General features: G+C 73.0%; 42 protein-coding genes and 1 pseudogene (2 of these 43 cut by a window edge). 16 read left to right on the top strand and 27 right to left on the bottom strand.

Translation table 11 applies throughout. The annotated features are described in order from the left end of the window. Both Plo01_RS26520 and Plo01_RS26515 read right to left on the bottom strand, forming a co-directional pair. A protein-coding gene (locus Plo01_RS26520) for a carbohydrate ABC transporter permease (RefSeq protein ID WP_203893405.1) crosses the window boundary here: on the bottom strand, nt 1-77 show its 5' portion. 892 nt of this gene lie to the left of the window's left edge; only the first 77 of its 969 coding nucleotides appear in the window; it begins with the start codon at nt 75-77; its stop codon lies beyond the left edge, outside the window. 2 nt (nt 78-79) lie between these two features. Next, nucleotides 80-1,372, bottom strand: a complete 1,293-nt coding sequence (locus Plo01_RS26515) for an ABC transporter substrate-binding protein (protein WP_203893404.1) — start codon at nt 1,370-1,372, stop codon at nt 80-82. Between the two features lie 325 nt (nt 1,373-1,697). Between Plo01_RS26515 and Plo01_RS26510 the strand changes: the two genes are divergently transcribed. The 3 genes from Plo01_RS26510 (at nt 1,698) to Plo01_RS26500 (ending at nt 5,543) form a co-directional block, all read left to right on the top strand. Continuing rightward, the gene (locus Plo01_RS26510; protein ID WP_203893403.1) at nt 1,698-3,542 is read left to right on the top strand and encodes a flavin-containing monooxygenase; all 1,845 of its coding nucleotides are present in this window, start codon (nt 1,698-1,700) and stop codon (nt 3,540-3,542) included. 143 nt (nt 3,543-3,685) lie between these two features. Beyond that, nucleotides 3,686-4,051: a hypothetical protein gene (locus tag Plo01_RS26505; protein ID WP_203893402.1), complete on the top strand. Its 366-nt coding sequence runs from the start codon at nt 3,686-3,688 to the stop codon at nt 4,049-4,051. 100 nt (nt 4,052-4,151) lie between these two features. Beyond that, nucleotides 4,152-5,543, top strand: a complete 1,392-nt coding sequence (locus Plo01_RS26500) for a methyl-accepting chemotaxis protein (RefSeq protein WP_203893401.1) — start codon at nt 4,152-4,154, stop codon at nt 5,541-5,543. 92 nt (nt 5,544-5,635) lie between these two features. Here Plo01_RS26500 and Plo01_RS26495 read toward each other — a convergent pair whose 3' ends face one another. From Plo01_RS26495 to Plo01_RS26480, 4 genes are all read right to left on the bottom strand, one after another. Further along, nucleotides 5,636-7,528: a GTP-binding protein gene (locus Plo01_RS26495; RefSeq protein WP_203893400.1), complete on the bottom strand. Its 1,893-nt coding sequence runs from the start codon at nt 7,526-7,528 to the stop codon at nt 5,636-5,638. A 151-nt stretch (nt 7,529-7,679) separates the two neighbouring features. Further along, nucleotides 7,680-9,341, bottom strand: coding sequence for a GMC oxidoreductase (locus Plo01_RS26490; protein WP_203893399.1), 1,662 nt, complete (start codon nt 9,339-9,341; stop codon nt 7,680-7,682). 273 nt (nt 9,342-9,614) lie between these two features. Then, complete coding sequence (locus Plo01_RS26485; RefSeq protein WP_203893398.1) at nt 9,615-10,130, bottom strand: carboxymuconolactone decarboxylase family protein; 516 nt, start codon at nt 10,128-10,130, stop codon at nt 9,615-9,617. Then, complete coding sequence (locus Plo01_RS26480) at nt 10,127-11,206, bottom strand: NAD(P)H-dependent amine dehydrogenase family protein (RefSeq protein WP_203893397.1); 1,080 nt, start codon at nt 11,204-11,206, stop codon at nt 10,127-10,129. Before Plo01_RS26480 ends, Plo01_RS26485 begins: the two co-directional genes overlap by 4 nt. 202 nt (nt 11,207-11,408) lie before the next feature. Between Plo01_RS26480 and Plo01_RS26475 the strand changes: the two genes are divergently transcribed. Beyond that, entirely contained in the window at nt 11,409-12,629 is a 1,221-nt protein-coding gene (locus tag Plo01_RS26475; protein WP_203893396.1) for a winged helix-turn-helix domain-containing protein, read from the top strand. 77 nt (nt 12,630-12,706) lie between these two features. Here Plo01_RS26475 and Plo01_RS26470 read toward each other — a convergent pair whose 3' ends face one another. Then, nucleotides 12,707-13,942 carry a multidrug effflux MFS transporter gene (locus tag Plo01_RS26470; protein ID WP_239317102.1) on the bottom strand — a complete coding sequence of 412 codons (1,236 nt, stop codon included), beginning with the start codon at nt 13,940-13,942 and terminating at the stop codon, nt 12,707-12,709. 60 nt (nt 13,943-14,002) lie between these two features. On the opposite strand from Plo01_RS26470, the gene Plo01_RS26465 reads away from it, so the two are divergent. Then, on the top strand, nt 14,003-14,449 hold the full coding sequence (locus Plo01_RS26465; RefSeq protein ID WP_203893395.1) for a MarR family winged helix-turn-helix transcriptional regulator: 447 nt from the start codon (nt 14,003-14,005) through the stop codon (nt 14,447-14,449). 34 nt (nt 14,450-14,483) lie between these two features. Here Plo01_RS26465 and Plo01_RS26460 read toward each other — a convergent pair whose 3' ends face one another. Then, on the bottom strand, nt 14,484-15,071 hold the full coding sequence (locus tag Plo01_RS26460; protein WP_203893394.1) for a 3'-5' exonuclease: 588 nt from the start codon (nt 15,069-15,071) through the stop codon (nt 14,484-14,486). 72 nt (nt 15,072-15,143) lie between these two features. Between Plo01_RS26460 and Plo01_RS26455 the strand changes: the two genes are divergently transcribed. After that, nucleotides 15,144-15,323, top strand: a complete 180-nt coding sequence (locus Plo01_RS26455) for a hypothetical protein (RefSeq protein WP_203893393.1) — start codon at nt 15,144-15,146, stop codon at nt 15,321-15,323. A gap of 186 nt (nt 15,324-15,509) precedes the next feature. Next, the gene (locus tag Plo01_RS26450; protein WP_203893392.1) at nt 15,510-16,154 is read left to right on the top strand and encodes a response regulator; all 645 of its coding nucleotides are present in this window, start codon (nt 15,510-15,512) and stop codon (nt 16,152-16,154) included. Between the two features lie 446 nt (nt 16,155-16,600). Here Plo01_RS26450 and Plo01_RS26445 read toward each other — a convergent pair whose 3' ends face one another. The 3 genes and pseudogenes from Plo01_RS26445 to Plo01_RS26435 all read right to left on the bottom strand — a co-directional run bounded on the left by Plo01_RS26445 (nt 16,601) and on the right by Plo01_RS26435 (nt 18,615). Beyond that, nucleotides 16,601-17,257, bottom strand: a complete 657-nt coding sequence (locus Plo01_RS26445) for a hypothetical protein (RefSeq protein ID WP_239317100.1) — start codon at nt 17,255-17,257, stop codon at nt 16,601-16,603. Nucleotides 17,258-17,364: 107 nt separating this feature from the next. Next, nucleotides 17,365-17,469 (bottom strand): annotated as a pseudogene (locus Plo01_RS26440) (transposase family protein); the annotation flags it as partial. Between the two features lie 165 nt (nt 17,470-17,634). Further along, nucleotides 17,635-18,615, bottom strand: coding sequence for an ABC transporter substrate-binding protein (locus Plo01_RS26435; protein ID WP_203893391.1), 981 nt, complete (start codon nt 18,613-18,615; stop codon nt 17,635-17,637). 55 nt (nt 18,616-18,670) lie between these two features. Here Plo01_RS26435 and Plo01_RS26430 point away from each other — a divergent pair, with 55 nt between their 5' ends. The 3 genes from Plo01_RS26430 to Plo01_RS26420 are packed head-to-tail and all read left to right on the top strand — an operon-like array spanning nt 18,671 to nt 22,936. Next, nucleotides 18,671-20,773, top strand: coding sequence for an iron chelate uptake ABC transporter family permease subunit (locus Plo01_RS26430; protein WP_203893390.1), 2,103 nt, complete (start codon nt 18,671-18,673; stop codon nt 20,771-20,773). A gap of 31 nt (nt 20,774-20,804) precedes the next feature. Further along, nucleotides 20,805-21,965, top strand: a complete 1,161-nt coding sequence (gene fes, locus Plo01_RS26425; protein WP_203893389.1) for an enterochelin esterase — start codon at nt 20,805-20,807, stop codon at nt 21,963-21,965. After that, nucleotides 21,962-22,936: an amidohydrolase gene (locus tag Plo01_RS26420; RefSeq protein ID WP_203893388.1), complete on the top strand. Its 975-nt coding sequence runs from the start codon at nt 21,962-21,964 to the stop codon at nt 22,934-22,936. Before fes ends, Plo01_RS26420 begins: the two co-directional genes overlap by 4 nt. Nucleotides 22,937-23,005: 69 nt before the next feature. Here the strand turns inward: Plo01_RS26420 and Plo01_RS26415 are convergent, their stop codons facing one another. Further along, entirely contained in the window at nt 23,006-23,989 is a 984-nt protein-coding gene (locus tag Plo01_RS26415) for a BtrH N-terminal domain-containing protein (protein ID WP_203893387.1), read from the bottom strand. 234 nt (nt 23,990-24,223) lie between these two features. Between Plo01_RS26415 and Plo01_RS26410 the strand changes: the two genes are divergently transcribed. Continuing rightward, nucleotides 24,224-25,138, top strand: coding sequence for an RpnC/YadD family protein (locus Plo01_RS26410; RefSeq protein WP_239317098.1), 915 nt, complete (start codon nt 24,224-24,226; stop codon nt 25,136-25,138). Between the two features lie 82 nt (nt 25,139-25,220). On the opposite strand, the gene Plo01_RS26405 is transcribed toward Plo01_RS26410, so the two are convergent. Beyond that, nucleotides 25,221-25,436: a hypothetical protein gene (locus Plo01_RS26405; RefSeq protein WP_203893386.1), complete on the bottom strand. Its 216-nt coding sequence runs from the start codon at nt 25,434-25,436 to the stop codon at nt 25,221-25,223. Between the two features lie 193 nt (nt 25,437-25,629). Here Plo01_RS26405 and Plo01_RS26400 point away from each other — a divergent pair, with 193 nt between their 5' ends. Then, nucleotides 25,630-26,094 carry a hypothetical protein gene (locus Plo01_RS26400; RefSeq protein WP_203893385.1) on the top strand — a complete coding sequence of 155 codons (465 nt, stop codon included), beginning with the start codon at nt 25,630-25,632 and terminating at the stop codon, nt 26,092-26,094. Here Plo01_RS26400 and Plo01_RS26395 read toward each other — a convergent pair. From Plo01_RS26395 to Plo01_RS26360, 8 genes are all read right to left on the bottom strand, one after another. Next, nucleotides 26,054-27,340 (bottom strand): MFS transporter, encoded by a 1,287-nt coding sequence (locus Plo01_RS26395; RefSeq protein WP_203893384.1) that lies wholly within the window; start codon nt 27,338-27,340, stop codon nt 26,054-26,056. The genes Plo01_RS26400 and Plo01_RS26395 overlap by 41 nt on opposite strands. Continuing rightward, entirely contained in the window at nt 27,337-27,531 is a 195-nt protein-coding gene (locus Plo01_RS26390; RefSeq protein ID WP_203893383.1) for an MbtH family protein, read from the bottom strand. Before Plo01_RS26390 ends, Plo01_RS26395 begins: the two co-directional genes overlap by 4 nt. 87 nt (nt 27,532-27,618) lie before the next feature. Beyond that, complete coding sequence (locus Plo01_RS26385) at nt 27,619-35,052, bottom strand: non-ribosomal peptide synthetase (protein ID WP_203893382.1); 7,434 nt, start codon at nt 35,050-35,052, stop codon at nt 27,619-27,621. A gap of 94 nt (nt 35,053-35,146) precedes the next feature. Further along, nucleotides 35,147-35,365, bottom strand: a complete 219-nt coding sequence (locus Plo01_RS26380; protein ID WP_239317095.1) for a phosphopantetheine-binding protein — start codon at nt 35,363-35,365, stop codon at nt 35,147-35,149. Next, nucleotides 35,358-36,011: an isochorismatase family protein gene (locus Plo01_RS26375; protein WP_203893380.1), complete on the bottom strand. Its 654-nt coding sequence runs from the start codon at nt 36,009-36,011 to the stop codon at nt 35,358-35,360. The genes Plo01_RS26380 and Plo01_RS26375 overlap by 8 nt, the downstream gene beginning before the upstream one ends. A gap of 7 nt (nt 36,012-36,018) precedes the next feature. Further along, nucleotides 36,019-37,575 (bottom strand): (2,3-dihydroxybenzoyl)adenylate synthase, encoded by a 1,557-nt coding sequence (locus tag Plo01_RS26370; protein WP_203893379.1) that lies wholly within the window; start codon nt 37,573-37,575, stop codon nt 36,019-36,021. Further along, nucleotides 37,562-38,788, bottom strand: a complete 1,227-nt coding sequence (locus tag Plo01_RS26365; protein ID WP_203893378.1) for an isochorismate synthase — start codon at nt 38,786-38,788, stop codon at nt 37,562-37,564. Before Plo01_RS26365 ends, Plo01_RS26370 begins: the two co-directional genes overlap by 14 nt. Before the next feature lie 32 nt (nt 38,789-38,820). Next, nucleotides 38,821-39,627 (bottom strand): 2,3-dihydro-2,3-dihydroxybenzoate dehydrogenase, encoded by an 807-nt coding sequence (locus Plo01_RS26360; protein ID WP_203893377.1) that lies wholly within the window; start codon nt 39,625-39,627, stop codon nt 38,821-38,823. Nucleotides 39,628-39,781: 154 nt separating this feature from the next. Here Plo01_RS26360 and Plo01_RS26355 point away from each other — a divergent pair, with 154 nt between their 5' ends. Continuing rightward, nucleotides 39,782-40,138 carry a hypothetical protein gene (locus tag Plo01_RS26355; RefSeq protein ID WP_203893376.1) on the top strand — a complete coding sequence of 119 codons (357 nt, stop codon included), beginning with the start codon at nt 39,782-39,784 and terminating at the stop codon, nt 40,136-40,138. A 265-nt stretch (nt 40,139-40,403) separates the two neighbouring features. Here Plo01_RS26355 and Plo01_RS26350 read toward each other — a convergent pair whose 3' ends face one another. Beyond that, entirely contained in the window at nt 40,404-40,949 is a 546-nt protein-coding gene (locus tag Plo01_RS26350; RefSeq protein ID WP_239317093.1) for a hypothetical protein, read from the bottom strand. 545 nt (nt 40,950-41,494) lie between these two features. Here Plo01_RS26350 and Plo01_RS26345 point away from each other — a divergent pair. Together Plo01_RS26345 and Plo01_RS26340 are read left to right on the top strand one after the other, a co-directional pair. Further along, complete coding sequence (locus Plo01_RS26345; protein ID WP_203893374.1) at nt 41,495-48,031, top strand: non-ribosomal peptide synthetase; 6,537 nt, start codon at nt 41,495-41,497, stop codon at nt 48,029-48,031. Beyond that, nucleotides 48,028-53,907: a non-ribosomal peptide synthetase/MFS transporter gene (locus tag Plo01_RS26340; protein WP_203893373.1), complete on the top strand. Its 5,880-nt coding sequence runs from the start codon at nt 48,028-48,030 to the stop codon at nt 53,905-53,907. Before Plo01_RS26345 ends, Plo01_RS26340 begins: the two co-directional genes overlap by 4 nt. A 132-nt stretch (nt 53,908-54,039) precedes the next feature. On the opposite strand, the gene Plo01_RS26335 is transcribed toward Plo01_RS26340, so the two are convergent. The 4 genes from Plo01_RS26335 to Plo01_RS26320 all read right to left on the bottom strand — a co-directional run bounded on the left by Plo01_RS26335 (nt 54,040) and on the right by Plo01_RS26320 (nt 56,344). Beyond that, on the bottom strand, nt 54,040-54,288 hold the full coding sequence (locus Plo01_RS26335; protein ID WP_203893372.1) for a recombinase family protein: 249 nt from the start codon (nt 54,286-54,288) through the stop codon (nt 54,040-54,042). Beyond that, a complete protein-coding gene (locus Plo01_RS26330; RefSeq protein ID WP_203893371.1) occupies nt 54,285-54,491 on the bottom strand; it encodes a hypothetical protein in 207 nt (68 codons plus the stop codon). The genes Plo01_RS26335 and Plo01_RS26330 overlap by 4 nt, the downstream gene beginning before the upstream one ends. Before the next feature lie 54 nt (nt 54,492-54,545). Further along, on the bottom strand, nt 54,546-55,385 hold the full coding sequence (locus Plo01_RS26325) for a hypothetical protein (protein WP_203893370.1): 840 nt from the start codon (nt 55,383-55,385) through the stop codon (nt 54,546-54,548). A gap of 74 nt (nt 55,386-55,459) precedes the next feature. Then, complete coding sequence (locus Plo01_RS26320; RefSeq protein ID WP_203893369.1) at nt 55,460-56,344, bottom strand: epimerase; 885 nt, start codon at nt 56,342-56,344, stop codon at nt 55,460-55,462. A 120-nt stretch (nt 56,345-56,464) separates the two neighbouring features. Between Plo01_RS26320 and Plo01_RS26315 the strand changes: the two genes are divergently transcribed. Next, the gene (locus Plo01_RS26315) at nt 56,465-57,091 is read left to right on the top strand and encodes a TetR/AcrR family transcriptional regulator (protein WP_203893368.1); all 627 of its coding nucleotides are present in this window, start codon (nt 56,465-56,467) and stop codon (nt 57,089-57,091) included. A gap of 68 nt (nt 57,092-57,159) precedes the next feature. On the opposite strand, the gene Plo01_RS26310 is transcribed toward Plo01_RS26315, so the two are convergent. After that, on the bottom strand, nt 57,160-57,671 hold the 3' portion of the coding sequence (locus Plo01_RS26310; protein ID WP_203893367.1) for an NAD(P)-dependent alcohol dehydrogenase. 565 nt of this gene lie beyond the right edge of the window; 512 of the gene's 1,077 nt are visible here — the last part of the coding sequence; its start codon lies beyond the right edge, outside the window; the stop codon is at nt 57,160-57,162.

Below are 57,671 nucleotides of genomic sequence, written 5' to 3'. Positions count from 1 at the left end.
TGGCGGGCTGCGGGCGCGGCGGCCCCTACCGGTTCCGCGACCTTCAGGGCCGGATGGCCGGTGCGGGATCGGGACATCGTCAGTTCCCGGCCAGCGCGGCCCGCGCCGTCTTCCACTTGGCGTTGAGGTCGGCGAAGATCGCTTCCAGGCTCTCCTTGGAGGCGCCGCGCCCGGCGTCCACGATGCGCTGCCGGTACTCGGGCTGGTTCAGGCCGACCTCGGACTTCTCGTCGATGTCGTTGGTCAGGCCGGTCTCGTTCGCGGGAGCGGGATTCTGCTCGACGAACTCGACGCCCTTGTCCTGGAAGGGCTTGAGCTGCTCGGGCAGCGGGGCGTCGGTGACCGGCGGGATGGAGCCGGAGTCCGCGGCGTAGCCGGACTGGTCGACGAAGAAGTCCAGCCAGGCGCGCGCGGCGGCCTTGTTCTCCGAGTGCTTGTTGATCGCGATCTTCCAGTCACCGGCGACGGTGGCGTGGAACTTGCCGCCGTTCTGGGAGGGGAAGGGCATGAACCCGATGTCGTCGGGGCTGGCCGCGGCCTCCTGCATCTGGACGATCGCCCACGAGCCGAGCGCCATCGAGGCGACCTTGCCGTTGCCGATGAGCTTCTTGGACTCCTCCCAGTCGCTCGTCGTCGGGTCCTTCTCGATCAGGCCCTCGGCGGAGACCCGGTGCAGCAGCGTGTCGATGGTGTGGTGGTCGGTCCCTGCGGCCCACGGCGCGTCGGTGTGCGCGAGCCCGGAGACGTAGTCGCGGTTGGCGCTCAGCGAGCCGCGGAAGGACTCCCACATGGTCAGGGGCCATCCGGCGGCGTAGTTGGTGTAGTACGGGATCGCCCCGGTCTTCTCCTTGACCAGCTTGAGGTCGGCGATGAACTCGTCGGGGGTGGTCGGCCAGTCGGTGACGCCGGCCGCCTCGAAGACCCGCTTGTTGTAGACGAAGCCCTGGGCGTTGCCGAAGGTGGCGATGCCGTACACCTTGCCGTCGTAGGCCTGTTCCTTGACGAAGCGGTACTTCTTGCCCAGCTCCTCCGTGCCGCCCAGCGGCTCGAAGAACGAGGGCAGCTGGCTGGGCGTCACCGAGTTCGGGATGAGGAGGACGTCGCCGTACTCCTCGGTGTTCATGCGGATCCTGACCTCGTCCTCGTAGTTGGTGATGCCTTCGAACTTCACCTCGACGCCGGGGTGAAGCTCCTTGAACCGCTTGGCGTACTCCTTGAACGAGGTGTCCACCAGGTCGGTCCGGTTGGTCAGGACGGTGATGGTGCCGGAGGGTTTCGCATTCGCCGGCTGCTCGGTCGCCGGGCCGTTGCCCGCGCAGGCGGCGGTGGCGAGAAGGAGACCGGCGGTCAGCAGCGTGAGTCGAGCGCGCATTTAGCTCTCCTGGGGTCGGGGGGCGGCAGCTGAACCGGATAAGTAACCGGGACGATATGACCGCGATGACAACGTTGTCAACCAGTCGAAACAGGAAAGCAATACCTCGTTGACCAGTTACATTGCCGTGACATGGAAGGACATAACCGGTTCATGGATTCGGCTAGAGTGTCGCTCGGCGGTGCGAGCTGACCGTGGAGAGGGTCCTTGTCGGAGCTGCTCCCGAATGACATTCTGGTTCTGCCGGGGCGGGCGCCGCGGCGATCACCCACGGCCGTCCGGCATCCCCGGCCGCCCTGCCTCCGCCGATGCCCCGGGAGCGTGTATGACCGTCGCCGGACGTCCCGCCAGAGCCGATGAGACCCCCGCGGACAGCGCCGGCGTCAAGGCCGCCGACAAGGAGGCACTGCGCCGGAAGTACCGTCAGGAGCGGGACAAGCGGCTCCGTCCCGACGGCAACGACCAGTACATCCGGCTGACCGGCAGGTTCGCGCACTACCTGGACGACCCCTACACGCCGCGGGTCCCGCGCGAGCCGAAGACCGACCACGTGACGGTCGCGTTCATCGGCGGCGGCTTCGCCGGCCTCGTCACCGGCGCCCGGCTGAAGGAGGCCGGCGTCGGCGACGTCCGCATCGTCGAGAAGGGCGGCGACTTCGGCGGCACCTGGTACTGGAACCGCTACCCGGGCGCGCAGTGCGACACGGCTTCGTTCGTCTACATGCCGCTCCTGGAGGAGACCGGCCACATGCCGACGGAGAAGTACGCGCACGGGCCCGAGATCCTCGAACACTGCCGGCGCATCGGCAAGCACTACGACCTGTACGGCGACGCGCTCTTCCACACCGAGGTCAAGGACCTCGAATGGGACGCGGCGCGGTCGCGCTGGATCATCCGTACCGACCGGGACGACGAGTTCACCGCGCAGTTCGTCGCCATGGGCACCGGCCCGCTGCACGTGCCGAAGCTGCCGGGCATCCCCGGGATCGACTCGTTCGCGGGACACTCGTTCCACACGAGCCGGTGGGACTACGGCTACACCGGCGGCGATCCCTCGGGCGCGCCGATGGACGGGCTCGCCGGCCGGCGGGTCGCCGTCATCGGGACGGGGGCGACGGCCGTGCAGTGCGTGCCCCATCTGGCGCGGGCGTGCGGGGAGCTGTACGTGTTCCAGCGCACGCCGTCCTCGGTCGACGTCCGCGACAACCGGCCGACCGACCCCGAGTGGTTCGCCCGGATCGCGACGCCGGGCTGGCAGCGGCGCTGGCTGGAGAACTTCACGGCCAACCAGACCGGCGGCGTCGCCGCGGAGGACCTGGTGATGGACGGCTGGACCGACATCGCCCGGCGGGTGCGCTCCCGGATCATGGAACTCGCGCCGGAGGACCGCACCCCGGCGAAGATGCTGGAGGCGTACGAGGACTCCGACTTCGAGAAGATGGAGGAGATCCGCGCGCGCGTCGACGCGATCGTCGAGGATCCCGGGACCGCCCGAGGGCTCAAGGCCTGGTACCGCCAGCTGTGCAAGCGGCCGTGCTTCCACGACGAGTACCTGCAGGCGTTCAACGTCCCCGGGACGCACCTCGTCGACACCGACGGCAGGGGGGTGGAGCGGATCACCGAGCGGGGGGTCGTCGCCGCGGGACGGGAGTACGAGGTCGACTGCATCATCTACGCCTCCGGCTTCGAGGTCGGCACCGAGTACACGCGGCGGGCCGGATACGACCTGACCGGCCGCGACGGGATCAGGCTCTCCGAGCACTGGGCCGAGGGCATGCGCACCCTGCACGGCACCCACGTGCACGGCTTCCCCAACGCCTTCATCGTGCAGCCGACGCAGGGCGCGAATCTCATCTCCAACATCCCGCACAACCTCACGGAGGCGGGCGGCACGATCGCCATGATCGTCAAGCACGCCCTCGAGAACGGGTTCGCCGAGGTCGAGGTCACCGAGGAGGCCGAGGACGCGTGGGTCGGGCTGCTGCTGTCGCACCCGGGCATGCTGCTGGGCTCGCCGGACTGCACGCCGGGCTACTACAACAACGAGGGGCAGGACCCGGGACCGAGGGGACGGCTCAACGTCGGCTACCCGCACGGGGCGATGGCCTACTTCGGCTACCTCGACCGATGGCGTTCGTCCGGGGCTTTCGAGGGCCTGGAGTTCCGCTGACGGGCTCGCCCGGGGCTCTCCCGGGAGTTCCGCCGGGACACGGCTGACGTACGGCCGGCCGCCGCCTTCCCACCGTGAACTGGGAGAATGCGGGCAGCGATGTCGCGGCGCGCACCACGCGGCGGGGAGACCGGAGGCCGACCATGAGCGATCTTCCCGGTGACCGGGACGACCGGGACGACCGGGACGACCGGCCGGAGGCGGCGCGCGGCCTCGCCGCGCTGACGCGTGAGAAGCAGCTCGCCGTCGTCGGCCTGATCAGCGCGTACCTCCACTCCCCGGACATGGACGAGGACCTGGTCGCCGACGTGGTCGCCGAGTTCCTGCCCACCGTGGACGACCGGTCGGACCGCGGGGCCGCCGCGGTGCAGAACGCGTACATGAACGTGATCGCCTACCTCCTGGGGGAGCTGGCGCGCGAGCGCGGCGAACCGGTCGGGCAGGTGTGGCGGCGCGCCGCCGTGGAACTGCTGATCGACCAGATCGGCGAGACGGGAGAACCCGGATGACCCCGGGACCGGAGGGGCCGCACCCGAGTGAGATTCCTCTCACATCCCCTGGGTTGGTACCGACTGGCGCGAGATCGACCAGACCCGCACCCGCGACAAGGTGATCACCAGGTTGCAGCAGCTGGGCGTTCCCGCGCAGTCGTTCGAGCTGCTGGCCACCGCCAAGAAGAACTCCGACGCCCTGGTGAACACCGAGACCCGCTCGATGCGCCTGGTGCTGGAGGCCATCGGCGTCCCGCAGGCCCAGATGCCCGGCCCGGTGGCCGGATACCAGCTGGATGCCGCCGATGCGGCGCTGGACGCGCGCGCCAAGACGGCCAAGGCCACCGAGATCATGTTCGATGGCCAGTACGGCCGCGACAAGGCTCTGATCATGGACCCGGTCGCGCAGTTCCAGCAGCAGCTGGCCGAGGGCGCGGCCGGTCAGGTGAACGACGCGCGCGCCTCCACCCAGCGCTCCATCACCTTCATGCTGGTGCTGGGAGCGGTCATCCCGCTGGCCATGGCGCTGGTGCTGACGGTGCTGCACCGCACGGTCACCCGCACCATCAGTCACTACGTCGCCGCGCTGCGCGGGCGCCACCCCCACGACCTGGACTTCGCCCTGCAGCCGGGCGGCACCGCGGAGCTGCGCGAGCTGGCCGGGGGATTCAACACCCAGTTCAGGCAGATCCGGGATCTGGTCATCGCGGTGCGCGCCAACGCCGACCGGATGAACTCCGCGGCCGGCCAGCTGTCCTCGCTCAGCACTCGATTGGTCGACTCCAGCGGCCAGACCTCCGTGCACACCGCCTCGGTGTCGCAGGTGGCCGTCGGGGTGTCCGAAAGCGTCGGGTCGGTCTCGGCCGGAGTGCAGCAGATGACCGCCTCGATCGAGGAGATCTCCCGCGGCGCCGCCGGCGCGGCCGAGGTGGCCAACTCCGCCGTCACGATGGCCGAGGCCACCCGCGCCACCGTCGCCCGGCTGGAGGACAGCTCCGCCGCGATCGGCAGCGTGGTCAAGCTGATCACCTCGATCGCCGAGCAGACCAACCTGCTGGCCCTGAACGCCACCATCGAGGCCGCCCGTGCGGGCGACGCCGGCAAGGGTTTCGCGGTGGTGGCCTCGGAGGTCAAGGACCTGGCCCAGGAGACCGCCAGGGCCACCGGTGACATCAGCGCGCGCATGGACGCCATCCAGGCCGACACCGCCGCCGTCATCGAGTCCATCGGCGAGATCAGCGCGATCATCGGGCGCATCAACGAGTCGCAGACGACCATCGCCGCCGCTGTGGAGGAGCAGACCGCCACCACCGGCGAGATCGGCCGCAGCCTTTCCCAGGCGGCCGGTGGCTCCCAGCGCATCGCCACCGCCACGGTCGAGGCACAGGACACCGCCGACCAGGCGTGCGAGGCCGCCGCGACCACTCAGCAGGCATGCACCGAGATGGCCGCCCTGGCCACCGACCTGCACGACCTGGTGCGCGACTACCACACCTCCGGCGCCGTCTGAGTGTCCTCTCCCGCCGGCCGCCCGCGGTGCGGGCGGCCGTACGCCCCGGGCCACCGGCCGGTTCCGCCGGTGGCCCGGAGCGTCTGTGACGTCTACGGCATGGCCAGGTGCCTGAGGTACTCCACCCGGTCCAGCGGGTTGCCGTCGGTCCGCGGGCGGGTGGGCGGCCGGCCGTGGACCCGCCGGTCGCCCGAGGGCCGGGACCACCACACGGCCTCACCGCGGGTCAGCCCCGGCAGGTGACGCCTGGCCTCGTTGACCAGGCGCGCGGGGAGCGAGCCCGTGATGAGCGAGGGGGAGACGTCGGCCAGCTCCGCCCCCAGCGCGGACAGCCTGGCGGCGACGGTACCGAACGCCCACGGCGGGATCTCCACCTCGAAGGCGTGACAGGGCTCGTACACCCGGGTGCCCGCGCGGGACAGGGCGGACATCAGCACCATCGGGGTCAGGTTGCGGAAGTCGGCCGCGGTGCTGAGGGGAGGCTGGAAACCGGACCTGGTCAGCGTGACCGTGCAGTCGGTGACCGGCCAGCCGTACAGTCCCTCGAGGAAGGTGGCGCGTACGGCGTCCTCGATCGCCTGGTTGAAGGCGTGCGAGAGCGAGCCCAGCTCCACCTCCCGGCGGAACGTGAAACCCGTTCCGGGCTCGACGCGCAGGCCGACGGTGGCCCAGAAGTCGTGGTCGCCGTGCCTGTCGAACTCCGTGTGGTCCTCGCCCACGCCGACGGGTCTTTCCAGGTAGACCTGGGTGCTGTCGGCGAAGGCCGCCTCGACGCCGAACTCCTCGCGCAACCGCTCGGCCAGCACCTCCTTCTGCACCTCGCCGTAGAGGAGCACGGAGGTGCCGCCGCCGGGCAGGACCCGGGTGCCGATGAGCGGATCCTGCTCGGCCAGCCAGAGCAGCGCCGCGTGCAGGCGGGAGGCGTCGGCCGGATGCGGCGCCCGCACCACGGTCTCCAGACTGGGCGGGGCGAAGGCGGACGTCCCGCTCCCCTCGGGGGACAGGCGGTCGCCGACGCGGGCGTGCGACAGGCCCCAGATCCTGGCGATGTCGCCCGCCGTCAGCCGGTCGCCGCCGCCGGAGCCCACGACCTGCAACCTGGTGACCCGGCCGGAGCCGAGCTTCTGGCGCCGCTGCACCTCGCCGGAGAACAGACGCAGGTAGGAGACCTTCCGCCCGTCCCGGTCGCGCTCGACGGCGAAGATCGTTCCCCTGAGGTCGCCGTCCCGGGGGGCGGGTACGGGAAGCAGGTCGCGGATGCCGTCCATGAGCTCGGCCACGCCCTGGCCGCCGATCGCCGATCCGTGGAACACCGGGTGGACCAGGCAGGCGGCGGTCTGCGCGGCCAGCGCCGAGCGCAGCTCGTCCGGGCCGGGATCGCGCCCTTCCACGAGCGCCTCCAGCAGGGCGTCGTCGTTCTCGGCGAGAACCTCGGCGTCGAGGGGCGCCGGCACGACGCGGACCTGCCCCGCCGCCCCGATCGCGCCGGTGTCCGCCGCGCCGGTGTCCGCCGCGACGGCGTTCACCGCGACGGCGTTCACCGCGACGGCGCGCAGCCCGGCGAGGATGTCGCGCTGGAGTGCGCCCATCCGATCGATCTTGTTGATGAACAGCAGGGTCGGCAGGCGCATCTTCCGCAGGGTCCTCAGCAGGATCCGGGTCTGCGCCTGGATGCCCTCGACCGCCGAGATCACCAGGATGGCGCCGTCGAGCACGCCGAGAGCCCGCTCGACCTCGGCGACGAAGTCGGCGTGCCCGGGGGTGTCGATGAGGTTGACCTGGAGGTCGCCGACGGCGAACGAGGCGACGGCCGAGCGGATGGTGATGCCGCGGCGCCGCTCGATGTCGCCGGTGTCGGTCTGGGTGTCTCCGGCGTCGACGCTGCCGAGCCTGCCGATGCTGCCGGAGTCGAAGAGAAGTCGTTCGGTGAGACTGGTCTTACCCGCGTCGACGTGCGCGAGCACGCCGATGTTCACAGTGGGCATGGATGCGTGAGACCTCGGTCGGACGGACAGGACGCTGCGTTGTCGCGAAGCTCTGCCGCATCTGGCCCTCCCGAGGTCTCGTGGAGGCTCCACAATATCGGGACCGCATCCGCCGGGCCGAATGGTTTTTCCGCCGGCCCGGCGCCGGTCGTCACAGGTCGGTGGCGATGATCTTCTCGATGTTCCGTTCGGCGAGCGCCGTGATGGTGACGAACGGGTTGACGGTGGTGTTGCCGGGGATCAGCGCGCCGTCGATGACGTACAGGCCGGGATAGGCGGTGAGGCGGCCGTAGTTGTCGGTGGCCTTGTTCAGCACCGCGCCGCCGAGCGGGTGGTAGGTGAGGTGGTCGCCCCAGATCTTGTAGACGCCGAAGAGGTCGGTCCGGTAGATCGTCCCCTCCTTCGAGTTGATCTTGTCGAAGATCGTCTTGGCCATGGTGATGGACGCCTGCTTCCAGGCGGCCTGCCAGTTCAGCTCGACCTTCCCGGCCGCGGCGTTCCAGGAGAACTGGGCGCGGTTCGGGTTGTTGGTGATCGACAGGTAGAACGAGGCGTAGGTCTCGATCCCGGTGGGCAACGGGGCGACCTCGGCGAACGCGCCGCCGGCGGCCCAGTTGTCGATGCCGCAGCAGGGGATGGACGACTGGAGCGCGCCGGTCGGGTCCCACATGTGGTTGGCGCGCCCGCACATGACGTTGCCGTTGTCGCCCCAGCCCCTGCCGATCTCGCCGTTCAGGCCGGGCAGCGCGCCGGTCGCCTTCAGCTTCACCAGCAGTTTGCTGGTGCCGACGCTCCCGGCGGCGAAGAACACCCGGTCGGCGGTCACGTTCTTGACGGCCGTGACGTCACCGGTGGTGTTGATCTGCTCGATGACGACCGTGTACGCGCCCCCGGCCGCCGGGGTGACCGAGGTGACCCTGTGCAGGGACGAGATGGCGACCCTGCCGGTGGCCCTGGCGCGGGCGAGGTAGGTCTGCTGCAGCGATTTCTTGCCGTGGTTGTTGCCGTAGAGGATCTCCCCGGCCAGCGCCGACTTGGGAACGGTTCCCGCCGCCTCCTGCTTCATGTAGTTCCAGTCGTACACGTCGGGGACGAAGACGAACGGGAAGCCGGAGCGCTGGGCGTGCTTGCGGCCGACCCGGGCGTACTGGTAGCAGGCGGTGGAGTCGAACCAGGCCGGGTCGATCACGCCGACCCCGAGCTCGGCGTTGGCCCGCGGGTAGTAGACGCCGTACATCTCGTCGGCGTTCACCGAGGGCAGGACGGCGCCGAAGTTCTCCCGCCGGGGGGTGACCGCCATGCCGCCGTTGACCAGCGAACCGCCGCCGACGCCGCGCCCCTGGTAGACGGTGATGCCGCCGAACTCCTCGGCGTCCAGGATCCCCGTGTGGCGGGGGATGTCCCTGTCGATGGGGAAGCCGAGGAAGTAGTTCAGGGGCGCCTTGGTCCTGGTGCGCAGCCAGTAGGACCGGTAGTCCGGCTCGCGGGTGTTGCAGAAGATCTTGCCGTCGGATCCCGGGGTGTCCCAGGCCATGCCCATCTCGACCATGTGCACGTCGACGCCCGCCTGGGCCAGGCGCAGGGCGGCGACGGAACCGCCGTACCCGGTACCGATCACCAGGACCGGGACGCGGGCCCCGTCGGCGATCGGGGCGGGCGCGGGGGCGGTCGCCGCCCGGGCCGGGACGGCGTGGCCGCCGAGGACGGCGGCCCCCAGGGCGGAGCCGGTTCCGGTGATGAATCCGCGGCGCGAGATTCTCCGCGAGACGGGGACGGGGGTCGGGACGGGGTTTTCCGGGGCGCGGGCACTCATTGACGCTCCTCACTCTCAACAAGCTGAGAACAAGCCCTGCACAGTGCTCGCGCCTTGAGTTACTGCGTAGTCGTGGTGGCCGTCACAAATCTGTCCGTCACAAATCAGCCCGTCGCGCCTCGGTCTGCTGATACTCGGTCGCTGAAATCTGGTCCGCTGGAACTCGGTCTGCTGGAACTCGGTCCGTTGAAATTCGGTCTGTCGCCACTCGATCCAAGATGATTCGGTCTGTCACCACGCGGCCCGCCGTGCCCGGGACGCGTGTCCGGCGCCTCAGGTCGCGGCGCGGTCGCTCTCCCGCCGGGGTGATGAGCCGCCGGTCAGCACGCACACGGTGTCGAGTCCCAGCACGTGGTTGAGGCGGCCGAAGGCCAGCCAGGAGCCGATGCTCATGCTCAGCTCCACGATCTCGCGCTGGCTGTAGTGCGCGGTCATCCGCGTCCAGAACTCCTCGTCGAGACCGTGGTGGTCCAGGGCGTAGCGTTCGGCGTACTCGGCGGCCAGCCGGGTGCGGTCGTCGAAGGCGTCGGTGGTGCGCCACTCGGTCACCGCGTCGGCGAACTCCTCCTCGACCTTCCGCCCGTCCCGTTCGGTCCGCCAGTCGAGGCAGAAGGCGCATCCGTTGATCTGCGCGATCCGCAGCCGGGCGGCCTCGAACTCGCGGAGCCCGAGGGTCGTGTGGGCGTACACCGCCAGTGAGAAGTCCGAGGCGGCGGCCCCGATGCCGGGGACCATCTCCCCCCACACGTACCCGATCGGGTCCTTCCCGTCGGGGATGTCGATCCTCATAGCTGTTTCCTTCCGAGCCTGCCGACCGCGGGGCGGAGCGGAACGTCGAGGGCGTCGTAGAGGCCGGGTTCCGCCTCCAGGAGCCAGTCGATGGCGCTCACCAGCCGGCCGGCCGCGGTGGCGTTCCCGCCCGCGGACTGGTTGCCGCCCTCGTCGACGGCTTCGACCGTGACCTCGATGCGCGGGCGGCCCTCGATGATCACCCGGTGCGCTCCGGCGCCGCCGGGCGGCACCGGCCAGTCGGGCGCGCAGGACGGATGGATGCGGGTGACGTGCTCGATGACGATGCGGGGTTCGCCCTCGACGATCCCCTGCACCTCGAACCGGAGCGCGCCCTGGGTCCCGGCCTCGAACACGCCCATCGTCGCGGTGCTCACCGCGGTGTCGAGCGGGCGGCGCGCCACGGTCTCGCGGATCTCGTCGAGCTCGACGCCGAGGGCCCTGGCCATCAGCCGGACCTGCCCGCCCCAGACCATGGTCGGGACGGTCGGCGCGATCATCGGCGGCTCGTAGTCCATCGGCTGCCCCATGCCGACCAGGTACCGGACGGAGTCGGGCTGGTCGTAGGTGGAGTAGTCGAAGATCTCCTGACAGCGGATCACGTCCACGGTGGTGCCGAGGCCGCTGATCAGCAGGGGCAGCACGTCGTTGCCCCAGCCGGGATCGACGCCGGAGACGAACAGCGAGCCGCCGCCCTCCGCGATCGCGGCGAGAATCGGCTCCCGCAGCTCCGGCGGGGCGTTGCGCTGGTCGTAGAGGGCGTAGAGCGAGGGGGTGACGACCACGGCTCCGGCCCGGATCGCCCGGACGATGTCGGCGAGGGCATCGTCGGGGCGGATGTCGCCGGAGGCCGCGTACACCACGGCGCCGGGGCGGGCGGCCAGCGCCGCGTCGATGTCGTCGGTCGCCGCGACTCCGAGGTCGCGGCCGAGCCCGCCGAGGTCGCCCGCGTCGCGGCCCGCCTTGCGCGGATCGTGGACGAGCACGCCCGTGAGTTCCAGCGCCGGATGGGCCTCGACGGCGCGGATGGCCGCGCGGCCGACGTTGCCGGTCCCCCAGACGATCGTGGGTGTCATGACCGGAGGGTAGCAAGCGCTTGGTTAACTGAATAGGCCTTAATCTTTACAGTTTTCCGCAGCCCCGGGAAATGCCGCATCTCCTGCGCCTTCGGGGAAAACTCTCCGGAACGTCCCCGTGGTCGGGATGCTTCCCGGCGTTTCGTGACCGTGACGCGTGCGGCCCGTCCGTCGAACCTTCTTTCGATTACACTCAGCGGCTATGCCGTCCCCCCTCGATCTCAGCCTGGAGACCGCGCGGCGCCTGGCCGTCTCCTGTCAGCACCTGGCCGGCCCCCGTCCCGGCGGCGACCTGGAAGGGCTGCGCGGAGTGCTGCGGACGCTGCGGTGCCTGCAGCTCGACCCGGTCAACGTGGTGGCACGCAGCCACCTGCTGGTGCTCTGGAGCAGGGTCGGCGGCTACGACCCGGCCGACCTCGACGTGCTGCTGTGGCGGGAACGCTGGCTGTTCGAGTACTGGGCCCACGCCGCGTCGATCGTGCTGGCCGAGGACTACCCGATCCACCAGATCATGATGCGCGGCTACCCGTCGGACCGGTCGGCCTTCGGGCGGCGGGTCCGCGACTGGCTGGAGGCGAACGACGGCCTCCGGAGCCACGTGCTCGACCGGTTGCGGCGGGAAGGGGCCCTGCCGGCCGGCGACTTCGACGACCTCGCGGCCGTGCCCTGGGAGTCGAGCGGGTGGACCGGCGGCCGCAACGTCGAGCGGATGCTCGACTTCCTGTGGATCCAGGGCCGCATCATGGTGGCGGGGCGGGAGGGCCGCGGGCGGCGATGGGACCTGGCCGAGCGCTGGCTGCCGGAGTGGGCCGGGATCGAGCCGCCGGCCCGGGAGGAGGCGGTCGAGCGGGCGGCCGAGCACGCCCTGCGCGCGCTCGGCGTGGCCCGCGCGGCCGACGTCGAGCGGCACTTCACCCGCGAACGCTATCCCGGCCTCGCCGGGACGCTGGAGCGGCTGGAGTCGGACGGCCGCGTCCTGCCCGCCGCGGTCGAGGGCGGCGCCGAGCGGTGGTACGTGCATCGCGACGTCCTGGGCCTGCTGGAGCGCGCCTGGCAGCCGCGCACCACGCTGCTGTCGCCGTTCGACAACCTCATCTGCGACAGGGAGCGGACCGAGCGGCTGTGGGGCTTCGTGTTCCGCACGGAGATGTACGTGCCCAAGCACAAGCGGCAGTACGGCCACTACATCATGCCGATCCTGCACGGCGACCGGCTGATCGGCAGGCTCGTGCCCCGCCTGGACCGCCGCCGGCGGGTGCTGGAGATCGAAGGGCTGTTCCCCGAGGCGGACGCGCCCGCGGACGAGGCGGCCGTCGGAGCCGTCGGCGGGGCGGTCGCCGGGCTGGCCGAGTTCACCGGGGCCCGTGAAGTCTCCTACGGGGACAAGGTGGCGCGGCCGTGGCGGTGGGTCCGGGACGCCTGAGACGCCCGCCCGCGTCACCGCCGTCATCCGGCCTCCCGAACGGGGACGTCGTGCCGAATGGCCGCGGTTCGGCGGGGTCAGGCGTGAGCGGGCGCGGGATCGGGGGCGGGTTCCCGTACGGGAGCGGCGGCGCCCCGGGTGAGCAGCCGGGCGGCCAGGCCCAGCGCGGCGGCGACGACCAGGGCGATGCCCATCGGCAGGGCGGTGTCCTCGCCCGCGATGCCGACCAGGGGGGAGACGAGGGCGCCGAGGGCGAACTGCAGGGCTCCCATGACGGCGGAGGCCGTACCGGACGCCCAGCGAGCACGGCCGATCGCCAGCGCCGAGCCGTTGCCCATGATGAGGGTGAAGGAGCCGACCAGCACGAACAGCACCGGCAGTACGGCGGCGGCGGGCAGACCGAGGGCGAACATCGCCAGCAGCACCGCCGAGAGCACCAGGACGAGGCCCTGACCGACGGTGAGCAGAGCCCGGGGGCCGAAGCGGCCGACCAGGCGGGAGCTGATCAGGCCCGTCGCCACCATGCCGAGCGCGTTGACCGCGAAGGCGACGGTGTAGGCGGTGGTGGACAGGCCCAGGACGCCTTCCAGGACGAACGGGGAGGCGGAGATGTAGGCCATGAGGCCGGCGAAGCCGAGCGCGAAGGCGAGGACGTAGCCGACGTAGCCGCGGTCGGCGAGGAGCCGGCGCATGGTGCGGCCGGTGGCGTCCAGGCCGCCGGTGTGGCGCCGCTCGGCGGGCAGCGACTCGCGCACCACGAGCAGGGAGCCGAGCAGCATGAGCACGCTGATCACGGTGAGCGCCCAGAACTCGCTGCGCCAGCCGGCCGGCACGAGCGCGCCGCCGGCGAGCGGGGCGACGACGGGGGCGATGCCGCCGATGCTGGCCAGCAGCGCGAAGATCCGGGCGGCGGCGGGGCCGGTGACGCGGTCGGCGACGACGGCCCGGGCGATGACGATGCCCGCCGAGCCGGCGAAGCCCTGGACGAACCGCGCGGCGATGAGCACCCCGATGTGCGGGGCGAGCGCGCACGCGGCGCCGGCCAGGGTGGCCACCGCGGTGGCGATGATCAGCGGGGAGCGGCGGCCGAAGCGGTCGGAGATCGGTCCGATGAGGAGCTGGCCCGCGGCGAGCCCGGCGAGGAAGGCGGTCAGGGTGAGCTGGACGGCGGAGGCGGTCGTGCGCATGTCGTCGGCCAGCGCGGTGAAGGCCGGTAGATACATGTCCGTCGCGAACGGCGCCATGGCCGACAGCAGCGCGAGGACGAGCAGGAGCGGGCCGGATACGGCGGAGCGCTCGGCGGTGCGTGTCACTCGGGGGTCTTCCTGTCCAGGTCGTTATTTATGAATACATAAATAACGTACCATGGGGCCATGGAAGAGACGTCCGCCCTCCGGGCGCTCGGGTCCGTCCTGCGCGACCTCAACCGGGACCTCGTCCGCGCGGGCAGGCGCATCGCGGGCGTCGCGCCCCTGCCGGAGACGGAGACCGACATCGTCCGGCTGGTGGTCCGCAGGCCCGGGGTGAGCCCCGGTCAGATCGCCGCCGAGCTCAGGATGCAGCCGAGCAACGTCAGCGCGGCGTTGCGCCACCTGACCGCCGCCGGCCTGGTCACGCGCGAGAGCGACCCGATGGACCGGCGCGCCACCCGCGTCCGGCCCACCCCGCAGGCCGTCGAGAACGCCCGGCTCATGGAGGAGGCGAGGGCGGGCCTGCTGCACGAGGCCCTGAACGACCTGGCGGCCGAGCACCAGGAGACCCTCCTGCACGCGATCCCCTCGCTCCGCGCGCTGGAGAACGCGCTGCGCGATCGCGTCTAGGAGCTGTCCGGGGTCCGGAGAACCCGGACAGCTCCTAGTCGACTGTGGCCGTGACCGGCCATGCCCCGCGGTCCAGCAGATCGAGGACGAGTGCGGCGATGTTCCACGCGTCGTCCTCGCCGCGGTGATGGCGTCCCTCGAGCGGCAGCCCGGCGATCTGCAGGGCATGGTCCATGCCGGGTCTCTTGCGCAGCCCGTAGGCCGCGGCGAACACGGCCTTGGCGTTGGTGTGGGTACGCTCCGCCGGATAGCCGAACGGGTAGGGCACTCCGTCGGCCTGACTCTGCCGGGCGAATTGCCGACGGTCGTAGTCGCCCCAGCTCGCCCAGGGGCGCTCCCCGGCCCCGTACTCCTCGACCAGGATCCGGCAGGCCTCGGCGAAGGTGACGCCCCGCTCCACCTCGGCTTGCGTCAATCCGGTCAGTTCGGTGCAGAAGTCGCTCACCGTCGACCGGGTAGGTCGAACCAGGACACGGTGCCGGGATACACGGCGCCGTGCCGACACGTCCACGACCGTGAGACCAATCTCGATGATCTCGTTCACGTGGCCGGGCGGGGGCTGTCCGGTCCAGCAGGTGGCTTCCACATCGATGACGTTCAGCAGGACAGGTTCGTGGTGCATGGGGCCGAGGGTAGGGACGCGCCCCCGGTTCCGGCATCCCTATTTCCGCCTCTCCGCGCCGTCACCGCCGAGATGCTCGTCACGAAGGGACGGTTCCGGGTGACCGCCGACACCCCGGAGACGGTGGAACCGTTGCAGGGGGTCGCCCGCAGGGCGGGGGAGACGCTCCGGCGGCCCGTGGTCGGCTACGCCGACGGCGGGGACATCGTGATCACCTTCACCGGGGAGGCGGCTCCCGGCCTCATCGGCTGAGACACCCGCCCGGCGCGGGGACCCGATCGGCCCGATCCGCCGGAAGCGCACGAGACGCTTTCTCGCGAGGGATCGGAGAAAGTCGCCGGGAAACGGATTTTTCCGTGTCCGCGGCTCCGTACGTGATGCGCTTTGAGCGATTAGGATGGATCACCTCGCTGGCCGTTGGTCCGAATCGAGGGGACTGTGAAGGACATCGCTGAGCTAATCAACGCCATTGCCGCACTCGCGTGGCCGCTGATTGTCGGAATAGTGGTGTGGAGGCTGTTCCCGGTGATCAAGGAGATCGCGCGGTCGAGAGGGTTCACCGTCAACATAGGAGGGGCCGAACTAACGGTTCAGGAGATATCGGAGAAGCTGCTGGAATCCACCGCGGTTATTCAGGGAAGACTCGCCTCCGCCCCTCCGGAGGAACCGGAGGCATTGCCCGATCGTTACCTGCGAAGAGTGCTCTGGGTGGACGACGTCCCGGCCAACAACGCGTACGAGGTGGCGCAGCTGGAGGCCCTGGGTGTGGAGGTGATCCGCGCGCTCTCCACCGGTGAGGGCATGGCCGCCCTGCGCGGGGCGACGGTGCCGTTCGACGCTGTGATATCGGACATGAGCAGGGAGGAGGACGGCTTCTACAACCGGGACGCGGGCCTCGACCTGGCTCGGGAAATGCGAGGGAGGGGGGACGACCGGCCGCTGTTCGTCTACGGATCCCGCCGCACTCTCGCCAGAGAGGACGAAATACTGGCGGCCGGCGGCAATGGTGTCACCTATTCGCCGACCACGCTCCTTCAGATGCTGCGGTCGGTCGGCCGGTTCCCCCGGGAGGAGAATGCCTGACCGGTGCCCCGTTTCCGATGGTGACGTGCATTCGTCCAAGGTGATTCCGTCGTCTTGGACGAATGCGTGTTCTGCCGTATGCCCCCGTTCCGCATCGCGGATCGGGGGAAGGGAGAGCATTGACGGGGCAGCCTTGAAAACGGGCTGCGGCGCCGTTCCCTGTGACAGGCGGCGGATTTTCCGCTGCGCATTTCCCGCTCGGGTGTTTCCCTCAGGGTGAGTGCGCGCGGCCCGGCAGGAGCGGAGCCGGCGTTCCGCCGGGAGGTCCGGCGGCCCCGGTGCGGCTCACAGGCCGGCGCCGCCTGTCGCGTCGATCACTCTGCCGGTCACCCAGCGGGCGTCGTCGGAGGCGAGGAAGGCCACGATGTCGGCGATGTCCTCCGGCTGCCCGGGCGGACGCCGGACCCGTGAAGCCGCCCGGTCCGCAACCGTGAGGCGGGTGGGGTTCAGGCCTGTGGGGCGGCCGGACGCGGCGCGCTCTCCCGTGCGACGGCGAGCAGCGCGGCTCCCAGGCCCAGGCACAGTACGGTGACCACGCCTTCGGGCCAGTAGATGTGGCTGCCCAGCCAGAGGACGGAGGCGGCGATCAGGACCGTGCCGCCGGCGGCCACGCGCCGGGCGCCGCAGTGCGCGGCCAGGGCGACGGTCGTCGCGATCGCGGCCAGCAGGAAACCCGACGATCCGATCAGCCCGAGCGCCCCGCCGGTCACGTCGATGGCCGTACCGGCACGGGTCAGGGACGCGGGGTCGTCGACGTTGGCGAGCAAAGTGCCGTAGGCGACCCCCGCGATCGCGTCGAGGGCCGTATAGAAGATCGCGTATAGATAGGATCCCGCCCGCGCGACCGTCACCCAGGGCCCCTCCAGCCCTCGCAGGAGGAACAGCAGCGACCCCGCCAGCAGGGGGAACACCGGCAGGAGCAGCAGATGCAAGGCGATCCACCGGCCGGCGGTGTCCTGCGTCAGGTGGTGCGGGTGCAGCAGGCCGGCCGCGGCCAGCACGACGGGGACGAGCGTCACGGCGGCGGTGCCGAGAACGACCCGGCGCACGGGGGCCGGTTCCCGGCGGGCGGGATCGGCCGGGGGAAGAACGGAGGTCGTCATGCCGAGGATCTTTCCGGCGCCCGGCCGCGGGCGCTTCGGCTGAAAAGGCGATCCGGGGCGTACGACTTCCAGAAGGAAGGTACGACCATAGGCGGACCCGCCGCACCGGCCGTGGAGACGCCGAACCCGGCGGCGATCTCGGCGAACGTCTCGCCTTTGGGTAGGCGGACGAGCACGAGCAGGGCCTGCCGGCCGGGGCTCAAGCGCCGCCAGGGGTGCCGATCGTCGTGCAGTGCCGCCGGATGATGCGGGGCGGCGTCGTGGGATAGGGGGCGGCTCCGGGGCGATACGCAGAGAGGCCGCCGGACACCTCGCGGTGCCGGCGACCTCTCGGATCGGCGGTCTCTTCGTGCTGTGTCGGCCGGCCAGGTGCCGTGTCAGCCGGTCAGGGCCTTGACCAGGTCGTCGAGGACGATCTGGGCGGCGAGCGGGGCGCCGCGGGTGCTCCAGACCGAGCCGTCCACGGAGACCACGTGGTCGTCCTTGACGGCCTTCAGTTCCTTGAACGCCGGGGTCTTCTTCACGTCGTCGAGGGCCTTCTCGCCGTCGGCCGTGAGGGTGGACAGGAACAGCCACTCGCCGTCGATGTCGGCCAGCGCCTCCAGGCTGAGCGGCATGGAGTGGGCGGTGCCGTCCTTGTCCTGGGCCTTGGGGCGGGTGAGGCCGAGGTCGGTGGCGACGAAGCTGGCGAACTGCCGCTTCTCCATCCAGCTCGGGCCCTGGGGGTTCCAGCGCACGATGCTCACCTCGGCGGGCTTCACCTTGCCCTTGGCCTCGGCGATCTCGGCGTCGTAGTCGGCCAGGACCCGCTTGGCGACGTCGAGCTTGTTCAGCGTGTTGGCGATGCCCATGAACGACAGCTTCCAGTCGTCGGTGGGGGCCATCGTGACGACCGTCGCGGGGGTGATCTTGCGGAGCTGGTCGAGGATCTGCTGGTCCTGCATGTCGCCGGCGAGGATCAGGTCGGGCTGGACCTCGACGACCTTGTCGATCACCGGCTGGAGCAGGTTGCCGACCACGGGGATGCCCTGGACCTTGTCGGCCAGGTACGCCGGGGGCGTGTCGATTCCCTGGCCGTTGGTGATGCCCACGGGGGTGACGCCGAGGGCGATGGCGGCGTCGAGGTCCTCCTGGGTGAGCGTGACCACGCGCTTGGGCTCGGCGGGAACCTTGATCAGGGTGCCGGTCGCGTCCTTGACCTCGCGGGTGGCGGCGGCCGGAGCCGCCGACGAGGGGGCGGCTGCGGGCGCCGCCGAAGACGTCGCGGACGAGTCCGTGGACGAGGCGCCGCACGCTGCGACGGTCAGGGCGGCGAGAGCGGCGGCGAACAGGCCGCCGACTCTGCGGAGGGGGGACATTGGCACTCCCGAGCAGGTTAGGTAAGGCTTTCCTTCATTAGGTTAGCCTTACCTTATGTTTACGCAACTCCGGCACCCCCCTCTGGTGTTCGGGCTGGGCACCGCCGGGCTCGTCGCCCTCCTCGCGACCTCGATGCTGACCGGTGCGGGCCGGATCAGTCCGGAGCAGGTCGTGGACTATCTGCTGGGTGCCACCGGCGACGCCCACCTGGAGATGGTGGTCACCACGCTCCGGCTGCCGCGGACACTCGCCGCCATCGTGGTGGGCGCGGCCCTCGGCGTCTCCGGCATGCTGCTGCAGGCCGTCACCCGCAACCCGCTCGCCGAGACGGGCCTGCTCGGGGTGAACTCGGGGGCCGCGCTCGGCGTCGTCCTGGGCATCGTGTGGACGGGCGCGCAGACGGGAGGCGCCTACCTGGCGTGGGCGCTCGGCGGCGCGCTCCTCACCACGGGCGTCGTGCTGCTGATCGGCTCCCGGTTCTCCTCGCTCAAACTGATCCTGGCGGGCGCGGCGCTCTCGGCGACGCTCACCGGGATCACCTCGGCCCTGCTGGTCGCCGACCCCGGCACCTTCGACCAGTACCGGTTCTGGGTGCTCGGCTCGCTCGCCGGAATCCCGATGGACCGGGTCCTGGCGGTCGCCCCGGCGATCCTGGCCGGGCTGGTCATGGCGGCCCTCGCGGCCCGCCCGCTGGCCGCGCTCTCCCTCGGCGACGACGTGGCCGTCGCCCTGGGCCACCGGCCGGGCCGTACCCGGGTCGCGGTGACCGTGGCGGTCACGCTGCTCAGCGCCGCCGCCGTGGCGGTGGCCGGGCCGATCGGCTTCCTCGGACTGCTCGCGGGCCATCTGGCCAAGACGGTGCCCGGCGACCGGGTCGGCCCGCGGATCGTGCTGTCCGGGCTGGCCGGAGCCATCGTGCTGCTCGGCGCGGACGTGCTCGCCCGGGTGGTCATGCGCCCGTACGAGGCCCCGGTCTCGCTGCTGATCGCCATCGTCGGCGGGCCCGTGCTCATCGCGGTCGCCCGCTCCCGCGCGGTCGCCGCGGGGGCGGGCGACCTGTTCGCGGAGAAGACCAGGCGCGGCCGGGGGAGCCGCGCGCTCCTCGCGAGGGACCGGTTCCGGCCCCGTCCGTCCGACACGTTTCCGGTACGGCTCGGCGCCTGCTCCGCCCTCGTCCCGGTCCGCTCCTCCCTGGCCGCCGCCGCGCTCGCCGCCCTCGCCTGCGCGGCCGGGCTGGCGGCGATCCTGGCCGGGCAGTCCGCCATGACGGCGGGCCAGGCCCTGGAGGCGCTGCGCGGGATCGGCACCGGCGGGCAGATCATGCTCGTCCAGGAGATCCGGCTGCCCAGGGTCGTCGCGGGACTGGCGGCGGGCGCCGCGCTGGGGCTGTCCGGCTGCCTGACCCAGGCGCTGGCCCGCAACCGGCTGGCCACCCCCGACATGCTCGGCGTCAACCAGGGCGCCGTCATCGCCATCATGTCCGCCGGGCTGCTCTCGTCCACCGCGACGCTCTTCGAGCACTGGTGGACCGGGCCGCTCGGCGCCCTCGTCGCGGCCGTGGCGGTCTTCGCGATCTCCGGCGGGACAGGCACCCAGGGCTACCGGTTCATCGTCACGGGCCTGGCGGTCACCACCCTGGCCGGGGCGGTGACCCAGTCGGCCCTGGCCTGGAACGGCCTCAGCGCGGCCACGGCCATCCACTCCTGGAGCGTCGGCAGTCTCGCCGGGCGCGGCTACCCGGTGGCCCTGCCCGTCGCCGTCGGGCTCGCCGTGCTGCTCCCCGCGGCGCTGGCCGTCTCCCGGCGGCTGGCCGTCCTGCGCTTCAGCGAGGACGTCGGCGTCGGGCTCGGGACGAACCCCCGGACGACCCGGTCGGCCGTCCTCGCCCTGGCCGTCGTCCTGGCCGGGCTCGCGATCGGCATCGGCGGGCCCATCGCGTTCGTCGCGCTGGCCGCCCCCGTCCTCGCCGCCCGCCTGTCCGGATCCGCGCGGCTCCCGCTCGTCGGGGCGCCGCTCACCGGCGCCGCGCTCGTCGTGGCCGCCGACACGGTCGGCCGCGTCATCGCCTCCGGCGGGGAGATCCCGGCGGGCGTCGTGACGAGCATCCTGGGCGGCCCCTTCCTGCTGTGGACCCTCCTGTCGGACCGGAGGTCATGAGATGTCACTCGACCAGGTTGGAGATCACGAAATGCCATTGGGTCTGGAGAACTCAGCAGAACTGGAGAACCAGGTCACCCCGCTGATCGAGCCCGCCGCGACGCCGGGCAGGCACCGGGTCACGTTCCTGTGGCGGGCCCGGAACGAGGACGAGAAGGCCGTCGTCCTGATCAACACGCTGACCGACCGGGACCGGCACGCGGGTGACATCAGCGCCCACGTGATGCGCCGGACGCCGGGCGACGACGTGCTCCGGCTGACCTACGAGCTGGAGGCGGACCTGCGGGCCAGCTACCAGATCCTGCCCTGTACGGAGGTCCCCGGCACCGACCGCGACTCCTGGCTCCGCGTCATGACGACCGCGCTCCCCGACCCCGGCAACCCCGTCCGGGTCCCCGGCAGCCACGGCCGCAACCCCTCCTCCCTGCTGGAGCTGCCCGGCGCGCCCGCGCAGCCGTACCGGGACCGGCGGCCCGGCGTCCCCGAGGGCAGGGTCTGCGAGAGCGAGGTCGCGGGGCGGCGGGTCTGGGTCTACACGCCGCCCGGGCACGACCCCGGCGACGGCTCCGGGAACGGCCCCGGAGACGGCGCTGCCGGGCCGTACCCGGTGATGGTCCTGCTCGACGGGGACGTGTGGGCCGGGCGGATCGCGCCGACGATGGACAACCTGATCGTGGAGGGCCGGATCCCGCCGATGGTCGTGCTGCTGCCCGACGCGGTGGACCGGCCGACCCGCCTGAGGGAGATGGCCTGCCACGAGCCGTTCGTCCGGCACCTGGCCGACGAGCTGCTGCCCTGGGCCGTACGCGAGTGGCGGGTGACGGAGGACCCGGAGCTGACCGTCGTCGCGGGGCAGAGCTTCGGCGGGCTCACCTCCTCCTACGCGGCGCTGGTCGCCCCGGAGCGCTTCGGCAACGTGCTGTCGCAGTCCGGCTCCTACTGGTGGAGCGACGAGGACCCGGAGTGGCTGACCCGGCGGTATGAGCGCTCTCCCCGGCTCCCGGTCCGCTTCCACGTGGAGGCCGGGCGGCTGGAGTGGATGCTCCTGGCGGAGAACCGCCGCTTCGCCGAGATGCTGGCGGCCAAGGGATACGAGGTGACCTTCACCGAGTACCGGGGCGGCCACGACCCGGCCTGCTGGCTCGGCGGCCTGGCCGGCGGGCTCACCGGGCTGGCCGCGGGGTGGCTGTGACGCGGGCCGCCGGCGCGGAGGCGGGAGCGGGCGGCCTGCCGACCGCGTTCTCGGCCTCGTACGGCTCCGGCCCGGTGACCGTGGCGTTCTGCGCCGAGTACGACGCGCTCCCCGGGCTGGGCCACGCCTGCGGGCACAACGTCATCGCCGCCGCCTCCGCCGGGGCGGGTCTGGCGCTGGCACCGTTCGCCGATGAGCTGGGCCTGACCGTGAAGGTGGTCGGCACCCCCGCCGAGGAGCGCGGCGGGGGCGAGGCGCTGCTGCTGGAGGCGGGCGTCTTCGACGGCGTGGACGCGGCGATGACGGTCCACCCGGGGCCGTTCGAGACCGTGCGGTTCCGCTCGTTCGCCCTGGGAACCCTGGACGTGGAGTACCTCGGCCGCCCCGCCCACGCCACCCTCGCCCCGCACGAGGGCCGCAACGCCGCCGACGCGATGACGCTGGCCCAGGTCGCGATCGGGCTGCTCCGCCAGCAGCTCCCTCGCGACTGGCACGTCCACGGGGTCGTCACGGCGGCGGGCGGGGCTCCCAACGTCATCCCGGCCCGGTCCGCGGCGGGCTACGAGATCAGAGCCGCGCGGGCCGAGGACCTCGCGGAGCTGCGCGAGCGGGTGGAGGCGTGCTTCCGGGGCGCGGCCGTGGCGACCGGCTGCGAGCTGAAGCTGACCCGCCCGGAACCCGACTACCTCGACTTCCGCGACGACGAGGGCCTGGCCGGGCTGTACGCGGCCAACGCCGCCGCCCTCGGCCGCCCCGCCCCGGTCGAGCGCGAGCCGTTCGCGATGACCGACATGGCCAACGTCTCCCACGCGGTCCGGGCCATCCACCCGATGCTCGACATCGGCGCGGGCGGGGCCGTACCGCACGATCCCGCCTTCGCCGCGGCGGCGGTCACCCCGGCCGCCGACCGCGCCCTCCTCGACGCCGCCGTCCTCCTCGCCTGGACCGCCGCCGATCCGGCGAGATCGTGATTTCCGGCCGGGTGGCCGGAGGGCGGGATTCCCTCCGGCCACTGGCGCCGCGTTCCCCGGAGCCGGAGCTCACAACCGGCGCAGCGCCTGCATGGCCTCCTTCTCGATGCGCGAGAGATCGCGGAGGATGGCGCCGGCCTGTTCCAGGTGTCTCGCGTCGCCGCTCTCTCCGGCCTTCGTGATCAAGGCGGCCACGTCCGTCCACAGGACGGCGGCCTCGGCGTACAACCGGTGACCGGTACGGAGGTCGCCGTCGTCGATCAGGCGGGTGCACTCGTCGAGGAAGTCGCGATAGAGGGCGCGGAACAGGGCGCCGCCGGTGCCGCCTTTCTCCATGAGGAGGGCGGCCTGCGGCAGATCCTGCCGCGGATCACCGGCGCGGAGCAGCCACCCGGGCACCTTCTCGCCCGCCTTCCCGATGCCGCGGTGGCCCAGGTTCGCGATGGGAGCGGCGAGGAAGGCCTCGGCGCAGTCTCTGATGGCGGGGATGATCTGGTCCCGCCAGGAGGGCGGGCGGGCCGGCAGGGTGATGGTGAAGGAGCGGTTCCTGGCGGTCATCGGCCCGCGTTCGGCCCGCGCCATGGCGAGGCTGTCCCGGCTGGTGCGTACCGCTCCTCCCTGCTGGTCGGTGTCCACGAGGTAGGCGTCGCGCTCGTCGTAGCCGTACATGGCGACGACATGACCGCCGAAGTGCACCTTGGACCGGAAATACTCCAGGTGGTAGCAGTCGAGCTGGAGGCCGACCGGGCGGCCGGCGTCGATGGGGGCGGCCACGTTCTCCCACGCCTTGCGCGGTGAGGCGGTCTCCTCGACCGTCAATGTCAGCCCCAGCCTGGCGGCCAGGTTCCCGGTGAGGGCGAAAGGCTTGACGCGACCCCCGAGAAAGGGGACCGCCATGCCCCTGCTGTCCCAATAGACGAAGGACAGGCCCGAGCCCAGCCCGAACAGCATGGGCTCGGACAGATCAAGCCCCTCATGCCGCAACAGCACTCCCAGCGCCGTCGTCTCGCAGTGGTGCATGCCGCGGGTCTCGACGTCCTTCACGATGGTCATGCGTCCCTCTCCTCACACCGACGCGGCGAACGGCCACACGGTCCCTGACACCTTCATGATCAACCACTGAAGGCCACTGGAAGCAGCATGAGGTCTCCCACGGTGGGAGAGTCCAGCCGTACGGCAAGGCGGCGGCGCTTCCGGCATCCCTGGTCTGCCCCTGCTGCTTGGTAGGCGTCGACTCGCCCGCAAATTCGGTTGCTACAAGTGTTCGATGTATTACAGTGAGTTGTCATGCCGTCCCCCCAGCATGACTCGCTCATCGACCTGTTCCGCGACCGTCCGCAGCTGGCCGTGGAGCTCCTCCGTGACCTGCTGGGACATGACCTGCCCACCACGACGCTGGTCCGGGAGGAGAACTCGACGTTCAACACCCGGCCCTCCGACGACCTCGAGGCCGACCTGGTCCTCGTCCTGGGCCCGCCCCAGGCCCCGGCCCACGCCATCGTCGTCGAGATCCAGAAGGACACCTCCAAAGATCCCCGCCAGCTGGCCCGATACGCCGCTGCGTTCTGGCTGCAGCTGCGCTGCGCGGTCACCGTCCTGGTGGTCTGTCCCGATGTCCGCACGGCCGCCTACTACGCCCGGCCAATCGACTCCGGCCTGCCCGGCTACCGGCTGCAGGCATGCGTGCTGGGGCCGGACGCCATCCCGGCCATCACCGATGCGCACCAGGCCGCGGCCCAGCCGGAGCTGGCGACCTTGGCGGTGATGGTGCACGGCCGTGAGCGCAAGGTCGTCGAGGCGTTCGCCGCAGCGCTGGCGGATCTGCCCGACGATCACGCTCCGAAGTACTATGAATACGCTTACGGCATGTCCGCGCCCGACGTGCGGCGCCTCCTGGAGGAGATCATGACGTCCACATCATGGCCCGTCTACAGTCCTTTCGCCCGTGAGCACTACGGCCGCGGTCGGGAGGAAGGCAGAGCGGAAGGTAGAGCGGAAGGCGAGACGAAGGGTGGGGTGCGGGAAGCGGCCCGGATGGTGCTGCTGGTGCTGGCCACTCGCGGTCTGGAGGTGCCGGACGAGGTCCGGGACCGGATCACTGCCTGCACCGACCTGGCCCGGCTGGAGTCCTGGGCGGCCCGTGCGGTGACCGCCCGGACCGTGCACGACCTGTTCGACGAGACGGCCGCAGGAGATCACTGATCGCCGGCGGGCCTGAGGCCCGCCTTCCGGCCCGAGACCCCGGCGGTAGGGCAGGACCGGGGAGAACCGGGGATCCGGGGAGTCAGGCGTCGCCGCCGTCGCCGCATCCGCAGCTGTCCCCGTCTCCGTCGTTGGAATCCCTCGTGTCACCGGTGGAACCACCGATCGGGTGCGGAGGGGAGTGGAGATGGGCGTCCTCTCGCCCGGAGAGCCATTCGAACAGGACACCGACGACCACGGCAACGATGATCGCTGCGATGACGAACGCCTCAACGATCACTAAGTCGGCGATGGGCATGGCATCGACCTCCACGGCGGCAGACCGCGCGGCTCGCGTCCGATACCTGTTGGATGGTCCCGGCGGGGGGGAAGTTCGCGGGTGCGTCCGTATCGACGCACGGTCATCTCGGCGCGGAGGCCGCCGTACCGGTTCGATTAAGATCGATATTTCCCTATAGGGGAACAATCTTCATCTGGGTCACCATTTCTAGGTGGCCCAGATGAAGGCGGGAACGTCCTCGGCGCACGAGAGGCCCGCCGAGCGCATGGTCTTCGCGGGCCTGGCCGGGATAATCCTTCCGTTCATCGTTCTGGCGGGGGTGTTCGCGGCGGTCGCCCTCCTCCCGGAACCCGAGCAGTGCGGGCACTTCGGATGCCTGCAGGTCATCGGTCACGCGTGGGTGGGGGGCCTGGCGGCGATCGTCCTCGCCTGGCCGCTGCTGCACCTGCTCCGGGTGCGCCCGGCCTGGACCGTCGCGCTGGCGGCTCCCGTCTTCCTGATGCCCGTCTGGCGCCTCGCCGAGACCGGGGTCGGTGATCCCATAACACTGATCGTGCTCAGCGGCGCGATCGCCTACCCGTTCGCCGCCCTGGTCACCACGCCCCGCCTCCCCCTGCCGTGGCGCGTCCTCCCGGTCATCCCCTTCGCCGCGCTCTATCTGATCGCCTGGGTGTGATCAGGACCGAGGTCAGGAAGGCGGCCAGGAGGAAGGCGGCGGACAGCAGGAGGGCGGCCGGGTAGCCGAGGGGGAGGATCAGGCCGCAGGCGCCCACGCCGAGCGCGCCGGCGAGCATGCGCAGCGACTGGAACAGGGTCATGGCCCGGCCCATCACCTCCGGGCCGACGCTTGTGAACGCCGACACCTGGACCGCCGTGACCGCCTGGCCGAGGACCAGGCCCACCGAGAACATGACCGCCCTCAGCGTCCACGGGCCGGGAGCGGTCAGGGCGAGCACGGCGAACAGGGCCGTGCCGCCGAGCAGGCCGAGCGTGGTCACCCGGCGCTCACCCCACCGGGCGCAGGTACGGTCGACCAGGAACCCGGCGGCCATCAGCCCCAGCGCCTCCGGGAAGACCACCAGCCCGGCGTCCGCCGCCGAGGCGCCCAGCGCGTCCTGGTACATCAGCGGGAAGGCGAACAACATGCCCATCAGGCCCGCCGCGGCGAGGGACGCCGTGGCGGTGCCGCGGAGGAAACCGCGGTCGGCCAGCACCCACAGGGCCAGCAGCCCGGCCAGGCCGGACCGGCCGGTTGCGGGGGATTCCGGGGCCACGCCGGGTACGGCCCGCAGGCCGCCCACGGCCGCGAGCCCCAGGAGCACCGCCGCCAGTCCGAAGGGGACGTTGATGAGGAACGCCCATCGCCAGGAGAGGTGCTCGGCCAGCAGTCCGCCCAGGACCGGGCCGAGCACGGGCGCGAGGGCGGTCGGCACCACGATGTAGCGCGAGAGCCGCATGCGCTCCTCGGGTGGGTAGGCGGTGAAGAGCATCGTCATCCCGGCGGGGGTCAGCACCCCGCCGCCGATGCCCTGCACCACCCGGAACGCCACCAGGGACTCCAGGTTCCAGGCGATCCCGCACGGCGCCGAGGCGGCCGTGAACAGCGCCAGCGCACCGAGGAAGACCCGCGCCGCGCCGTACCGGTCGCACAACCACCCGGCGACCGGCATGACCACCGCGAGGGTGGCCAGGAACGCCCCCTCCACCAGGTTGGAGGCGGCCGGGGTCACCCCGAGGTCGGCGGCGATGACGAACAGGGCCGGGTTGACGATCGTCGCGTCCAGCCCGTTCATGCACATGGCGACCACGTAGACGGTCAGCACGGCCCAGCGCGCGGACGACCGGGCTTCCGCCGGACCCGTTCCCGCTGGGCCGGGGTCGCCGGTCTGGAGAGATTCCCGGACGGGGGTGGCCCCGCTCATCGGGTCAGGCTCCGGGGCCGCAGGTCGGTCCAGTGCGCGGAGACGTAGGCCAGGCAGGCGGCGCGGACCTCGGGGCCGAAGCGGACCGCCCAGCCCTGCGGGACCTCGGCGAACGACGGCCAGATGGAATGCTGCTCCTCGTCGTTGGCCAGGACGAGGAACGTGCCGTCGGGGTCGTCGAAGGGATTCACGGGTTCAGCTCCTGGTTCGATTCACGAGGGCGGCTCCTGGCCCACGGGTGCGGTTTCCGGCTCCGGCCCGTGGGCGCGGTTCCTGGTTCACGTGTTCGGCTCCTGCGGATCATGAGGGTCCCGGAGGTCCTGGAGGTTCTGGAGGCGGGCCGCGACGATCGCGCCGATCTCGGCGATCGGTCCCGGCTGGGTCATGTCCTTGTGGCTGCACGCCACGTCGTGGTCGTCGATCGTCCCGGTGACGTGGGGCCGCCACGTCTCGGCGGTGAGGGCGTCGTCGATCGTGTCGACGGTGGCGCGGAAGAACAGCACGTCGCCGTCGAACACGCGGGTGTCGAGGCCGCGCACCAGATGGTTGGTGTTGAGGTACAGGTCCTTGAGCGACCTGAGCGTCTCCACCGGCAGGCCCGCCAGCGGGCTGCCCTCCCGGCGCAGCACCTCGACCGCCTCCTCCAGCGTGGTGGCGGCGTCCGGGGCGAAGCCGCCCATGGTGAGCAGCGCCTCCAGCGCCTCGGCCTCGTCGGAGACCGGGAGGTCCCGCAGCCCTTCGGCCGGGTAGGCGTCCAGCACCGCCAGCAGCGCGACCTCCTGCCCGGCGAGCCGGAGCTGCACGGCCATCTCCTGCGCGATGACGCCGCCGGTGGACCAGCCCAGCAGGTGGTACGGCCCGGCGGACTGGACGGTGCGCAGCTGCCCGACGTAGTCGGCGGCCAGTTCCCGCAGCGAGGCGGGCAGCGGGTCGTGGCGGGCCTGGAGGCCGTAGATCGGGCGGTCCGGGACGTGCCGGATCAGCCCGCTGTAGCACCAGCTCAGCCCGCCCGCCGGGTGCACGCAGAACAGCGGCGGACGTGACCCGGACTCGCGGAGCGGCAGCAGCACGGCCAGCGGGTCGGTCCGCGAGCCGCTCTCGGTGAGCGCGGCGAGCCCGGCGGCCGTGGGCGCCTCGAAGAGGGCGCCGATGGTCACCTCGGTCCCGAGCACCTCCTTGATCCGGGAGACGAGCCGTACCGCCAGCAGCGAGTGCCCGCCCAGGTCGAAGAAGCCGTCGTCGGCCCCGACCCGGGGCAGGTCCAGCACCTCGGCGAAGAGCGCGCAGAGCGTCGCCTCGCGGGGGGTGGCCGGTGGCCGTCCCGCTGCGGCGGGCGCGGCGGGCGCGGGCAGCGCCCGGCGGTCGAGCTTGCCGTTGACGGTGAGCGGAAGCGTCTCCAGCTCCACGACCGCCGCCGGGACCATGTAGTCCGGCAGCGTCCGCCCCGCGAACGCCCGAAGCTCCGCCGTGTCCAGCACGGACGCCGCAGGCACGGTGTCCGCTCCGGAGGCTGCGGGCGCCGTACCCGCTCTGGAGATCGCGGGTGACGTGTCCACTCTGGAAGCTGCGGGCGTCGTGTCCACTCTGGAAGCTAGGGGCGTCGTGTCCGCTCCGGAAGCCGCGGGCACCACGTAGGCGACCAGGCGCTTGTCGCCCGGCCGGTCCTCGCGGACGACCACCGCCGCCTGCTCGACCGAGGGGTGGCACAGCAGCGCCGCCTCGATCTCGCCCGGCTCGATCCGGAAGCCGCGCACCTTGACCTGCTGGTCGGCGCGGCCGATGTAGTCGAGGGTGCCGTCCGGCTTCCACCGGGCCAGGTCGCCCGAGCGGTACATGCGCGAGCCGGGCGGGCCGTAGGGGTTGGCGACGAACCTTCCGGCGGTCAGCTCCGGCCGGCCGAGGTAGCCGCGGGCCAGGCCGTCCCCGGCGACGTACATCTCGCCCACGACCCCCGGCGGCACCGGCTGCAGCGCGTCGTCCAGGAGGTAGACCCGCAGGTCGGGGATGCCCCGGCCGACCAGGCTGCCCTCCCGGTGGTCCGGGGAGAGCGGCATGTGCGTGACGTGCACGGTCGTCTCGGTGATGCCGTACATGTTCACCAGCAGGGGGGCGTTCGGCGCCGGACTCGGGCGCGTCTCATGCTGCGCCGGACTCGGGCGCGTCTCATGCTGCGCCGGACTCGGGCGCGAGGGGTACGGCCTGCGGGCGTACCACTCGGCCAGCCGGGACAGCTCCAGCGCCTCCCCGCCGAAGACCACGTACCGCAGCGCCAGCTCCCGCCCGTCGTCGGCGGCGACCAGCTGGTAGAAGGCCGACGGCGTCTGGTTCAGCACCGTGACCCGCTCGCGCTCCAGCAGCTCCAGGAAGTCCCCGGGGGACCTGCTGACCTCGTACGGCACCACGACCAGGCGCCCGCCGTACAGCAGCGCCCCCCACAGCTCCCACACCGAGAAGTCGAACGCGTAGGAGTGGAACAGCGTCCAGACGTCGTCCGGGCCGAACCCGAACCAGTGGTCGGTGGCCGACATCAGCCGGACCACGTTGTGGTGCGTGACCAGCACGCCCTTGGGCCGCCCGGTCGAGCCGGAGGTGTAGATGACGTAGGCGGCGTTGCCCGGCTCCAGCGACCGCTCGGGGTCGTGGTCGAGCCAGTCGTCCAGGTCCTCCAGCCAGGACGGGTCCACCACGCAGACCGGTCCGGCGTCGGCGACCATGTAGTGCAGCCGGTCGGCCGGGTAGGTCGGGTCGAGCGGCAGGTAGGCGGCGCCCGCCTTGACCACCGCGAGCAGGGCGACGACCAGGTCGGCCGAGCGGGGCAGGGAGAGCGCCACGACGCTCTCCGGCCGCGCCCCGTGCGCGATGAGCTTGTGCGCCAGCCGGTTGGCCCGCGCGTTCAGCTCGGCGTAGGTGAGGTTTTCCACGGCGATCGCGTACGGCGTGCGGCGGACCCGGGCCTCGAACAGGTCGGGCAGCGTCGTGCCGGGCGAGCTGACCAGGTCGCCGTTCCACTCCTCGATCAGCGTGCGGCGTTCGCCCTCACCGAGGACGTCCAGCCTGCCGATCGGCCGGTCCGGGTCGGCGACGGCGCCGCTCAGCAGGCGGGTGAACCGCTCGGCGAGGGTCCGCGCGGTGGCGTGGTCGAACAGGTCCGCGCTGTACTCCAGGAACCCGGAGCCGGTCGCGTCGAGGTTCAGGGTCAGGTCGAATTTGGCGGTGCCGGTGTGCACGACCTCCACCCCCGTCTCGGGGGCGTCCTGGTGGACGAGCATCACCTGGAAGAGCGGGTGCCGGTTGCGGGCGCGCGCCGGGTTGAGCGCCTCCACCAGCCGGTCGAACGGTGTCTCGGCGTGGTCGAACGCGGCCAGGTCGGCCGCCCGCACCCGCTGGAGCAGTTCGGCGAAGGAGGGGTCGCCGGAGGTGTCGGTCCGCAGCACCAGCGTGTTGACGAAGAAGCCGACCGCGTCGTCCAGCGCGCTGTCGGTCCGGCCCGCGACCGGGGTGCCGACCGGGATGTCGGCGCCCGCGCCGAGCCGGGTGAGCAGGGCCGCGAGCGCGGCGTGCAGGACCATGAAGACGCTGGTGCGGCTCGCGCGGGCTAGTGCCTCGACCCCGGCGACGAGCTCGGGGCCGAGCCGGACGGGAACCGTGCCGCCCGTGCTGCTCGACACCGCGGGACGGGGCCGGTCGGCGGGGAGTTCCAGCCGGTCGGGCAGGCCCGCGAGCGCCCGGGTCCAGTGCGCCAGGTCGGAGTCCGGCAGGTCGAGCTGCCAGAGCGCGTAGTCGGCGTACTGCACCGGGAGCGGCTCGAACGCGGGGACCGCACCGGCCGCGCGCGCCTCGTAGGCGGTCATGACGTCGCGGACGAGAGGCCCGGTGGACCAGCCGTCCCCGGCGATGTGGTGCAGGACCAGCATCAGCACGTGCTCGCCGCCCTCGCCCCGGAGCAGGGTGGCGCGCAGCGGCGGCTCGGAGGCCAGGTCGAACCCGTGGCGCGTGGCCGTCCGCATCGCCTCGGCCAGGTGCTCGCCCGGCTGCCAGATCTGGAGCGGCACCGGTCCGGGCCGCAGGATCCGCTGCTCGGGCACGCCGTCCCGCTCCGGGAAGACCGTGCGCAGGATCTCGTGCCGGGCCACCACGTCGGCGAGCGCGGCCCGGAGCGCGGCGTGGTCCACCGGGCCGGTCAGGTGGACGGCGAGCGGGATGTTGTAGGTCGGGTTCGGGCCCTCGATCCGGTACAGGAACCAGAGCCTGGCCTGCGCGGACGAGAGCGGGATCCGCTCGGGCCTGGGCCGGGGCCGCAGCGGCGGCCGCACGGTCCGCCCGGCGGGCATGCTCGCGACGAGCCCGGCGGGCGTCGGCTCCTCGAAGATCGTCGCGATCGGCACGCGGACGCCGAAGGTCTCCCTGATCCGTACGGCCAGCCGCGCGGCCAGCAGCGAGTGCCCGCCCAGGTCGAAGAAGCCGTCGTCGGTCCCGACGGGAGAGGGCACGGGCGTCCCGGCGGAGTGCCCGGCGTCCGTCTCGGCATCGGGCAGGCCGGGAACTCCGGCGGAGTGCCCGCCGTCCGCCTCGGCTCCGGACAGTCCGAGGACCTCGGCGAAGAGCGCGCACATCGTGCGCTCCTCCTCGGTCTCGGGCTCCCGGCCCGGCCGGGCGGCCGCCTGGACGTCGGGCAACGCGGCCCGGTCCAGCTTCCCGTTGGGCGTGCGGGGCAGCGCGTCGAGCCAGGCGACGGCGGAGGGCACCATCCCGGCGGGCAGCCGCGCGGCGGCGAACTCCCGTAGCTCGGCGACGTCTCGGGAGGCGCCGGCGCTCCCCGGCCCGGGCCGCTCCCCGGCGCTCTCCCCGGCTCCGGCGGGGGCCTGCGCGGCCCGCTCCCGAGCCTGCGCCGTACGGAACTCCCCGGCCTGCGCCGTACGGAACTCCCCGGCCTGCGCCGTACGGAACTCCCCCGCCGGGACCGCGTAGGCGAGCAGCCGGCCCCCGCGCACGGTCACCGCGGCGGCGGCGACGGCCGGGTGCTCCTCCAGGACGGCCTCGATCTCGCCGGGCTCGATCCGGACCCCGCGCACCTTGATCTGGTCGTCGGTACGGCCGAGCAGCTCCAGCCGCCCGCCGGCGGCCCAGCGGGCCCGGTCGCCGGTGCGGTACAGGCGCGAGCCGCCGGGCCCGGCCACGAACCGCTCGGCCGTCAGCTCCGGCCGTCCGAGATAGCCGCGGGCCAGCCCGTCCCCGGACAGGTACAGCTCGCCCGCGACCCCGGGCGGGGCCGGGTGCAGGGCGTGGTCGAGCACGTGGGCGCGGGTGCCCAGGACGGGGCCCTCGGTGCCGTCGCCGAACCAGGTGTAGGCGTCGACGGTGGACTCGGTGGGCCCGTAGTGGTCGACGGCCAGGGTGCCGCTCTCGCGGAGCGAGCGCCACAGCGCCTCCGGCACGGCCTCGCCGCCGACCACCGTGATCCGGGGCGGGGCCGCCAGCAGGGCGGGCATCTCCCGCAGGTGGGAGGGGGTCAGGTCGAGGTAGTCGATGCCGTGCTCGCGCACGTGGGCGGTGAGGGCCTCGGGGTCGCGGTAGGCGTCGTCGTCGAGCAGGTGCAGCTCGTGCCCGCCGATCATCCACAGGACCGGGTCGAGCGAGGCGTCGAACGAGAACGACGCGGTGTGCGCCACCCGGAGCCGCTCCCCGGCGGGGAACAGCCGCTCGCGGTGGCTGGCGAGCAGGGCGGCGAGTCCCCGGTGGGTCGCCACCACGCCCTTGGGGCGTCCGGTGGAGCCCGAGGTGTAGATCACGTACGCCGCGTCGTCCGGGCGGGGGAGGGGGAGCGCGGCGGGTTCGGCCGCGTCCCGCGCGTCCGCGGGGCCATCGGCCCCGGTGCGGGAACGGGCGGCGGGACCCGGGTCCACGAGCGCTGTCCGTTCCGGGGTCACGGCGGCCATCCACTCCGGGGTCACCGTGATCGGCGGCCGGGCGTCGGCGAGCATGAACTCCCGCCGGTCCGCCGGGTAGGACGGGTCCACGGGCAGGAACGCGGCCCCGCTCTTCAGCACGGCCAGCAGCGCGACGACCAGGTCCGCCGAGCGGGGGAGCGCCAGGGCGACGATCCGCTCGGGGCCGGCCCCCTCCCGGACCAGCCGCCGGGCCGTCAGGTCGGCCCGCGCGCCCAGCTCCCCGAAGGTCAGCGTCTCGCCCGCGCAGGTCAGCGCCGTCGCGGCGGGGGTGAGCCGTACCTGCTCGTCGAAGGCCTCGACCACGGTGCGCGGCGCGGCGGCGGAGAGGGCGGCGGTGGAGAGCACACCGGCGGCGGGCGCGGTGGGAGAGCTCGCGGCGGGAAGGGCGCCGGTGGGAAGGGCGCCGGTGGGAAGGGCGGCGGCGGGGAGCGCGGCCTCGTCCTCCTCGGTGAGCAGCGACAGGCGGCCGACGGGGGTGTCGGGCGGGGTGAGGGCCAGCGACGACAGGAACCGGGCCAGGCGGCGGGCGTGGACGGCCAGCGCCTCCTCCGGGTAGAGGGCGGCGTTGCCGTCGAGCTCCAGGATGAGCCGGTCGCCGTCGAGCAGCAGGGTGACGGCCAGGTCGTCGACGGGGCCGGCGGCCAGGTTGCGGACCTCTCCCGGGACGGCGCCGAACTTCACGTCGGGCGCGAAGGGCTTGATGTTCAGCAGCGGCCCGAACAGCGCCCGTGAGCTGCCGGACAGGCCGAGGTCGCGGCGGAGGTCCTCGATCCGGTAGCGGCCGTGGCGGCGGGCCTCGGCCATCCGCCGGGCGGCCTGGGCGATGAGGCCGCCGAGCTCGGCGCCCGGGGGGACGTCGAGCCGGAGCGGGACCACGTTGACCGTCAGGCACGGCACCCGCAGGGCCGCGCCGGAGCGGTTCATCAGCGGCAGTCCGACCAGGACGTCGGTGGTCCCGGTGAGCCGCGACAGGTAGACGGCCAGCCCGACGGCGGCCACCTCCGCCCAGGTCGCGCGGGTCTCGCGGGCGAGCGCGTCCCAGTGCCCGACCGGCGGCAGGATCTCGCGGCGCCGTACCACCTCGCGCGCGGACATCGCGGGCACGCCCGCCAGCCCGGCGGGCTCCGGGGCGCCGGCCATCCGCTCCAGCCAGTAGGCCCGGTCCCTGCCGTGGCGCGCGGAGGCGAGGTAGGCGGACTCCTCCTCCAGCACGGGCACCATTCCGCCGAACGGGCTCGCGCCGGGAGGCAGGCCCTCGGCCAGCGCGCCGTAGATCTCCGCCACCCGGGTCACCAGCATCGACAGCGCGTAGGCGTCGATGAGGAGGTGGTGGACGCGCAGGTACCAGACGAAGTGATCGTCGGCCAGGCGGATCAGGGCGTTGCGGACCATCGACCCGGCGCCCGCGTCCCCGGCGCCGGCGCCGGCGGCCGCCGGGTCCACCGGCGTGTCCAGGTCGGCGCGCATCCACTCCTCGGCAGCCGCCTCGGGGTCGGCCTCGCCGCTCAGGTCGAGGACGGTGACCAGGTCGCGCAGGGAGTCGGAGGCCGGAAGGTACTGGGCGGGCTCCTCGGTGAAGTGCAGCCGGAGCGGCTCGGCCTCGGCCAGGCAGCGGAGCAGGGCCCGCTCGAACAGCGCCGGGTCGACGGGGCCGCGGATGTCGACGCGGTCGGCGGTGTTGTAGACGGGATTGTCAGGGTCCAGCCGCTGGGCGAACCAGATCCCCGCCTGCGCCCCGGTCAGCGGGAAGGTCTCAACGTTCATCGAAGCTCCTTGAGCGCGAAGGCTCCGGGATGTGGTCTCTGCGGGAGAGCGCGGCCGAGGACGGGGATGCCCGTCCCCGGCCGTGACGAGGAGGTCAACCCAGCAACTCCGCCCAGGCCGCGACGGTGGGCCTCTCCGCGAGGTCGGCGAAGCCCACCTCGACGCCCTCGCGCTTCCAGCGCTCGATCAGCGTCATCACGCGGATCGAGTCGAGCCCGGCGTCCATGAGGTTCTCGTCGAAGTCCAGCTCCTCCGGGTCCAGGTAGATCAGTTCGGCGATCTCGGCGCGGAGCCGTACGGCGGTCTCAGACACCGGCGGCCTCCCGGGCGAGCGCGCGGCTGATCTGCCGGGTGGTGGTCGTGACCGCGCAGCGCTCGGCCGCATACGTCAGCGCCATCCGGTGGTGGTCGGCGGAGAAGTCGGCCACCGCGTCGGCGACCACGAAGGGCTGCACGTCCCGCATGAACGCCTCGCAGGCCGTCATCAGCACGCCGATGTGCGCGTAGATCCCGCAGATGATCAGCTGGTCGCGGCCCTGCCCGGCCATCAGCTCGGCCAGCCGGGTCCGCTGGTAGGCGCTGTAGCGCCACTTGGTGAGCAGCACGTCGCCCGCGCGCGGGGTCAGCTCGGGCGTGATCTCCGCCTCCCGCGGGTCGGCGCCGATGCCGCCGCCCCAGAAGTCCAGGAGCAGCCCGCGCTGGTCGGCGCTCTGCCCGCCGGGCTGCGCCGAGTAGACGACGGGGATGCCGAGGTCGGAGCAGCGCGCGCGCAGCGCCAGCACGTTGGACATCAGGTCGACCAGCGGCGACTGCCCGGGGGTGAAGGCCCGCAGGAAGTAGTTCTGCATGTCGTGTACGAGCAGGACGGCGCGGCGGGCGTCCGGCTGCCAGTCCACCCGGTTGGCGGGCAGGTCGCTGACGTCCGGCATGGGATACGGCGTGATCGGGGGGATGGCCATGGTGTCCTCAGGTCCTTTCGCGGAGGTGGCGCTTGCTGACCTTGCCGACGGCGGTCTGCGGGAAGGCGTCGACGAACTCGAACATGTCGGGGATCTTGAAGGCGGCGATGCCGCGGTCCCGGAGGAACGCCCGGAGCTCGGACTTCTTCGGCGTCTCGCCCCGGCAGATCAGGTAGGCGCGGGTGCGCTCGCCGAGGTAGGGGTCGGGGACGGCGACCACGCTGGCGTCGCGGATCGCGGGGTGGGCCAGGAGGTGGTTCTCGACCTCCTCGGCGGCGATCTTCTCGCCGCCCCGGTTGATCTGGTCCTTGGCCCGGCCCTCGACGACCAGGTAGCCCTCCGGGGTGCGGCGGACGATGTCGCCGGTCCGGTAGAAGCCGTCCTCGGTGAAGGCGATCCTGTTGTGCTCGTCGGCCCGCCAGTAGCCGCGGATGGTGTACGGCCCGCGGGTGAGCAGGTGGCCGTAGTCGCTCTCGCGGCCCTCGTCGTCCAGGATGAGGATCTCGTCGTCGGGCGAGATGGGACGGCCCTGGGTGGAGACGACGATCCCCTCGGGGTCGTCCAGCCGGGTGTAGTTGACCAGCCCCTCGGCCATCCCGAAGACCTGCTGGAGCGTGCAGCCCAGCTCGGGCCGGACCCGCTTGGCCGCCTCCTCGCTGAACTTGGCCCCGCCCACCTGGAGCACCTGAAGGCTCGACAGGTCGTGCGCGGTGGACGCGGCGGCGTCCAGCCAGACCAGCGCGAGCGGCGGGACCAGCGCGGCGATGGTGACCCGCTCCCGCTCGATCAGCGGGAAGCAGGCGCCGGGGCTGGGGTCGGGCGCGAGCACGCTGGCCGCCCCGGCGCTGAGCGCGCCGAAGACGCCGGGGGAGCTCATCGGGAAGTTGTGCGCGGCGGGCAGCGCGCACAGGTAGACGCTGTCCGGGGTCAGCTCGCAGATCTCCGCGCTCGCCCGGAAGCTGTAGATGTAGTCGTCGTGGGTCCGGGGGATCAGCTTGGGCAGGCCGGTGCTGCCCCCGGAGAGCTGGAGGAACGCCACGTCCGACGGCTCCGGGCCGGGCAGGCCGTCGAGCACGGCCGGGTCGGCCTCGGGGAGCCGGTCGAGCGTGATCGCGGGGGTGCCCGGGGCGTAGGCGCGGTGCGCGTCGTCCGGGCAGATGTAGGCGGCGGCCCCGGTGAACTCGCAGAAGTAGGAGATCTCGGCGGAGCGGTGCCCGGGCAGGGCGAAGACGGGCCACGCGCCGAGCCGGAACAGCGCGAAGCAGACCTGGTGGAACTCGGGCACGTTCGGCAGCTGCACCACGACCCGGTCACCGCCGCGGATGCCGGAGCCGTACAGCCCGGCGGCGAGCCGGTCGGCCCGCTCGTCCAGGTCGCGGAAGCTCCAGCGGGTCGCGGGGCCGGGGGTTCCGTCGGCCGTGGCGGCCGTACCGGTCGCGCCCGAGATCAGGGCGGGGCGGGAGCCGTACCGGGCGGCCAGGTCGCGGAGCATGCCGCCGAAGGTCTCCCCGCGCCAGTATCCGGCGGCGCGGTAGCGGGCGGCGACGTCGTCAGGCCAGTGCATCGGTGTCCACTCCCAGGGCGCGCAGCATCGTGCGGAACTTGGCGGAGGTCTCCGCGAGCTCCTTGTCGGGGTCGGAGCCGGGTACGATCCCGGCGCCCGCGTACAGCCGGAGCATGCGCCCGGCCGCCTCGGCGCAGCGGATGGTCACCGCCCACTCGCCGTCCCCGGCCGCGTCGGTCCAGCCGACCAGGCCGGTGTAGAAGCCGCGGTCGAACGGCTCCAGCTCCTCGATCGCCCGCCGGGCCCGCAGGCGGGGCGTCCCGCACACGGCCGGGGTGGGGTGCAGCGCGGCGGCCAGGGCGAGCACGGGGGTGTCCGGGTCGCGCAGCACGCCGGTGACACGCGTGGACAGGTGCCACATCGTCTCGGTGGAGGTCAGCTCGGGCCCGTTCGGGACGTCCAGGTCCGCGCAGTACGGCGCCAGCGCGTCGGCCACGGCCTCCACCACCAGGCGGTGCTCGTGCAGGTCCTTGGCGGAGGCGGCCAGCGCGGCGGCCCGGCGGCGGTCCTCGGCGGGGTCGGCGCTGCGGGCGGCCGAACCCGCCAGCGGGTTGGAGATCACGGTCCGGCCGCGGCGGGAGACGAGCAGCTCGGGGCTGGCGCCGATGAGGGTGCGGCCGCCGGGCAGCGGCGCGGCGAAGGACATGTCCCGGCCGGCCAGGGGGCGGAGCAGGTCGAGCACGTCGACGGGCTCGTCGCGGGAGAGTTCGAGCGTCCGGGCGAGCACCGCCTTGCGCAGCGGGTCCGCGACGGGATCCCCGGCGCCTCCGTTTCCGGCGGAGCCTCCGATCCGCGCGCCTCCGTTTCCGGCGCCCTCCCTGTTCCCGGCCTCTCCGGCCTCGGCGTCCATGAGCTCCAGCGCCAGCCGTACCGCCTTGGCGTAGTCCTCGGGGGCAGGGACCGGCCGCACGCGCCAGCCGCCCAGCGACGGCGCGGCACCCGGCTCCAGCGGGCCGGACCAGGTCGCGGAGGCCGGGACGATCAGGTGCGCCGCGCCGTCGAAGCCGACCGCCCCGGCGGCGAGGCGGTTGCCGGCGTGCCCGCCGACCTCGCCGAGCAGGGCGGTCACCCGCTCGGCCAGGGTGGCGAGGCCGCCGGTGGCCAGGGCGCGCACGCCGCGGGTCAGCAGCGTGCCCCGGGACGAGGAGAACAGCACCGAACCGCCGGGTTCGTAGCCCGCCAGCGGGTCCGCGGCGGTCGTCAGCAAACGCATGGGATCCAATCCGTTCAGTCCGTTGAGTCCGTTCAGGCGCGGAGGGTCGCGCCGCCGTCTACCAGGAGGTCGTGCATGGTGATGTGCCGGGCGTGGTCGGAGACGAGGAAGAGCACGGCGTCGGAGATGTCGCGGGGCTCGGCGATGCGGCCGAGCGGGATGCCGGTCCGGAAGGCCGCCGGGTCGCCGTTGAGGGTGGCGCTCCAGGCGTCGGCGGGGTCCTTGCCCTCCCAGAGCGCGCGGAGCATGGAGGTGTCGGTCGAGCCGGGGGAGACGGTGTTGCACCGGATCCCGTACGGACCCAGCTCCAGGCCCAGGCAGCGGGTGAACATGGTCGCCGCGGCCTTGGAGGCGGCGTAGGCCGCCATGCCGACCCGGGGCACCGAGGCGGCGTTGGATCCCACGGTGACGATCACCCCCCGCCGCCGGGGGAGCATCCGGCGCGCGACCTCGCGGCAGAGGTGGAAGACGCCGTCGGTGTTGACCGCGAAGGTCTGCTGCCAGTCGTCGTCGCGGGTCTCCACCACCGACGCGGGGCGGAGCACGCCCGCGACGTTGACGAGGATGTCGATCGGGCCCAGATCGCGCTCGACGGCGGCGACCGTCTCCCCGACCGCGCGCGGGTCGCGGACGTCCAGCGCGTACGGCGCCGCCCCCGCGGCCCCGTCCCCGGTCCCGTCATGCGCGGTCCCGTCGTGCGCGGCCCCGTCAGGTCCGGCGATCCGCAGATCGGCTGCCGCGACTCCGGCTCCCGCGGCGGCCAGCGCCTCGCAGACCGCCGCCCCGATGCCCCGGCCCGCGCCCGTCACCAGGGCGACGCGGCCCCCGATCCCATCCACTCACAGACCTCGCGCTCATGTTAGGTGTGCCTAAGTAAGGTTAGCCTTGCCTAATTTGATGTTTCCGGGAGGGGTCTGTCAACTCGGCCCGTCGGCTTGTGAGGGACCCGATGACGATCCCGGCGGCACCGCGGTCTCGCTCGCGGAGTCACCGGTGCGGATGTCGCGCGCCGCGTGGGCGTTGATCGCCGGGGCGCTGACGTGGGTCGCCGCGTTCTTCGCCTTCATGGCGGTCGGCTTCCCTCTGGAACTCCGGGAATGCGGTGCGGATCCGTTCACCGGGTACGAGACGGAGAGATGCGCCCTCGTCGGCGAGTGGGGAAGCGCGGCGGCCCGCGTCTGGGTCGCCGGCCCGCTCCTCTGGCTGCTGGCGGGCCTCTCCCTGCGGCTGCTCCCCGAACGCCTCGTCCGCACCCGGCGGCTCGTGGTGTGGTCGGTGCCCGCCCTGCCGGGGTCCGACATCGCGGCTCAGGCGATCGTGTACATGCTGTACGGGCCGCCCCTCGTCTGACCGCCGCCTGAGCGGTGGCCGCTCGGGCGAGACGGGGGCACACGTCCTCGGGGCGTGTCGCGGCTTTCACGCAGGCGCTCAAAAGCCCTCAATGACCGAATGGCATGACTGGTGATGTCGCCGGTATAAACGGATGTTTGTTCGATCGATTTCTCGGTGTGATGACCGCCCATCGCGTGCGACCGGTTCCGAAGGGTGCTTTCCGGTCCTTTCCCGGGAGAACTCTCTGGTCGTGACGGGGGCGGCTCCGGTCGTGGAAAGGGAGTCAGCGCAGCGTGATCCCCTTGATGATTTCGGTCAGCTCCGGGACGAGGGGCTGACTGGCCATCACCGTGATGACGACGCCTTTGCGCTCGACCCAGCCCGCATAGCGGCCGTGTCCCAGCGCGCCGTCTCCTTCCTTGGTGAGCACTGTGCGCTTTCCGACCTTCATCTGCCGTACGTCGCCGGCGAAGGTTCCCAGGATGAACGGGGCCGTCCTCAGCTGCGCCGGCCCGGCGGCCTTGGGCCAGCAGGCGACGCGCACCCACAGCGACCGGTGGCCGCGGTCGACGTCGTCCCGGTTGTCGGACCAGAGGTAGCTGTACTCGGCCACGTCGTCGTAGGAGTAGACGTTGACCTGGCCCCAGGAGAAGCCCTTCGGGAGGTGGCCGACGCGCAGCCCCGTGAGCGCGCGGGCGCCTTTCGGCGGCTGGTCGGCCTGGCTCTTGCCGGCCCGCCTGATCTCGGCCGGGGTGGGGGCCGGGCAGCCGGGGGGAGCCTGGGCGTGGGCCGGCCGGGGGATCAGGAGCTGGCCGACGAGCAGCGTCAACGCCGCCAGTGTGCGGTGTGTCCTCATGAACGCTTGGAGTGCGGTCCGCCGCGAAAGGTTCACCGGGAAAGGTCCACCGCCACCGAGGGACGCGTCCGGCGGCGGTTCCCGTCGGCCCGAGGGCGGGACGGAGGTCCGGGATCCGGCGCGTCACCTCACCGCGTGCGGGCTCGTCCGTGCTCGCGCCGGTACGCGTCGGGAGTGCCGATCTCGTCTTTGTCGGCTGGTCGCAGGCGTGAAACCGCAGCGTACGCGGGGAAGAAATTGGAAAGTTACTTTACCGTAAGGGCGGATGATCATTGCGGTGGCGGCCATGTGTCTGTCATCCTGCTGCCGCGATCGAAGCGCCGTTCCCGACGTCGTGACCGGCTGTCGATGTCTTGTCACAAGGACGACCCCTGCCCTCACCGCGCCCGCGACCGGGGCCGGAGGCCGCCCTCGTGGCGACCCCGGCGCTCCCGCCCGGGAGACCGCCGGGGCGATCGCGCGATCCGGGACACGCCCAGCGGAACGCCGGCTGTACGGCGCCGACAGGAGGGATGGGGATGGAGTCCCTCGTTCACGACGAGATCCGTCCGAGGCACGACGAGAGCGGCGAGTCGCCCCTCTCGCCCGGCCAGGAGCGCATGTGGTTCCTCGACCGCCTGGACCGGGCCGGTGAGACCGCCGGCGCACCCCGCACGGCCGGCCCCGGCGGGGCCGCGCACAACGTGTTCGTCGCCGAGATCCTGCGGGGACCGCTCGACACCGGCGCGCTGGGACGCGCGCTCACGGAGATCACGGCCCGCCACGAGGTGCTGCGGAGCCGCTGCCCGAGCCGGGACGGAGCCCCCGTCCAGGTCGTCGGCGACGGCCCGGAGCTGGAGCTGCTGGACCTGACCGGCCTGCCGGAGGACGGGCGGGTGGCCGAGGCGTGCCGGCTCGGCCGCGAGCGCATCGAGCGCCGGTTCGACCTGGAGCACGAGCCGCCGGTCCGGATGACCCTGATGCGCCTGTCGGAGCGGGAGCACGCGCTGTGCGCGGTGTTCCACCACATCGCGGTGGACGGCTGGTCGGTCGGCGTGTTCCTGAAGGAGCTGGCCGCGCTCTACGGGGCGTTCCTCGCCGGAGAGCCGTCCCCGCTGCCGCCGCTGCCGATCCAGTACGCCGACTTCGCCCGCTGGCAGCGCGAGCGCCTCGACGGCCTGGCGGAGGAGCACCTCGGCCACTGGCGGAAGGCGCTGGCCGACCCGCCGACGCTGGAGCTCCCCACCGACCGGCCGCGCCCTCCGGTCAGGACCGCCAACGGCGGATACGTCACGCTCAGCCTCCCCGCGCCGGTGAGCGACGCCGTCGACCGGCTCGCCCGGCAGGCGCGCTGCACGCCGTTCATCACGATGCTCACCGCCTACCTGGTCCTGCTGTCGCGCTACTCCGGCCAGCGGGACATCTGCGTCGGGACACCGGTCGCGAGCCGGGGCAGGCCCGAGCTGGAGCCGCTCATCGGGCTCTTCCTCAACACCCTCGTGATCCGGGGCGACCTGTCCGGCGACCCGACCTTCCAGGAGATGCTCCGCCGCGTCCGCTCCGCCGCGCTCTCGGCCTACAGCAGGGACGAGTTCCCCTTCGACCGGCTGGTCGGCGAACTGAACCTGCCCCGCGACCTCAGCCGCACGCCGCTGTTCCAGGCCCAGATCGTCCAGCACGACTACGCGGGCATCAGGTCGGCGCTGCCCGGGATCACCGTCGAGCCCCTCGACGTCGTCATCCGGCCGGCGGCCTTCGACCTGTCGCTGGAGTTCGGCCGCCGGAACGGGCGGCTCGACCTCGACCTCGTCTACAACAGCGACCTGTTCGACCGGAGTACGGCGGAGCGCATGCTCGGCCACCTGGCGACCATGCTGGCCCGGGCCGCCGAGGATCCCGCCCGCCGCCTGTCCGAGATCGCCCGCCTGGACGAGGCCGAGCGCGAACGGCTGCTCACCGCCTGGAACGACACCGCCGCTCCCCGCCCGGAGACGACGCTCCACGACCTCGTCACGGGCGAGCCCGGCGCGATCGCGGCGAGCTGCGAGGGGCGGAGCGTGACCTACGCCGAGCTGGAGACGGCGGCCAACCGGCTGGCCAACCGGCTGCGGCGCGAGGGGGTACGGCCCGGCGTCCTCGTCGCCGTGTGCGCGGGCCGCTCGCTGGAGACGCTGACCGCGCTGCTGGCCGTGGCGAAGGCGGGCGGGGCGTACGTGCCGCTCGACCCGGACTACCCCGCCGACCGGCTCTCCTACGTCCTGGAGGACTCGGGCGCCGCGCTGCTGCTGACCGAGGAACGCCTGCGCGGGCTGTTCCCGCACGGCGCCGTACCGGCCCTGCTCATCGAGGACCCGGAGGCGTTCGCCGCCGAGCCCGGCTCCCCGCCGCCGCCGCTCGCGACCCCCGGCGACCTGGTGTACGTGCTCTACACCTCGGGTTCGACGGGCCGTCCCAAGGGCGTCGCCATCGAGCACCGCGCCCTGGTCAACCTGCTGCTGGCGATGGGGGAGGTGCTGGACGCCGGGCCGGATCACCGCTGGCTGGCGCTCACGTCCCTGTCGTTCGACATCTCCGCCCTGGAGCTGTACCTGCCGCTGGTCACCGGCGGGCAGGTGACCGTCGCCGGAAGCGCCGAGGCCTCCGACGCGTCCGCGCTGGTCAGGCTCGCCTCCGAGCACGCCGTGACGCACGTCCAGGCGACGCCGTCCGGATGGCAGGCGATGCTCGACGCGGGCTTCGCCCGGCCGTCCGTGGTCGCGCTCACCGGCGGAGAGGCGCTGCCGCCGGCCCTCGCCCGCGCGCTGCGGAGCCGCGTGCGCGCCCTGTGGAACGTCTACGGCCCCACCGAGACGACGATCTGGTCGACCTTCGCGCCGGTGTCCGAGGAGCCGGGGACGGTGACGATCGGCGGGCCGCTGGCCAACACCCGGGTCTACGTGCTGGACGAGGAGTTCGAGCCGGTGCCCGTCGGGGTGGTGGGCGAGCTGTTCATCGCCGGCACGGGACTGGCCAGGGGCTACCTGAACCGTCCCGCCCTGACCGCCGAGCGCTTCCCGACCGACCCGTTCGGTCCCCCCGGGACGCGGATGTACCGGACGGGCGACCACGTCAGGTGGCGGGCCGACGGTCGGATCGAATATCTCGGCCGGGCCGACGGCCAGGTGAAGCTCCGCGGCCACCGCATCGAGCTGGGGGAGATCGAGGCCGTCCTGGAGACGCACCCCGGCGTCTCCCGCGCGGTCGCCGCGGTCGTCGACGACACCCTCGTGGCCTACGTCGTCGGCGACCCCGAGGGGCTCCGCGAGCACGCCGCCCGCACCCTGCCCGCGATCATGGTCCCGGCGGTGGTGGTGCGCCTGCCCGCGATGCCGCTGACCCCCAACGGCAAGATCGACCGCAAGGCGCTGCCCGCGCCCGACCGGTCGCCCACCGGCCGGGGCCGCGCGCCGCGGACCTCGCTGGAGCGCCAGGTCGCCGAGGTCTTCGCCGAGGTGCTGGGCCTGGACGGGCCCCGGGCGGCCGGGACGGGGGCGGAGGAGCGGGGCGCGGCCGGTCTGGGCGTGGACGACGACTTCTTCACCCTGGGCGGCCACTCGCTGCTCGCCGTCAAGGTCGTCGCCCGGATGGCGGCGCTGCTCGGCACGGAGATCCCGATCCGGGACCTGTTCACCCGGCCGACCGTCGCGGCCTTCGCGGCGGCCGTACAGGAGCGGATGGGAGAGGGAGCCGGGGGCGACGCCTCCCCGGCGCCGGGCCCGCGCCCGCCCGGCACGCCGGCGCCGCTCTCGCCCGCGCAGGAACGGCTCTGGTTCCTGCACCGGCTCGACCCCGCCGACGCCTCCTACAACATGTACAACGTGTGGCGGCTGGGCGGCGCGCTCGACGCCGGCGCGCTGGCCCGCGCCCTCCGCGACCTGGCGGAGCGGCACGAGATCCTGCGCACGCGCTACCCCGACGCCGACGGTCACCCGGTCGCGGTCGCCGTCCCGGACGGCGGGCCGGTCATCGAGTACATCGACCTGCTCGCGGGGGAGCGGGCCGGGGAGCCGGTCACCGGGCTCCGGGCCGAGGAGACGGCCCGCAGGCTGGTCGCCGAGCGCACCAACGCCCCCTTCGACCTCACCGCGGCGCCCCCGTTCCGCGTCACCCTGATCCGCCTGGCCGAGGACGACCACGTCCTGTGCTCCGTGCTCCACCACATCGCGGGCGACGGATGGTCGCTCAACGTCATGGGCGACGACCTGACCGCCCTGTACGCGGCGCACCGCGACGGGACCGCCCCCGGCCTCGCCGCGCTGCCCCTGCAGTACGGGGACGTGGCGTTCTGGCAGCGGGGCCGCGACGACGGCGCCGCCCTCGCCTACTGGCGCGACCGGCTCGCCGACCCGCCCGTCCTGGAGCTGCCGCTCGACCGCCCCCGGCCGCGCGTCCCCGCGCACGCCGGAGGGTTCCACTCCTTCCGGCTGCCCGCCGGGCTCTCGGCGGACCTGGAGCGGCTGGGGCAGGAGCACGGCGCGACGCTGTTCATGGTGCTGCTCGCCGCCTACCAGGTGCTGCTGGCCCGGCACACCGGGCAGGACGACGTCACCGTCGGCTCCCCGGCCGCGGGCCGGGACCACGTGGCGTTCGAGCCGGTCGTCGGCTACTTCGCCAACACCCTCGTGCTGCGCGGGGACCTGTCGGGCGACCCGTCCTTCGCCGACCTGCTCCGCCGTACCCGGACGACCGTCCTGGAGGCGCTGGCCCACCAGGACGTGCCGTTCGAGAGGCTCCTGACGGAGCTGGACGTGGAGCGCGACCTGAGCCGCACCCCGCTGTTCCAGACCATGGTCATCCTGCACACCCAGGACGAGGAGGGCGAACCCCGGACGACCTTCGCGGACCTGTCCCTGGAGTACTTCGACGCCGGGTTCCGGCAGGCCAAGTTCGACCTCATGCTGGAGGGCCGGCGCGACGCCGACGGGCTCTCCCTCGCGCTCGGCTACGACGCCGAGCTGTTCGAGGCGGAGACCGTCGCCGCCCTCGCCGGCCGGTTCGCCGTCCTGTGCGGCGCGATCGCGGCCGACCCCGGCCGCGCGCTCTCCGCGCTGCCGTCCCGTACGGCCGGCGACGACGCCCGGCTGCGGGAGCTGGAGGAGACGGAGCCCTGCCCGGCGAGTCCCCTCGTGCCCGCCCTCATCGGCGAGGCGACCGCCGCCCACCCCGACGCCGCCGCGGTGAGCTGCGGCTCGGAGACGGTGACCTACGCCGCCCTGGAGCGCCGGGTCGCCGCGCTCGCCGCCCTGCTGCGCGAGCGCGGGGCCGGGCGGGAGGCGGTCGTCGCAGTCCGGCTGGAGCGGTCGATCGACGCCATGGCGGCGCTGCTCGCCGTGTGGAGGTCCGGCGCCGCCTACCTGCCCGTCGACCCCGAGCTCCCCGAGGAGCGGACCGGGCTGCTGCTGGCCGACAGCGGCGCCGTCCTGCTGGTGACGTCCGCGACAGTCGGCGCCCCGCCGCCGTCGGACGTGCCCGTGCTGCTGCTCGACGAGCCGCCCTCGGCGGAGGGGACGCCGCCGCTGGAAGGACCCCCCTCCGCGGACGGGACGCCGCCGGGGACGCTCCCCGGGGCGGAAGGCCCCGGAGGCCCGGAGCACGTCCGGGGGGACGACGCCGCGTACGTGATCTACACCTCGGGCTCCACCGGCGTCCCCAAGGGCGTGGTGGTGGAGCACCGGGCCCTGGCCGCCCGGGTGGCCTGGATGCGCGAGGACTACGGGCTGGGGCCGGGGGACCGGGTGGTCCAGTTCGCCTCGCTCAGCTTCGACGCGCACGCCGAGGAGGTCTATCCCGCCCTCGCCTCCGGCGCGACGCTGGAGCTCCTGCCCGGGGGCGCGGTCACGCTGCCCGAGGTCCTGGCCGGGCCGCGCGGCGACGGGGTGACGGTGCTGGACCTCCCCACCGCGTACTGGCACCGGCTGGTCGACCAGATAGACGAGGTGGCCTGGCCCGCCCGGCTGCGGCTGGTCATCCTCGGCGGCGAGCAGGTCCACGCCTCCGCCGTGGCCCGCTGGCGGGAACGGTTCGGCGACCGGGTCCGCCTGGTGAACACCTACGGGCCCACCGAGGCCACGATCATCGCGACCGCGGCGGACCTCGGCCCGGCCGGGACCGGGGAGCGCCCGCCGATCGGGCGGCCGATCGCGGGGACCCTGGCGGTCGTCGCCGACGCCCGCGGCCACCGCGTGCCGCCCGGCGCGCCGGGAGAGCTGCTCCTCGGCGGCGCCGGGCTCGCCCGCGGCTACCTGAACCGGCCCGACCTCACCGCCGAACGGTTCGTGACCGCCCGGCACGGCGGAGACCTCCACCCGGCGGGCGACGCCGTTCACTACGGCGGAGACCTCCACCCGGCGGGCGACGCCGTCCGACACGGCGAGGACCGGCTCTACCGGACCGGCGACCGGGTCCGCTGGCGGCCGGACGGGCAGCTGGAGTTCCTCGGCCGCCTCGACGACCAGATGAAGGTGCGCGGCTACCGGATCGAGCCCGGGGAGATCGAGGAGCGCCTGCTCGCCTGCCCCGGCGTGCGGCAGGCGGCCGTCACCGCCCGGGACGACCGGCTCGTCGCCTACGTCGCGGGTTCCGCCGAGCCGGAGGAGCTGCGGCGGCGCCTGGCGGAGGGGCTGGCGCCGTACATGGTGCCCGAGGTCTGGGTGACGCTTCCCGCACTCCCGGTGACCTCCGGCGGGAAGATCGACCGCAGGGCGCTGCCCGCGCCGGACTTCGACGGCGACCGGCCCTTCACGGCGCCCCGGACCGACGCCGAGGAACTGGTGGCGAAGGTCTGGCAGGAGGCGCTGGGGGTCGGGCGGGTCGGCGCGTTCGACGACTTCTTCGCCCTCGGCGGCCACTCGCTGCTGATCGTGCGGGTCGGCGCGCGGCTCCGGGCCTCCATCGGGATCGACGTCCCCATCCGCACGCTTTTCGTCAACCGTACGGTGGCCGACCTCGCGGTGGCGGTGGAGCAGCTCCTCATCGAGGAGCTGTCCGAGCTCACCGACGAGGAGGCCGCCCGGCTGCTTGAGACGGAGACTCCGTGACCACGTTGTCGGCGGCCAAGAAGGCCCTGCTCGCCCAGAGGCTGCGAGGCGGCCTCGCCGCCCCCGCGCCGCCCTCGATCCCGCCGCGCCCGGCCGGCGCGGAGAGCCTGCCGCTCACCTCCGGGCAGGAGCGGATCTGGTTCCTCGACCAGCTCGACCCCGGCGACAGCGCGTTCGCGATGTCGCTCGCCCAGCGGTGGCGCGGCCCGCTCGACGTGCCGGCCCTGCGCGAGGCGTTCGACCGCATCGTGGCCAGGCACGAGATCCTGCGCACCCGCTTCGTCGACGAGGACGGCAGCCCGGTCCAGATCGTCGACCCGCCCTCGCCCCTCGGCGTGGAGTATCTGGAGACGACGGAGGCCGGCGCCCCGGCGCTGATCGCCGAGCGCGTGGCCGCCCCCTTCGACCTGGGGACCGGGCCGCTGCTGCGGGTCGCGCTGCTCCGCCTGGCCGAGGACGACCACGTGCTGAGCCTGGTGTGCCACCACATCATCGCCGACGGGGTCTCCGTCAACCTGCTCATGCGAGAGCTGGCCGTTCTCTACCGGGCGTCCCTGAAGGGAGGACACGCGGGCGGGGGACTCCCGGACGGTGAGCTTCCGAACGGTGAGCTTCCGAACGGTGAGCTTCCGAACGGTGAGCTCTCGGACGGTGAGCTCTCGGACAGGGAGCTTCCGGACAGGGAGCCGTCGCCTCTGGAGCCGCTCGCCGTCCAGTACGCCGACTACGCGCTCTGGCAGCGCGAGCAGCTGCGCGGGGAGGAGGCGCGGCGCTCCCTGGAGTACTGGTGCGAGCAACTCGCCGACGCCCCGGTCCTGGACCTGCCCACCGACCGGCCCAGGCCGCCCGTGCAGACCTCCGAGGGCGACACCCTGAGCCGCCGCCTGGACGCCGGGACCGCCGCCCGCCTCGAAGGGCTCGCCGCGGACGAGGGCTGCACCCTGTTCATGGCGCTGCTCGCCGCCTACCAGACGCTGCTCATGCGGCACACGGGGCAGAAAGACGTCTGCGTGGGCTCGCCCACCGGCGGGCGGGCCCGGCTGGAGCTGGAGCCGCTGATCGGGTTCTTCCTCAACACGCTGGTCCTCCGCGGCGACCTGACGGGCGACCCGACCTTCCGGGAGCTGCTGGGCCGGACCCGGACGGTCGCGATGGACGCCTTCACCCACCAGGAGATCCCCTTCGAGCGGGTGATGGCCGACCTGAAGGTCGAGCGCGACCTCAGTCGCTCGGCGCTCTTCCAGACCATGCTCGTCGTGCACACCCAGGACGACCCGCGCCAGGCGTCGGACATGGAGGGGCTCACGGTCGAGGGGTTCGACACCGGATACACCGCGGCCAAGTTCGAGGTGACCCTGGAGGCCTGGCGCGACCCGGACGGGCTGACCCTCGGCTTCGGCTACCGCAGCGACCTGTTCGACCGCTCGACGATGGAGGCGCTGGCCGACCGGTTCGTCCGGCTGCTGCACGCCGTGACGGCCGACCCGGAGATCCGGCTCTCCGCCGTCGACCTGCTGGGCGAGGAGGAGCGGGCCCGCCTCCTGGCCTGGGGCACCGGTCCCGCCGGTTCCGCTGTTCCCGCCGCGACCGGCCCCGCCGTGACCGATTCCGCGGAGTTCACGCAGCCCGTGGAGCTTGTGGAGCCCGTGGAGCTTGCGGAACTCGCCGCGGACGGTTCCTCCGGGGCGGGGGCGGCGGGGCGGGAGACCGTGCCCGGCATGATCGCCGCAACGGTCGCGGCGTTCCCGCGGGCCACGGCCCTGAGCCACGGGGGCGTCCGGCTGACCTACGCGGACCTGGACGCGCGCTCCGACCGGCTCGCGCGGGCGCTGCGCGAGGCGGGCGCGGGACCCGAGTCGATCGTCGGGGTCTGCCTGGACCGCTCGCCCGAGCTGATCGTGACGCTGCTCGCCGTCTGGAAGGCCGGCGCCGCGTACCTGCCGCTCGATCCCGCGTACCCGGCCGAACGGCTGGCCTACATGCTCGCCGACAGCTCGGCCCGGATCCTGGTCGGCACTCCTGACGCGGACGGCGCCCCCGGGGCGGGCGACGCCTCCTCCGGCACGGGCGGCACTCATCGGACGAACGGCGCCTCCGGGGTGGACGGCGTCCCCGCCGGGGTGCTGCGGCTCGACCCGGGAGCGGAGCCGCGCGAGAGCGGAGGAGAGCTGCCGCCGCCCGATCCCGGCCGGGCCGCGTACGTCATCTACACCTCGGGCTCCACCGGCCGGCCCAAGGGCGTGCTGATCACCCACGGGGCGCTCGCGGCCCGGGTGCGCTGGATGCGCGAGGCCTACGGGCTCGGTCCGGCCGACCGGGTGCTCCAGTTCGCCTCGGTCAGCTTCGACACCCACGTCGAAGAGGTCTACCCGTGCCTGACGACCGGAGGCACGCTCACGTTGCTGCCCAGCGGGGGCGAGTTCCTGCCGGACTTCCTGGCCACGGCGGAGGGCGCGGAGCTGACCGTGCTCGACCTGCCCACGCCGTACTGGCACGAACTGGCCGCCGACATCGACGCCATTGCCTGGCCCCCCGGCCTGCGGCTGACCATCCTCGGCGCCGACCAGGCGCAGCCGTGGGCCGTACGGGCCTGGCACCGGCGCTTCGGCGGCGCGGTCCGGCTGGTCAACACCTACGGCCCGACCGAGACGACGGTCATCGCCACCTGCGCGGAGCTCCGCGACTCCGACGAGCGCCCGCCCATCGGCCGGCCCATCGCGGAGACCTCGCTGTACGTGCTCGACGAGGCCGGTGACCTGGTCCCCGCCGGAGTGCCCGGCGAGCTGTACATCGGCGGCGCCGGCCTGGCCCGCGGCTACCTGGACCGGCCGGACCTGACCGCCGAGCGGTTCCCCGTGCTGGCGGGGGAGCGCCTGTACCGGACCGGCGACCGGGTCCGCTGGCGCGCCGACGGGCAGCTGGAGTTCCTCGGCCGCTTCGACGACCAGGTGAAGCTGCGCGGCTACCGGATCGAGCTCGGCGAGATCGAGTCCCGGCTGCTCGAAGCCCCCGGGGTGGCGCAGGCGGTCGTCGTCGTGGATCGGGACGCCCTGGTCGCCTACGTCGTCGGCGACGCCGAACCGGCCCGGCTCCGCGAGCGCCTGGCCGAGGGCGTGCCCGCCTACATGGTGCCCAAGGCCGTGGTGGTGCTCGACCGGCTGCCCCTGACGCCCAACGGCAAGCTCGACCGGCGCGCCCTCCCCGCCCCGGAGGCGGAGCGGCGGGAGCCCGCCGACGTCCCCGCCACCGAGACCGAGCGCGTCATCGCGGAGATCTGGTCGCAGGTGCTCGGGATCGAGGCGGTGGGCGCCGAGGAGGACTTCTTCGACCTGGGCGGCCACTCGTTGTCGGCGACCAAGGCGATCGCCAGGATGCGGCGCGAGCTGGGCGACGGCGTGTCGCTGATGGACCTGTTCCGCAACCCCACGGTGCGGCGGCTGGCCGCGCTCGTCGACCGCCCGGACGACGGCGACGGCTCCGGCCGCCCGCTGCTGCACGAGCTGACCCCGCCCCGCCCGCCGGGCACCGAGACGATCACCTACGTGTGCGTGCCGTACGGCGGCGCCAGCGCGCTGGTCTACCGTCCGCTGGCCGAGGCGCTGCCCGAGGGCCACCGGCTGCTGGCGGTCGCGGTCCCCGGCAACGACCTGGGGCTGGAGGAGGAGCCGCTGCCCGTCGAGGAACTGGCCGGACGCTGCGCGGAGGAGATCATCCGGCGGGTGAGCGGCCCCCTGGTCCTGTACGGCCACAGCAGCGTCGGCTCGGCCCTCACCGTGGAGATCGCCCGCCGGGTCGAGGCGGCCGGACGCGACCTGGAGGCCGTCTGCATCGGCGCGGCCTTCCCCTTCACCAAGCCGCGCGGCCGCCTGATGCGCGGGCTGTCCAGGCTGGCGCGGGCCTCGGCCGTCTCCTCCGACCGCGCCTACGGCAACTGGCTCGCCTCGATGGGCGTGGACCTGAGCGACCTCGAGCCCGAGCACGCCCTGCGCATCGTGCGGAACATGCGCCGGGAGGCCGAGCGCGCCGAGGAGTACTTCACCGGAGTCGTCGACGCCGCCGTGGAACGGCTCCGCGCCCCGCTGATCACCCTGGTCGGCGACCGCGACCCGGCCACGGAGTTCTACGAGGAGCGCTACCGCGAGTGGCATTTCCTGACGGACACCTCCGTGCTCGTCGTCATCCGCGAGGCCGGGCACTTCTTCCTGAAGTACCGGACCGCCGAGCTGGCCCGCATCCTCACCGAGGCGCCGTCGTTCGGCTCCGCGCCCGAGCTGGAAGCCGTACCGGCCGGTCCCGACGGTGAGGTCTGGCCGTCCGCCCCCGCAGCGGAGACGGCGGCGGCCGGGACGGCTGCCCGGGCCGGGGAGATCGGGGAAGCCGGGGCGGTCGCCCAGGGCGGGAAGCCCGCAGAACCCGCGGAGTCCATCGAGCTCGCGGAGCTCGGGGCGGCCGGCGTCACGTGGCGGCTGGCCGGGGTCTCCCGGCGGGGCCGGAGCGTCGGCGCGCCCGGTGGACCGGAGGAGTCCGGCGAGGCGTCCCAGCCCGGCATGCGGCGTTTCGCCGCCGTGGCCGCCGGGCAGCTGGTGTCGATCCTCGGGTCGGCGCTCACCGAGTTCGCGGTGCCGATCTGGGTCTACCAGACCACCGGGTCCGTCGCGAACTTCACCCTGTTCGCCGTGCTCGCGCTGGTGCCCGGACTGCTGGTGACCCCGTTCGCGGGGGCGATCGTCGACCGGATGGACCGGCGCCGGGTGATGCTGGCCGGCGACATCGGGGCGGCCGGCAGCCAGCTCGTGCTCGGGCTGCTGCTGTGGACCGGGAACCTGCAGGTGTGGCACGTCTACCTGCCGCTGGTCACGCTGTCGGTGTCACTGACCTTCCAGCGGCTCGCCTACGCCTCGGCGATCCCGCAGCTCGTCCCCAAACGCCTGCTCGGGCACGCCAACGGCATCGTCCAGATGGTCAACTCCTCCGCGCATCTCGTGGTCCCCCTCGTCGCGGTCGGCCTGATGTCCGTGATCGGCCTGGAGGGCATCGTCGCCTTCGACGTGATCAGCTACGTCTTCGCGATCGGCACCCTGCTGTTCGTACGGTTCCCCGCCGCCATGGCCTGGCGGCGCAGGGAGACGCTGCTCTCCGAGATCGCCGGAGGGTTCCGCTACTCGTGGGGCAACTCCGGTTTCCGGGCCATGCTGCTCTTCTTCGCCGGCCTGAACGTCTTCCTCTCGCCGCTGTTCCTGATGGTCACCCCGCTGGTGCTGTCGTTCGCGACCCTCGACGACGTCGGCCGGGTCGCCTTCGCCTCCGGGACGGCCGGCTTCCTCGGCGGCCTGATCATGAGCGTGTGGGGCGGGCCCCGTGTCCTGCGGATGCGCGGCGTGCTGCTGTTCACCCTGGCCCTGGGCGGGTGCGCCCTCGTCACCGGCCTCCGCGCCGACCTGGTCGTGGTCGGGGCCGGGGCGTTCGGGATGACCCTGTGCCTGACGCTGCTCAACGGCATCTACGCGACGATCGTGCAGGTCAAGGTGCCCCAGCGGTTCCACGGCCGGGTCTTCGCGATGAACACGGTGATCTCGTGGTCCACGCTGCCGATCGGGTACGGCGTCGTGGCCCCCGTGGTCAGCTCGCTGCTGGAGCCGCTGCTCGCCGAGGGCGGCGCGCTGGCCTCCACCGCCGGCGCGCTCATCGGGACCGGCCCGGGCCGGGGGATCGGCCTCATGTACGTGCTCTTCGCGGGCTGCATCGCCGCCACGGCGCTCATCGCCCTCCGGACGCGCGCGCTCTCCGGGTTCGACCACCAGATCCCCGACGCCATCGCCGACGACCTCGTCGGAGCCAGGACGGTCGCCGCCTCCCGGCGCGCTTCAGCCGGATGACGCTTCCACCGGAGAGGATGCCCGGTCGGGGCATCCTCTCCGGAGTGACCCGCCGGTCGCACCGTGCGCGGGACGGTTCCCGCGGTCGTCGGCGGACTGGTCTCGCCGACTGCCCGACGGGGGCCGGCGGGCTCAGGCGGTTGTGCCGGGGGCGTCGAGAAGCTCCCGGGCGTAACGGGTGTGCAGCAGTCGGTCCACGTAGGACTTCTGCCAGACGCGCCCGCCCGCCGGGGTCCTCACCCCCTCCTCGTTGAGGATTCTGCTGATCGCCGCCAGGCTCGACCCCTGCGAGCGCAACGCGATGATCCGTCGCACCACCTCGGGCGGGCAGCACGGCGGCCGCCCCCGCCGCCGCGCCGGTGCTGTGGGCGTCGTGTTCATCTGCGGCTCCTGCGGAACAGCTGCAGCAGCTCGCGGAAGACCCGATACCGGATCTGGACCCGCTTCTGATCCCGGGTCAGCAACGTGGCGATCATGGCGATTCCCACGTACAGCACGAAGGCGGCGATCACCGCCGCAAGGAATGTAGCGGCCCAGCCCGCTACCGGAGCCATCTCCGCCAGGACGCGGAGCAGGATCTCCATCCGGACTCACTCCCAGTCTTCCGCAGGAAGCGGGGAGTACGCCCGGTCAACCGGTCAGCGCCCTCCCCGCCGGGACGAAGCACGGCGAAGCGGAAGGCGGAAGTCCTCGTCAGAGTCGTGGCGGTGGCCGTACCGCAGCATCGCGGCCATCACCGCCAGTCCGAATGCCGGTACGTGCGTGAGCCGCTTCAGACGCGTGGCCACGAGCCGCAGCATGAGCCGAATGATCCGCAGGACGCGGTTCAGGAGCCGGACGAGCATCTCCTGATGATCGGGGTGAACCTCTCGGACGATCCGGAGCCGCGGTGTCCCGCAGGGGAGCTCGACAGCGGACGGGACCGGGGGAAGCCCGATCTCGAAACGATCGTCCGCCGTGCCGGCGGCGTCGAACGGGGAGACCGGCTCCGGTTCGCGTATGAGATCCCGCCGCGTGGTCAGCGATCCGATCCGGCGCGGACGGAGATCGTGACGGCGTCGGAAGCAGGTGAGGGAGGCTTCGAGATCCTTGCTCCCGATGCAGCGATCACACAGTGGGGTTTCCGGAAGCGGGGCCTCCATCCGCAGGGCGGGACCCGTCGTCTTCCGCCCGTGACGCCGCAGGCGTCCGCATCGCCGGGGAAGGCTGTTCCGCCGTCGGTCGATCGCGAGCCATATCGCGGCGAGCAGTACGGCGGCTTCGATCTCGCCCTCGCCGATGGGACGGAAAAAGAACGACGACTTCTCCGGAAAGGGGGGCGGCTTCCACTCGGCCAGAGAACATGCGTCCGTGTCGACCCTGGGGCGACGCCGAAAATCCAGACACCGTCGCGCCTGGTCGGACGAGTCACGGACTTGGGGCAGCGCGATATGAAGGCGGGTGTTCCCCCACCCTTCAAGCATCTCGCAGCCCGGCACGCTCTCACCCTAGGCGACCCCCGATTCCGTACCGCTTATTCCACCGACGCCGGCGCAGCTCCCGGTGGCGGACGTCAGCCCCGGAGCAGGTGGGTGAGGGCGCCGGTCAGCTCCGGGTGGCGGAACTCGAATCCGGCCTCGGTGAGCCGGGCCGGGAGGCAGCGGCGCCCGGTGAGCGCGAGGGCCGGGTCCGTGCGCAGGACGCGGGCGCCCAGCCGTACCAGGAACGCCGGTGTCGGCGGCGCGGGCGGGCGGCGCAGGACCTGGCGGAAGGCGCGCATCAGCTCGGCGTTGCGCACCGGCGCGGGGCTGGTGACGTGGAGCACCCCGCTCCAGGCGGGATCGTCGATGACGAGGCGGACGACGGCGAGGAAGTCGTCGATGTGCAGCCAGCTCACCCACTGGCGGCCGCTGCCCACCCGTCCGCCCAGGCCCCAGCGGACCAGGCCGGTCAGCCGGTTCAGCGCGGGGGTGTCGCGGTCGAAGACGACGGCGGTGCGCAGGATCACCTGCCGGCCGCAGGGCGCGCCCGCGGCGGCGGCCTCCCAGGCGCGGGCCACGCCGGCCATCTGGGGCGGGCCGTCGGCGGGCGGGGAGGTCTCGGTGAGGACGGCCTCGCCGCCCTCGCCGTAGACGGCCAGGGTGCTGAGCTGGATCCACAGGGCGGGCGCGCCGTTTTCGGCGGCCTCGGCCAGAGCGCGGGTGGGCCCGACCCGGGAGCGGGTGAGGAGGTCGATGTTGGCCGGGGTGGGCGGCCGGTCGACGATCTCGCCCGCCAGGTTGATGAGGACGGCCCCGGCCAGCTCACCGGCCAGGTCGCCGTCCCAGCCGATCTGCCGGTAGGGGCCGGCGGCGGTGGGCCGCCGGGTGAGCACGACGGGCTCGTGGCCCCGGGCGGCCAGGTCGGCGCAGAGGCTGCGGCCGAGCGCTCCGGTGCCGCCGGCCAGAACAATCTTCATGGTGCCGAGTATCCCCAACGCCGCTGGAAGGCGGACGGGGGGATGGGCCGTGCGGGAGGAACCGGGACGAGCTGGGACGGATCGCGGGTTCGCGAGGTCCGCTCTGGCAAACTTGGGCCCATGACTGGACGAGGCCGCCCGCCGGATCCGAACCTCGAGGCACGGGTGTACGAGGCGGCGCTCACCCTGTACGGCGAGGCCGGCTGGGCGGGCTTCAGTCTCGACGCCGTGGCCCGCCGCGCCCGGGTCGGCAAGGCGGGCCTCTACAGCAGGTGGGGCAGCAAGGAGAGGCTGATCGTCGACGCCCTGGCGGCGTGGATCCCGCCGCGGCCGTCCGGGGGAGGGCCGGGGCCGCTGCGGGAGGAGCTGATCCGGCTGGCCACCGCCATCTTCGACAGCTACTTCGACCCGGTGGGCCTGGTGTACCTCCGCGCCCAGCTGGAGGCCATGATCTATCCCGACCTGTTCGGGCAGGCGCTGGAGCGGCTCCAGCGCGAGCGCATCAGGCTCGGGCGCGCCATCGTGCTCCGCGCCGTCGAGCGCGGCGAACTGCCGGAGGGGACGTCCCCCGCGCTCGTCCTGGACTCCGTGAGCGGCATCCTGAGCAACCACGTCCTGTCGACTCCGGCCAGCCAGAGACGGGCCCTGCTCGGGCGGCGGGACGAGTACGTCGAGCAGACCGTGGACTTCGTGCTGTCGGCGGTCGGCTACCGCGCTCAGGGCCGGGACGGTCTGCTGTCCTTGTGAGTGCGGCCCGCTGTCCTACTGTCCGCCGTCCTACAGCCCGCCGTCCCGCGGCCCGCCGCCCTCGTGAGTCATGGGCCCGGCAGCAGGACCGGCTTGATCGTCGTTCCGTTCGCGGAGTCGCGTTCGGCCTCGTTGATCTCGTCCAGCGAGTAGGTGCGGATGAGCCGGTCGAAGGGGAAGCGGCCCTGCTGCCACAGCCGGATCAGCTCCGGGATGAACTGCTGGGGCACGGCGTCCCCCTCGAAGATGTAGCGGATGCTGCGCCCGGCGAACGACTCCGGCTGCAGCGTGATCTCGCCGCCGCCCGCGCCGACCAGGCCGCACGTCCCGAGCGGGCGCACCACGCCGACGGCCGTGGTCACCACGGAGGGCACGCCGGTGGTGTCGAAGGAGCAGTCCACCTGGCCGACGGCGGCGGCCAGCTCGGGATCCGCGCCGTCGACCGCCCGGGTGGCGCCGAGCTCCAGGGCCAGCTCGCGCCGGCCGGGGTGCAGGTCGACCGCGACGATCTCCCCGGCGCCCGCGACCTTGGCCGCCATGACCGCGGCGAGGCCGACCGCGCCGGCGCCGAACACCGCGA

The sequence above is a fragment of the Planobispora longispora genome (assembly GCF_016863135.1).
GTDB classification, from domain to species: domain Bacteria; phylum Actinomycetota; class Actinomycetes; order Streptosporangiales; family Streptosporangiaceae; genus Planobispora; species Planobispora longispora.
This window is presented reverse-complemented; position numbering and strand designations above follow the sequence as displayed.

Excerpts from the sequence above, each read along its gene's own strand:
- Plo01_RS26515 (WP_203893404.1), bottom strand. The coding sequence starts at position 1,372 with ATGCGCGCTCGACTCACGCTGCTGACCGCCGGTCTCCTTCTCGCCACC.
- Plo01_RS26510 (WP_203893403.1), top strand. The coding sequence starts at position 1,698 with ATGACCGTCGCCGGACGTCCCGCCAGAGCCGATGAGACCCCCGCGGAC.
- Plo01_RS26505 (WP_203893402.1), top strand. The coding sequence starts at position 3,686 with ATGAGCGATCTTCCCGGTGACCGGGACGACCGGGACGACCGGGACGAC.
- Plo01_RS26495 (WP_203893400.1), bottom strand. The coding sequence starts at position 7,528 with ATGCCCACTGTGAACATCGGCGTGCTCGCGCACGTCGACGCGGGTAAG.
- Plo01_RS26490 (WP_203893399.1), bottom strand. The coding sequence starts at position 9,341 with ATGAGTGCCCGCGCCCCGGAAAACCCCGTCCCGACCCCCGTCCCCGTC.
- Plo01_RS26485 (WP_203893398.1), bottom strand. The coding sequence starts at position 10,130 with ATGAGGATCGACATCCCCGACGGGAAGGACCCGATCGGGTACGTGTGG.
- Plo01_RS26480 (WP_203893397.1), bottom strand. The coding sequence starts at position 11,206 with ATGACACCCACGATCGTCTGGGGGACCGGCAACGTCGGCCGCGCGGCC.
- Plo01_RS26475 (WP_203893396.1), top strand. The coding sequence starts at position 11,409 with ATGCCGTCCCCCCTCGATCTCAGCCTGGAGACCGCGCGGCGCCTGGCC.
- Plo01_RS26465 (WP_203893395.1), top strand. The coding sequence starts at position 14,003 with ATGGAAGAGACGTCCGCCCTCCGGGCGCTCGGGTCCGTCCTGCGCGAC.
- Plo01_RS26460 (WP_203893394.1), bottom strand. The coding sequence starts at position 15,071 with ATGCACCACGAACCTGTCCTGCTGAACGTCATCGATGTGGAAGCCACC.
- Plo01_RS26455 (WP_203893393.1), top strand. The coding sequence starts at position 15,144 with ATGCTCGTCACGAAGGGACGGTTCCGGGTGACCGCCGACACCCCGGAG.
- Plo01_RS26445 (WP_239317100.1), bottom strand. The coding sequence starts at position 17,257 with ATGACGACCTCCGTTCTTCCCCCGGCCGATCCCGCCCGCCGGGAACCG.
- Plo01_RS26435 (WP_203893391.1), bottom strand. The coding sequence starts at position 18,615 with ATGTCCCCCCTCCGCAGAGTCGGCGGCCTGTTCGCCGCCGCTCTCGCC.
- Plo01_RS26430 (WP_203893390.1), top strand. The coding sequence starts at position 18,671 with ATGTTTACGCAACTCCGGCACCCCCCTCTGGTGTTCGGGCTGGGCACC.
- fes (WP_203893389.1), top strand. The coding sequence starts at position 20,805 with ATGCCATTGGGTCTGGAGAACTCAGCAGAACTGGAGAACCAGGTCACC.
- Plo01_RS26415 (WP_203893387.1), bottom strand. The coding sequence starts at position 23,989 with ATGACCATCGTGAAGGACGTCGAGACCCGCGGCATGCACCACTGCGAG.
- Plo01_RS26410 (WP_239317098.1), top strand. The coding sequence starts at position 24,224 with ATGCCGTCCCCCCAGCATGACTCGCTCATCGACCTGTTCCGCGACCGT.
- Plo01_RS26405 (WP_203893386.1), bottom strand. The coding sequence starts at position 25,436 with ATGCCCATCGCCGACTTAGTGATCGTTGAGGCGTTCGTCATCGCAGCG.
- Plo01_RS26395 (WP_203893384.1), bottom strand. The coding sequence starts at position 27,340 with ATGAGCGGGGCCACCCCCGTCCGGGAATCTCTCCAGACCGGCGACCCC.
- Plo01_RS26385 (WP_203893382.1), bottom strand. The coding sequence starts at position 35,052 with ATGAACGTTGAGACCTTCCCGCTGACCGGGGCGCAGGCGGGGATCTGG.
- Plo01_RS26375 (WP_203893380.1), bottom strand. The coding sequence starts at position 36,011 with ATGGCCATCCCCCCGATCACGCCGTATCCCATGCCGGACGTCAGCGAC.
- Plo01_RS26370 (WP_203893379.1), bottom strand. The coding sequence starts at position 37,575 with ATGCACTGGCCTGACGACGTCGCCGCCCGCTACCGCGCCGCCGGATAC.
- Plo01_RS26365 (WP_203893378.1), bottom strand. The coding sequence starts at position 38,788 with ATGCGTTTGCTGACGACCGCCGCGGACCCGCTGGCGGGCTACGAACCC.
- Plo01_RS26345 (WP_203893374.1), top strand. The coding sequence starts at position 41,495 with ATGGAGTCCCTCGTTCACGACGAGATCCGTCCGAGGCACGACGAGAGC.
- Plo01_RS26335 (WP_203893372.1), bottom strand. The coding sequence starts at position 54,288 with ATGAACACGACGCCCACAGCACCGGCGCGGCGGCGGGGGCGGCCGCCG.
- Plo01_RS26330 (WP_203893371.1), bottom strand. The coding sequence starts at position 54,491 with ATGGAGATCCTGCTCCGCGTCCTGGCGGAGATGGCTCCGGTAGCGGGC.
- Plo01_RS26320 (WP_203893369.1), bottom strand. The coding sequence starts at position 56,344 with ATGAAGATTGTTCTGGCCGGCGGCACCGGAGCGCTCGGCCGCAGCCTC.
- Plo01_RS26315 (WP_203893368.1), top strand. The coding sequence starts at position 56,465 with ATGACTGGACGAGGCCGCCCGCCGGATCCGAACCTCGAGGCACGGGTG.